At 65.1% G+C, this 54866-nt stretch carries 57 protein-coding genes, 3 tRNA genes and 1 pseudogene (2 of these 61 cut by a window edge); 31 read left to right on the forward strand and 30 right to left on the reverse strand.

Annotation, left to right across the window (positions count from 1 at the left end; all coding sequences use genetic code 11):
• The 5 genes from SA190iCDA_RS20925 to SA190iCDA_RS20945 all read left to right on the forward strand — a co-directional run.
• On the forward strand, positions 1-918 hold the 3' portion of the coding sequence (locus SA190iCDA_RS20925; RefSeq protein ID WP_070887628.1) for a YbgA family protein. It extends 51 nt beyond the left edge of the window; only the last 918 of its 969 coding nucleotides appear in the window; its start codon lies beyond the left edge, outside the window; the stop codon is at positions 916-918.
• A complete protein-coding gene (locus SA190iCDA_RS20930; RefSeq protein WP_070887629.1) occupies positions 915-1859 on the forward strand; it encodes a MerR family transcriptional regulator in 945 nt (314 codons plus the stop codon). The genes SA190iCDA_RS20925 and SA190iCDA_RS20930 overlap by 4 nt, the downstream gene beginning before the upstream one ends.
• Before the next feature lie 11 nt (positions 1860-1870).
• Positions 1871-3316, forward strand: a complete 1446-nt coding sequence (gene phrB / locus SA190iCDA_RS20935) for a deoxyribodipyrimidine photo-lyase (protein ID WP_070887689.1) — start codon at positions 1871-1873, stop codon at positions 3314-3316.
• 164 nt (positions 3317-3480) lie between these two features.
• Positions 3481-3978 (forward strand): DUF2878 domain-containing protein, encoded by a 498-nt coding sequence (locus SA190iCDA_RS20940; protein WP_070887630.1) that lies wholly within the window; start codon positions 3481-3483, stop codon positions 3976-3978.
• 40 nt (positions 3979-4018) lie between these two features.
• The gene (locus SA190iCDA_RS20945) at positions 4019-4330 is read left to right on the forward strand and encodes a YkgJ family cysteine cluster protein (protein WP_070887631.1); all 312 of its coding nucleotides are present in this window, start codon (positions 4019-4021) and stop codon (positions 4328-4330) included.
• 85 nt (positions 4331-4415) lie between these two features.
• On the opposite strand, the gene SA190iCDA_RS20950 is transcribed toward SA190iCDA_RS20945, so the two are convergent.
• The 6 genes from SA190iCDA_RS20950 to hemA all read right to left on the reverse strand — a co-directional run bounded on the left by SA190iCDA_RS20950 (position 4416) and on the right by hemA (position 9890).
• A complete protein-coding gene (locus tag SA190iCDA_RS20950) occupies positions 4416-4934 on the reverse strand; it encodes an acyloxyacyl hydrolase (protein ID WP_070887632.1) in 519 nt (172 codons plus the stop codon).
• A 100-nt stretch (positions 4935-5034) separates the two neighbouring features.
• Positions 5035-5850 (reverse strand): glutamate racemase, encoded by an 816-nt coding sequence (gene murI, locus SA190iCDA_RS20955; RefSeq protein ID WP_070887633.1) that lies wholly within the window; start codon positions 5848-5850, stop codon positions 5035-5037.
• A complete protein-coding gene (locus tag SA190iCDA_RS20960) occupies positions 5843-6610 on the reverse strand; it encodes a molybdopterin-synthase adenylyltransferase MoeB (RefSeq protein ID WP_070887634.1) in 768 nt (255 codons plus the stop codon). Before SA190iCDA_RS20960 ends, murI begins: the two co-directional genes overlap by 8 nt.
• Positions 6603-7436 (reverse strand): peptide chain release factor N(5)-glutamine methyltransferase, encoded by an 834-nt coding sequence (gene prmC, locus SA190iCDA_RS20965; RefSeq protein ID WP_070887635.1) that lies wholly within the window; start codon positions 7434-7436, stop codon positions 6603-6605. Before prmC ends, SA190iCDA_RS20960 begins: the two co-directional genes overlap by 8 nt.
• Positions 7437-7516: 80 nt before the next feature.
• Positions 7517-8599: a peptide chain release factor 1 gene (gene prfA, locus SA190iCDA_RS20970; RefSeq protein ID WP_070887636.1), complete on the reverse strand. Its 1083-nt coding sequence runs from the start codon at positions 8597-8599 to the stop codon at positions 7517-7519.
• Between the two features lie 10 nt (positions 8600-8609).
• Entirely contained in the window at positions 8610-9890 is a 1281-nt protein-coding gene (gene hemA / locus SA190iCDA_RS20975; protein ID WP_070887637.1) for a glutamyl-tRNA reductase, read from the reverse strand.
• A gap of 274 nt (positions 9891-10164) precedes the next feature.
• On the opposite strand from hemA, the gene SA190iCDA_RS20980 reads away from it, so the two are divergent.
• The 11 genes from SA190iCDA_RS20980 to SA190iCDA_RS21030 all read left to right on the forward strand — a co-directional run bounded on the left by SA190iCDA_RS20980 (position 10165) and on the right by SA190iCDA_RS21030 (position 18211).
• Positions 10165-11895 (forward strand): tetratricopeptide repeat protein, encoded by a 1731-nt coding sequence (locus tag SA190iCDA_RS20980; RefSeq protein ID WP_070887638.1) that lies wholly within the window; start codon positions 10165-10167, stop codon positions 11893-11895.
• Entirely contained in the window at positions 11895-12515 is a 621-nt protein-coding gene (gene lolB, locus SA190iCDA_RS20985) for a lipoprotein insertase outer membrane protein LolB (RefSeq protein WP_070887639.1), read from the forward strand. The genes SA190iCDA_RS20980 and lolB overlap by 1 nt, the downstream gene beginning before the upstream one ends.
• Before the next feature lie 189 nt (positions 12516-12704).
• Positions 12705-13580, forward strand: a complete 876-nt coding sequence (ispE, locus tag SA190iCDA_RS20990; protein ID WP_070887640.1) for a 4-(cytidine 5'-diphospho)-2-C-methyl-D-erythritol kinase — start codon at positions 12705-12707, stop codon at positions 13578-13580.
• Positions 13581-13605: 25 nt separating this feature from the next.
• Positions 13606-13680, forward strand: a tRNA-Gln gene (locus SA190iCDA_RS20995).
• Positions 13681-13739: 59 nt separating this feature from the next.
• Positions 13740-13814: transfer RNA gene (locus SA190iCDA_RS21000), tRNA-Gln, on the forward strand.
• A 44-nt stretch (positions 13815-13858) separates the two neighbouring features.
• On the forward strand, positions 13859-14800 hold the full coding sequence (locus SA190iCDA_RS21005; RefSeq protein WP_027906044.1) for a ribose-phosphate pyrophosphokinase: 942 nt from the start codon (positions 13859-13861) through the stop codon (positions 14798-14800).
• 112 nt (positions 14801-14912) lie between these two features.
• On the forward strand, positions 14913-15539 hold the full coding sequence (locus SA190iCDA_RS21010; protein WP_070887641.1) for a 50S ribosomal protein L25/general stress protein Ctc: 627 nt from the start codon (positions 14913-14915) through the stop codon (positions 15537-15539).
• Between the two features lie 39 nt (positions 15540-15578).
• On the forward strand, positions 15579-16169 hold the full coding sequence (pth, locus tag SA190iCDA_RS21015; protein ID WP_070887642.1) for an aminoacyl-tRNA hydrolase: 591 nt from the start codon (positions 15579-15581) through the stop codon (positions 16167-16169).
• A gap of 34 nt (positions 16170-16203) precedes the next feature.
• Positions 16204-17304 (forward strand): redox-regulated ATPase YchF, encoded by a 1101-nt coding sequence (gene ychF / locus SA190iCDA_RS21020; RefSeq protein WP_070887643.1) that lies wholly within the window; start codon positions 16204-16206, stop codon positions 17302-17304.
• A gap of 138 nt (positions 17305-17442) precedes the next feature.
• Positions 17443-18009 (forward strand): cupin domain-containing protein, encoded by a 567-nt coding sequence (locus SA190iCDA_RS21025; protein ID WP_070887644.1) that lies wholly within the window; start codon positions 17443-17445, stop codon positions 18007-18009.
• A 125-nt stretch (positions 18010-18134) separates the two neighbouring features.
• Positions 18135-18211: transfer RNA gene (locus SA190iCDA_RS21030), tRNA-Met, on the forward strand.
• Between the two features lie 83 nt (positions 18212-18294).
• On the opposite strand, the gene SA190iCDA_RS21035 is transcribed toward SA190iCDA_RS21030, so the two are convergent.
• The 4 genes and pseudogenes from SA190iCDA_RS21035 to SA190iCDA_RS21050 all read right to left on the reverse strand — a co-directional run bounded on the left by SA190iCDA_RS21035 (position 18295) and on the right by SA190iCDA_RS21050 (position 20397).
• The gene (locus SA190iCDA_RS21035) at positions 18295-18714 is read right to left on the reverse strand and encodes a type II toxin-antitoxin system VapC family toxin (protein WP_070887645.1); all 420 of its coding nucleotides are present in this window, start codon (positions 18712-18714) and stop codon (positions 18295-18297) included.
• A complete protein-coding gene (locus SA190iCDA_RS21040; RefSeq protein WP_070887646.1) occupies positions 18711-18956 on the reverse strand; it encodes a FitA-like ribbon-helix-helix domain-containing protein in 246 nt (81 codons plus the stop codon). Before SA190iCDA_RS21040 ends, SA190iCDA_RS21035 begins: the two co-directional genes overlap by 4 nt.
• A gap of 70 nt (positions 18957-19026) precedes the next feature.
• A pseudogene (locus tag SA190iCDA_RS21045) lies at positions 19027-19920 on the reverse strand (phage integrase); the annotation flags it as partial.
• A gap of 36 nt (positions 19921-19956) precedes the next feature.
• Positions 19957-20397 (reverse strand): hypothetical protein, encoded by a 441-nt coding sequence (locus tag SA190iCDA_RS21050; protein WP_139159551.1) that lies wholly within the window; start codon positions 20395-20397, stop codon positions 19957-19959.
• 32 nt (positions 20398-20429) lie between these two features.
• Between SA190iCDA_RS21050 and SA190iCDA_RS21055 the strand changes: the two genes are divergently transcribed.
• The 3 genes from SA190iCDA_RS21055 (at position 20430) to SA190iCDA_RS21065 (ending at position 24664) form a co-directional block, all read left to right on the forward strand.
• Entirely contained in the window at positions 20430-23486 is a 3057-nt protein-coding gene (locus SA190iCDA_RS21055; RefSeq protein ID WP_139159552.1) for a sensor histidine kinase, read from the forward strand.
• Positions 23483-24115, forward strand: a complete 633-nt coding sequence (locus SA190iCDA_RS21060) for a response regulator (protein ID WP_070887648.1) — start codon at positions 23483-23485, stop codon at positions 24113-24115. Before SA190iCDA_RS21055 ends, SA190iCDA_RS21060 begins: the two co-directional genes overlap by 4 nt.
• A 132-nt stretch (positions 24116-24247) precedes the next feature.
• Positions 24248-24664: a helix-turn-helix domain-containing protein gene (locus SA190iCDA_RS21065; RefSeq protein ID WP_070887649.1), complete on the forward strand. Its 417-nt coding sequence runs from the start codon at positions 24248-24250 to the stop codon at positions 24662-24664.
• On the opposite strand, the gene SA190iCDA_RS21070 is transcribed toward SA190iCDA_RS21065, so the two are convergent.
• The 10 genes from SA190iCDA_RS21070 to SA190iCDA_RS21115 all read right to left on the reverse strand — a co-directional run bounded on the left by SA190iCDA_RS21070 (position 24661) and on the right by SA190iCDA_RS21115 (position 34819).
• A complete protein-coding gene (locus SA190iCDA_RS21070) occupies positions 24661-25461 on the reverse strand; it encodes an ATP-binding protein (RefSeq protein ID WP_083329895.1) in 801 nt (266 codons plus the stop codon). The genes SA190iCDA_RS21065 and SA190iCDA_RS21070 overlap by 4 nt on opposite strands.
• The gene (locus SA190iCDA_RS21075) at positions 25458-26105 is read right to left on the reverse strand and encodes a winged helix-turn-helix domain-containing protein (RefSeq protein WP_083329896.1); all 648 of its coding nucleotides are present in this window, start codon (positions 26103-26105) and stop codon (positions 25458-25460) included. The genes SA190iCDA_RS21070 and SA190iCDA_RS21075 overlap by 4 nt, the downstream gene beginning before the upstream one ends.
• 211 nt (positions 26106-26316) lie before the next feature.
• Positions 26317-27273 (reverse strand): GlxA family transcriptional regulator, encoded by a 957-nt coding sequence (locus SA190iCDA_RS21080; RefSeq protein WP_070887650.1) that lies wholly within the window; start codon positions 27271-27273, stop codon positions 26317-26319.
• Between the two features lie 163 nt (positions 27274-27436).
• Positions 27437-28339: a LysR family transcriptional regulator gene (locus tag SA190iCDA_RS21085; protein ID WP_070887651.1), complete on the reverse strand. Its 903-nt coding sequence runs from the start codon at positions 28337-28339 to the stop codon at positions 27437-27439.
• 116 nt (positions 28340-28455) lie between these two features.
• Positions 28456-29082, reverse strand: coding sequence for an isochorismate family cysteine hydrolase YcaC (gene ycaC, locus SA190iCDA_RS21090; RefSeq protein ID WP_139159553.1), 627 nt, complete (start codon positions 29080-29082; stop codon positions 28456-28458).
• A complete protein-coding gene (locus SA190iCDA_RS21095; protein WP_070887652.1) occupies positions 29066-30721 on the reverse strand; it encodes an MFS transporter in 1656 nt (551 codons plus the stop codon). The genes ycaC and SA190iCDA_RS21095 overlap by 17 nt, the downstream gene beginning before the upstream one ends.
• Positions 30722-30836: 115 nt before the next feature.
• Positions 30837-32678, reverse strand: coding sequence for an amidohydrolase (locus tag SA190iCDA_RS21100; protein ID WP_170833985.1), 1842 nt, complete (start codon positions 32676-32678; stop codon positions 30837-30839).
• A 147-nt stretch (positions 32679-32825) separates the two neighbouring features.
• Positions 32826-33644 (reverse strand): alpha/beta fold hydrolase, encoded by an 819-nt coding sequence (locus SA190iCDA_RS21105; RefSeq protein ID WP_070887654.1) that lies wholly within the window; start codon positions 33642-33644, stop codon positions 32826-32828.
• Between the two features lie 34 nt (positions 33645-33678).
• Positions 33679-34248, reverse strand: coding sequence for an antibiotic biosynthesis monooxygenase (locus tag SA190iCDA_RS21110; protein WP_070887655.1), 570 nt, complete (start codon positions 34246-34248; stop codon positions 33679-33681).
• Between the two features lie 181 nt (positions 34249-34429).
• Positions 34430-34819 (reverse strand): DUF3592 domain-containing protein, encoded by a 390-nt coding sequence (locus SA190iCDA_RS21115; RefSeq protein ID WP_070887656.1) that lies wholly within the window; start codon positions 34817-34819, stop codon positions 34430-34432.
• A 245-nt stretch (positions 34820-35064) separates the two neighbouring features.
• Between SA190iCDA_RS21115 and SA190iCDA_RS21120 the strand changes: the two genes are divergently transcribed.
• From SA190iCDA_RS21120 to SA190iCDA_RS21130, 3 genes are all read left to right on the forward strand, one after another.
• Positions 35065-35427, forward strand: a complete 363-nt coding sequence (locus tag SA190iCDA_RS21120) for an RcnB family protein (RefSeq protein WP_070887657.1) — start codon at positions 35065-35067, stop codon at positions 35425-35427.
• Between the two features lie 117 nt (positions 35428-35544).
• Positions 35545-35985: a hypothetical protein gene (locus tag SA190iCDA_RS21125; RefSeq protein ID WP_070887658.1), complete on the forward strand. Its 441-nt coding sequence runs from the start codon at positions 35545-35547 to the stop codon at positions 35983-35985.
• 182 nt (positions 35986-36167) lie between these two features.
• Positions 36168-36830, forward strand: a complete 663-nt coding sequence (locus tag SA190iCDA_RS21130; RefSeq protein ID WP_070887659.1) for a DedA family protein — start codon at positions 36168-36170, stop codon at positions 36828-36830.
• Positions 36831-36892: 62 nt separating this feature from the next.
• Here SA190iCDA_RS21130 and SA190iCDA_RS21135 read toward each other — a convergent pair whose 3' ends face one another.
• From SA190iCDA_RS21135 to SA190iCDA_RS21145, 3 genes are read right to left on the reverse strand one after another with little or no spacing between them, the layout of a single operon-like run.
• Positions 36893-38344 (reverse strand): AdeC/AdeK/OprM family multidrug efflux complex outer membrane factor, encoded by a 1452-nt coding sequence (locus tag SA190iCDA_RS21135; protein WP_070887660.1) that lies wholly within the window; start codon positions 38342-38344, stop codon positions 36893-36895.
• Complete coding sequence (locus SA190iCDA_RS21140) at positions 38341-41484, reverse strand: efflux RND transporter permease subunit (protein ID WP_070887661.1); 3144 nt, start codon at positions 41482-41484, stop codon at positions 38341-38343. The genes SA190iCDA_RS21135 and SA190iCDA_RS21140 overlap by 4 nt, the downstream gene beginning before the upstream one ends.
• A 14-nt stretch (positions 41485-41498) precedes the next feature.
• Positions 41499-42641 (reverse strand): efflux RND transporter periplasmic adaptor subunit, encoded by a 1143-nt coding sequence (locus tag SA190iCDA_RS21145; RefSeq protein ID WP_070887662.1) that lies wholly within the window; start codon positions 42639-42641, stop codon positions 41499-41501.
• Positions 42642-42843: 202 nt separating this feature from the next.
• Here SA190iCDA_RS21145 and SA190iCDA_RS21150 point away from each other — a divergent pair, with 202 nt between their 5' ends.
• From SA190iCDA_RS21150 to SA190iCDA_RS21160, 3 genes are all read left to right on the forward strand, one after another.
• Entirely contained in the window at positions 42844-43479 is a 636-nt protein-coding gene (locus tag SA190iCDA_RS21150; RefSeq protein WP_070887663.1) for a TetR family transcriptional regulator, read from the forward strand.
• Between the two features lie 103 nt (positions 43480-43582).
• Entirely contained in the window at positions 43583-44428 is an 846-nt protein-coding gene (locus SA190iCDA_RS21155) for a DMT family transporter (protein WP_070887664.1), read from the forward strand.
• A 57-nt stretch (positions 44429-44485) separates the two neighbouring features.
• Entirely contained in the window at positions 44486-44962 is a 477-nt protein-coding gene (locus SA190iCDA_RS21160) for an LEA type 2 family protein (RefSeq protein ID WP_070887665.1), read from the forward strand.
• Here the strand turns inward: SA190iCDA_RS21160 and SA190iCDA_RS21165 are convergent.
• Positions 44955-45848: a YihY/virulence factor BrkB family protein gene (locus SA190iCDA_RS21165; protein ID WP_070887666.1), complete on the reverse strand. Its 894-nt coding sequence runs from the start codon at positions 45846-45848 to the stop codon at positions 44955-44957. The genes SA190iCDA_RS21160 and SA190iCDA_RS21165 overlap by 8 nt on opposite strands.
• 223 nt (positions 45849-46071) lie before the next feature.
• Between SA190iCDA_RS21165 and SA190iCDA_RS21170 the strand changes: the two genes are divergently transcribed.
• Both SA190iCDA_RS21170 and SA190iCDA_RS21175 read left to right on the forward strand, forming a co-directional pair.
• Entirely contained in the window at positions 46072-46476 is a 405-nt protein-coding gene (locus SA190iCDA_RS21170) for a RidA family protein (RefSeq protein ID WP_070887667.1), read from the forward strand.
• A gap of 74 nt (positions 46477-46550) precedes the next feature.
• Positions 46551-46892 carry a zinc ribbon domain-containing protein YjdM gene (locus tag SA190iCDA_RS21175; RefSeq protein WP_070887668.1) on the forward strand — a complete coding sequence of 114 codons (342 nt, stop codon included), beginning with the start codon at positions 46551-46553 and terminating at the stop codon, positions 46890-46892.
• Positions 46893-46907: 15 nt separating this feature from the next.
• Here SA190iCDA_RS21175 and SA190iCDA_RS21180 read toward each other — a convergent pair whose 3' ends face one another.
• Entirely contained in the window at positions 46908-47705 is a 798-nt protein-coding gene (locus SA190iCDA_RS21180) for a hypothetical protein (RefSeq protein ID WP_083329897.1), read from the reverse strand.
• A gap of 301 nt (positions 47706-48006) precedes the next feature.
• On the opposite strand from SA190iCDA_RS21180, the gene SA190iCDA_RS21185 reads away from it, so the two are divergent.
• Positions 48007-48927: an ABC transporter substrate-binding protein gene (locus tag SA190iCDA_RS21185; protein ID WP_170833984.1), complete on the forward strand. Its 921-nt coding sequence runs from the start codon at positions 48007-48009 to the stop codon at positions 48925-48927.
• Positions 48928-48984: 57 nt separating this feature from the next.
• Here the strand turns inward: SA190iCDA_RS21185 and SA190iCDA_RS21190 are convergent, their stop codons facing one another.
• Positions 48985-49905, reverse strand: a complete 921-nt coding sequence (locus tag SA190iCDA_RS21190; protein WP_139159554.1) for a DMT family transporter — start codon at positions 49903-49905, stop codon at positions 48985-48987.
• Between the two features lie 2 nt (positions 49906-49907).
• Complete coding sequence (can, locus tag SA190iCDA_RS21195; protein WP_070887670.1) at positions 49908-50549, reverse strand: carbonate dehydratase; 642 nt, start codon at positions 50547-50549, stop codon at positions 49908-49910.
• A 176-nt stretch (positions 50550-50725) separates the two neighbouring features.
• Here can and SA190iCDA_RS21200 point away from each other — a divergent pair, with 176 nt between their 5' ends.
• Complete coding sequence (locus tag SA190iCDA_RS21200; RefSeq protein ID WP_139159555.1) at positions 50726-50971, forward strand: hypothetical protein; 246 nt, start codon at positions 50726-50728, stop codon at positions 50969-50971.
• Between the two features lies 1 nt (position 50972).
• Here SA190iCDA_RS21200 and rimI read toward each other — a convergent pair whose 3' ends face one another.
• The 3 genes from rimI to SA190iCDA_RS21215 all read right to left on the reverse strand — a co-directional run bounded on the left by rimI (position 50973) and on the right by SA190iCDA_RS21215 (position 53397).
• The gene (gene rimI, locus SA190iCDA_RS21205; RefSeq protein WP_070887672.1) at positions 50973-51425 is read right to left on the reverse strand and encodes a ribosomal protein S18-alanine N-acetyltransferase; all 453 of its coding nucleotides are present in this window, start codon (positions 51423-51425) and stop codon (positions 50973-50975) included.
• Positions 51422-52225 carry an energy transducer TonB gene (locus SA190iCDA_RS21210; protein WP_139159556.1) on the reverse strand — a complete coding sequence of 268 codons (804 nt, stop codon included), beginning with the start codon at positions 52223-52225 and terminating at the stop codon, positions 51422-51424. Before SA190iCDA_RS21210 ends, rimI begins: the two co-directional genes overlap by 4 nt.
• 278 nt (positions 52226-52503) lie before the next feature.
• Positions 52504-53397 carry a LysR family transcriptional regulator gene (locus SA190iCDA_RS21215; RefSeq protein WP_070887673.1) on the reverse strand — a complete coding sequence of 298 codons (894 nt, stop codon included), beginning with the start codon at positions 53395-53397 and terminating at the stop codon, positions 52504-52506.
• Positions 53398-53501: 104 nt separating this feature from the next.
• On the opposite strand from SA190iCDA_RS21215, the gene SA190iCDA_RS21220 reads away from it, so the two are divergent.
• Together SA190iCDA_RS21220 and SA190iCDA_RS21225 are read left to right on the forward strand one after the other, a co-directional pair.
• Positions 53502-54851: an acyclic terpene utilization AtuA family protein gene (locus SA190iCDA_RS21220; RefSeq protein ID WP_083329899.1), complete on the forward strand. Its 1350-nt coding sequence runs from the start codon at positions 53502-53504 to the stop codon at positions 54849-54851.
• Positions 54851-54866 carry the 5' portion of a hypothetical protein gene (locus tag SA190iCDA_RS21225; protein WP_070887674.1) on the forward strand. It continues 305 nt past the right edge of the window, so only the first 16 of its 321 coding nucleotides appear in the window; the start codon lies at positions 54851-54853; its stop codon lies off the right edge, out of view. Before SA190iCDA_RS21220 ends, SA190iCDA_RS21225 begins: the two co-directional genes overlap by 1 nt.

A 54866-nucleotide genomic window follows, 5' to 3' on the forward strand; every position in this document is an offset into this window, starting at 1 on the left:
TGCCTGCTCGGTGCCGAAGTTCGCTACAACGGCGGGCACAAGGCGTCGAGGCTGTGCCTGGACCAGTTGAGCGAATATTTCGACTTCGTGCCCTACTGTCCCGAGGTCGCCATTGGCCTGGGTACGCCGCGCGAGCCCATTCGCCTGGTCGGCGACCCTGGCGCGCCGCGAGCCGTGGGCACCGTCCACCCGGATCAGGATCACACCGACGCCCTGGCGGCCTACGGTGAACAGGTGGCAGCCGAGCTGCCCGCCATCAGCGGCTACATCGTCATGCAGCAATCGCCGTCCTGCGGCCTGGAGCGGGTCAAGGTCTACCAGGACAACGGCCACCCGAGCGAGCCGAAGGGGCGCGGCATCTTCACCCGTGTGCTCACCGAGCGCCACCCGAACCTGCCCATCGAGGAGGAAGGCCGGCTAAACGACCCGGTGCTGCGCGAGAACTTCCTGACCCGGGTATTCACCTATTCGCAGTGGCAGACGCTGTGCGAATCGGGTCTCACCCGCGGCAAACTGATCGAATTCCACGCCCGTCACAAGTACCTGCTGATGGCCACCGACCCGCTGCGCTACAAGCGCCTGGGCCGGCTGCTCGGCGACCTGTCCGGGGAGGACCTGGACGAACTGGCCAGCCACTACATCGCCGAGCTGATGACCGCCCTCAAGCGCTGCGCCACCCGCGGCACCCACAGCAACGTGCTACAGCACCTGAGCGGCTACCTCAAGGGCGCCCTGAGCGCCGAGGAAAAGCAGGAAATGCAGCAGCTGATCAGCCAGTACCGCGAGGGCATCATTCCGCTGGTGGTGCCACTGACGCTGCTCAAGCACCATTTCCGCCAGCACCCTGATCGCTACATCGCCCAGCAGGTCTACCTGCAGCCGCACCCGGAAAACCTCAGCCTGCGAAACGCGCTATGAGCCAGCCGACCTCCAGCGAGCCGGACGCCAGCACCACCCAGGACCTGGTTGCCAAGGGCTACCTGCCGATTCGCGACGTGGCCAGCATCACCGGCGTCAACCCGGTCACCCTGCGCGCCTGGGAGCGCCGCTACGGCCTGATCGTGCCGCACCGCACCACCAAGGGCCATCGCCTGTACTCCCCCGAACAGGTGCAGACCATCCAGACCGTGATCGGCTGGTTGAACCGCGGCGTCTCTGTCGGCCAGGTGAAGAGTCTGCTGCGCGCCGACCAGCCGCTGCCCGCCGAGCAGGCCTCGCAGTGGCAGGAAAAACGTGACCGCCTGTGCGATGCCATCCATGCCCTGGACGAGCGGCGACTGGACGAGCGCTTCAATGCCGAACTGGCGCTCTATCCAGTACAGATCCTTTGCCAGCACCTGCTGCTGCCGCTGCTGGTGACCCTCGAAACGCGCTGGCCGCAACGGCCCGGGGCGGCCACCGAACGGCTGTTCCTGCACAGCTGGCTGCGCAGCAAGCTCGGTGCGCGGGTCTATCACGACAACCGCCAGCATCAGGGTCAGCCGCTGATGCTGATCAACCTGTGCCAGTCACCGATGTCGCCGCAGCTGTGGCTCTGTGCCTGGCTGATCGGCACCGCCGGCTGCCCGGTGGACGCCTTCGATGGGCCGATGCCGATCGGCGAACTCCCCCTGGCCCTCAGCCGCCGGCGCCCGCGCGCCCTGCTGCTGTTCTGTGAAGCCGACTCCAACACCAGCGCCCAGTCGTCGCTGCAACACTGGCTCGACGACCATGGCCTGCCCTGCCTGCTGATCGGTATCGAAGACCAGCAGGAGGCCGAGCAACTGGTCGCCCGTGCCCCCGTCTCGGCGGATATCACCGTCGTCGCCGACCCGCTGGCGGCGCTGCAACACCTCGCAGATCGTCATCTGCTCGAATAGGAAGTCCCATGCTGCAACTGATGTGGTTTCGAACCGATCTGCGGGTTACCGACAACAGCGCCCTTGCCGCCGCCATGCAGGCCGGGCCGACGGTCGCCGTGTTCCTGCTCAGTCCGGGCCAGTGGCAGCAGCACGACGATGCGCCCTGCAAGGTGGATTTCTGGCTACGCAATCTCGCCGAGCTGAGCCGCGAGCTAAAGCGCCTCAACGTGCCGCTGCTGATACGCGAGGCCGATCTCTGGAGCGCCACCCCCCAGGTGCTCGGCACCCTCGCCCAGGAGCTGCAAGCCACCGCCCTGCACCTGAACGAGGAATATGGCGTCAATGAAAGCCGTCGTGATCAGGCCGTGGCTGCCGCGCTGGAGGAACTTGGTGTCAACGTTCGCAGCCACCTCGATCGCCTGCTGTTCAGGCCGGGCAGCGTACTGACCCGCACCGGCACCTATTTCAAGGTATACAGCCAGTTCCGCGGCGTCTGTTATCAACGCCTGCACACCGCCCTGCCGGCCCTGCTGCCGCTGCCCAAGGCGCAGGGCAAGCTGAAGATCGCCGCCGATTCGCTGCCCGAACAGGTCGAGGGTTTCGAGGCGCCCAGCCAGGCCCTGCGCGAGGCCTGGCCCGCCGGCGAGCACGCCGCCCGCGAGCGTCTGCAGCGCTTCGCCGACGAGTGGATCGAGGACTACCACGACAACCGCGACTTTCCCGTCCGCCCCGGTACCAGCCAGCTCTCGGCTTATCTTGCCGCCGGCGTGCTGTCGCCGCGCCAGTGCCTGCACGCGGCGCTGAACGCCAACGCCGGCGAGTTCGAAAGCGGCAGCCAGGGCGCGGTCACCTGGATCAACGAGCTGATCTGGCGCGAGTTCTACGCCCATATTCTGGTCGGCTACCCGCGCGTCTCCATGGCCCGTGCCTTTCGCCCGGAAACCGAGGTCCTGCCCTGGCGCAGCAGCGGTACGGATCTGCTGGCCTGGCAGGAAGGGCGAACCGGTATTCCGATCATCGACGCGGCCATGCGCCAGATGCTGGCTACCGGCTGGATGCATAACCGCCTGCGCATGGTGGTGGCAATGTTCCTGACCAAGAACCTGTTGATCGACTGGCGCGAAGGCGAGCGCTTCTTCATGCGCCACCTGATCGACGGCGACCTGGCCGCCAATAACGGTGGCTGGCAGTGGAGCGCCTCGACCGGCACCGACTCGGTGCCCTACTTCCGCATCTTCAACCCGATCAGCCAGTCCCAGCGCTTCGACCCGGACGGCCGCTTCATTCGCCAGTGGCTCCCCGAGCTGGCCTCGCTCAGCGACAAGGCCATTCACGACCCGCATGCCGGCAAGGGTCAGGCCAGCCTGTTCGGCGGCGGCGTGGATTATCCCAAGCCGATCGTCGACCTGCGTGCCAGCCGCCAACGTGCGCTGGAGGCCTTCAAGAACCTGCCTTCGGCCAGCGAATCGGCATGAGCGCAACCGGCGCCAGCAGCGGCGCCGGTAACGCCCTGGCCGAGTGTCTGGTGCTGGGCGAGCGTGACATCTCCTGACACGCCGCTGGCTTGCATGCGCCTGCGTGGGCCAGGCAACATCGGCGGCCTTTTTCGCAGCCGCCAGGCACCTGACCGGATCCTCCGATGCCCAGACATTCGCTCAACGCTCTGCTGTTTCTCGTCGGCTGGCTCGCCTGCGTCCTCGGCGGCGGTCAATGGCTGTGGACGGTCGTCGCGGTGCTGCTGGTGCACCTGGTGCGGATCGGCAGTTGGCAGCGCGAGGGCAGGCTGTTGGTGAGCACTTTCCTGTTCGGCAGTGCCATGGACAGCTTTCTGCTGCAGTTGGGTTTCTTCGACTTCGGTGAAGCGCGCCAACTGATTCCGCCGTGGCAAGCGCTTATCTGGCTCTTGGTGGGCACCACCCTCTACCACTGCCTGGCGTGGACGGCCAAACCCTGGTGGCGCGCCAGCCTTGTGGGCGCCGGCTTCGCCCTGCTTTCCTACGGCGCCAGCACCTGTCTCGGCCTGGTGCGCCTGCCCCATGGCGAGGCCGCCACCCTGGCGCTGGCGGCGCTGGTCTGGGCCATCGTGCTGCCGCTACTGCACGGCTTCGCCCGGCTCTACGCCGCCCGCCCGATGTAAGGTTTGCTTGGCAGCGCGGCGCCTGGCGTAGACTAGGCCAATGAGCGATACCCAACGGATTCCCCATACCCAGGTCGACGAACAGGTCAGTTGCAGCACTTGCGCGGCCTGCTGCTGCCAGTTGGAGGTGATGCTGATCACCGATACCGGCGTACCCGAGCGTTTTATCGACAGCGATGAGTGGGGCGGCGAAGTCATGCGTCGCCTCGACGACGGCTGGTGCGCCGCGCTGGATCGCGACAGCATGCGCTGCAGCATTTATGAAGTACGGCCGTTGATTTGCCGCGAGTTCGAAATGGGCGCGCCGGAATGCCTGGAAGAGCGCCGCGGTATCAACACGATCTATCGCTGACGGCGTTATACATACATAAGAACATGCATAAAAATATGCATAAAAAAACCGGACGATGGTCCGGCTTTTCTATGCTGCCGCGAACTTAGAAGTTCAGCCGGTAGTGCAGCGAATAGGCTTCGACGCCATCGTTGGGCTGCTTGATACCGGCGTTGGAATAGTGGATTGCACGAATACCCACCTCATGACCACCGGCGAAACGCAGGCCCGCACCGATGCGGTCCTCGAACTGGAACGACGAACCCAGGTCGTTGGACTCCAGACGCGTGCTGGAGAAGGCCGCTACCCCGATACCGGCTTCCAGATAGGGTTTGACGGTTTGCCCGGCGAATTCGTAAACGAATACCGGCGCGAAGGAAACGCTGTGATTGGTGGACGTGTCATCCCCCTGCCAGTAGGTGTAACCGGCATCCCAGTAGCCACCGAGATGACCGACGCTGCTTTCGAACCAGCGGCTGTTGAAATCGAACTGAGCACCGAGGCGATAAACCATGGTGGAATCGCCAGACTGACCCACGGAAAAGGTCAAACCCGTTGCCTGAGCGGCTGTAACCGATCCAAGAGACAACGCAACTGCAGCGGCCAAGCCAACCAGCTTCTTCATTGGAGCATCCTTCTAATAGGGACTTATTGGTCTTTTAAGTGCGGCACGGTGAAAACCACAGTTACAGACTTTAGACAAGTTCCGTTGGTTCTAGAAATATTTAATGGCGTATCGCCCACTCAATATCTTCGGTCATCGGGCTCACCCGTTCGGCGCTGCCCCACAGCTGCGGCAATACGCGCTGCATGGCCAGCGGATCGCCGCTGCACCAGAACGCATCGGCACCACGGGGCCCGCTAGCCAGCAAATCGCGGCTGGCCAGCAGCCGTTGCAGCTGCCGGGCCACCGCCGCGCCGGTATCGATCAGGCTGATCGACGGATCCAGCCACTGCTCGAGCAATGGCTTGAGGAACGGATAGTGGGTGCAGCCGAGAATCAGTGTGTCGCAGCCCTCGGCCAACAAGGGGGCGACGTAACCGCGCAGCAGCCCATGCAACGCTGGATCGTCCAATTTACCTGCCTCGATCAGCTCGACCAACCCCGGGCAGGGCTGCGTCACCACCCGTACATCACTGGCGAACTGGTCGAGCAAGGCGGCGAAACGTGCGCTTTTAAGCGTACCGGTGGTGGCCAGCACGCCGACCACCCCGGAGCGCGTAGCCGCCGCCGCCGGCTTCACGGCCGGCTCCATGGCCACGATCGGCAGGTGCGGATACAGGCTGCGCAGCTCGGCAACCCCGGCCACGGTTGCGGTGTTGCAGGCCAGCACCAGCGCCTTGGCACCGCGGGCGAGCAGAAAAGCGGCGATGGCCCGGCAGCGCTCGCGAATGTATTCGGGGCTTTTTTCCCCATAGGGCACATGGCCGCTGTCGGCCACGTAGAACAGCGTCTCATCGGGTAGCAAGGCGCGGATTTCCCGCAATACCGTGAGGCCACCGATGCCGGAATCGAACACCCCGATCGGCGCCTCAGCCATGGGCGGGGTTTCCGCACACGGCACAACCCGGGTCGCGCTTGACCCGCAGTTCACGGAACCGCGAACCGAAGGCATCGATCAGCAGCAGCCGGCCGACCAGTGGTTCGCCAAAGCCGGCGAGCAGTTTCAACGCCTCCAGCGCCTGCAGGCTGCCGACCAGGCCGACCAGCGGCCCGGCCACGCCCGCTTCGCTGCAGGTCAGCTCGGCCTCGCTGCCATGGCCATACAGGCAGTGGTAACAGGGGCTGTCCTCACGGCGCGGGTCGAACACCGACAGCTGGCCCTCCAGGCGGATCGCCGCGCCACTGACCAGTGGCCGGCGCGCCGCCACGCAGGCAGCGTTTACGGCTTCGCGGGTGGTGAAGTTGTCGGAGCAGTCGAGCACCAGATCGACCGCCGCCACGGCGGCAGCCAGGGAGTCGGCATCCAGCGCCTGGCGCTGGGCACGCAGGGTGATTGCGGGGTTGAGCGCCGCCAGCCGCGTCAGCGCCGAGTCGACCTTGCTCTGGCCGATGCTCGCGCAGTCGTGGGCGATCTGCCGCTGCAGGTTGCTCAAGTCGACGCGGTCGAAATCCGCCAGGTGCAGCTCGCCCACACCGGCGGCGGCCAGGTACAGGGCCACGGGCGAGCCGAGACCGCCAAGGCCGACGATCAGCACGCGGCTGCCTTTCAGGCGCAACTGGCCTGCGACATCGATCTGCGAAAGCAGAATCTGCCGGCTGTAGCGCAGCAGTTCCTCGTCGCTCAGGTGTTCATTCATGTGGCCACCGCCCCAGGCTGATGCGCTCATGATCGGCGAGATCACGGCGGCTGTGAACCTCGACGAAGCCGCGCTGGCTCAACAACTCGCGCACCGCCCCGGCCTGGTCGAAGCCGTGTTCGAGCAACAGCCAGCCGGGCGCCGCCAGGTGCGCCGGCGCCTGCTCGATGATCACGCGGATGTCGTCCAGCCCATCGTTGCCCGACACCAGCGCGCTGCTCGGCTCGAAGCGCACATCGCCCTCGCCCAGGTGATGGTCGTCGCTGGCGATATAGGGTGGGTTGCTGACGATCAACCCGTAGCGCTCGCCCGCCAGCGCCGCGAACCAGTGGCTCGAGCGGAACGCGGCATTGGCCAGGCCCAGCCGCGCACGATTGCCTTCGGCCAGGGCCACGGCTTCCTGCACCCGATCGACGCCGGTGAGCTGCCAGGCGGGCCGTTCGCTGGCCAGCGCCAGGGCGATGGCGCCGCTGCCGGTACCCAGGTCGAGCACCCGCGCCGGGCCGCCGGGCAGCAGCGCCAGGGAGGTTTCCACCAGCAGCTCGGTGTCCGGGCGCGGGATCAGGGTATGGTGCGCGACGTCCAGGTCCAGGCTCCAGAAGCCCTGGCGACCCAGAATATAGGCCACCGGCTCACCCTGCCGACGGCGCGCCAGGCTGAGGGCAAAAGCCTCGGCGGCGACAGGCTCGACTTCGCGATCCGACCAGGTACGCAGGTAACTGCGCGGCTTGCCCAGGGCATGGGCCAGCAGCAGCTCGGCGTCCAGGCGCGGGCTGGGCGAGTCGGGCAGCTCGATGCTGTTGAGCAGGGATTCGATAGTGGCCATGGGTAGCTTCTTGGGCGGATCGGGGCGCAGGGGGATGAGAACGGCGCCAGCTGCGCGCCCCGATCCACCCCACAGGCTGTTCAGTCGCTCAACGCCGCCAGCTGATCGGCCTGGTATTCGGCGAGCAGCGGTTCGATCACGGCGTCTACGCCGCCGGCGATCACTTCGTTCAGCGAATACAGGGTCAGGTTGATGCGGTGATCGGTCACCCGCCCTTGCGGGAAGTTGTAGGTGCGAATGCGTTCGGAGCGATCACCGGAGCCGACCAGCAGCTTGCGCGTGTCGGAGATTTCCTTGTGGGCGGCGGCATCCTGCTGGTCCTTGAGCTTGGCCGCCAGCCAGGCCATGGCCTTGGCGCGGTTCTTGTGCTGGGAGCGCTCTTCCTGGCACTCGACCACGGTGCCGGTGGGGATATGGGTGATGCGGATCGCCGAGTCGGTGGTGTTGACGTGCTGACCACCAGCCCCGGAGCTGCGGTAGGTGTCGACGCGCAGGTCCGCCGGGTTGATCTCGATGGCCATCTGCTCGTCCGGCTCGGGCAACACCGCGACGGTGCAGGCCGAAGTATGGATGCGCCCCTGGGATTCGGTCTCCGGCACGCGCTGCACGCGGTGCGCGCCGGACTCGAACTTGAGCTTGCCGAACACGTTGTCGCCCTCGACCCGGGCGATCACTTCCTTGAAGCCGCCGTGCTCGCCTTCGTTGGCCGACAGCACCTCGACGCGCCAGCCCTGCTTCTCGGCATAACGCGAATACATGCGGAACAGGTCGCCGGCGAAGATCGCCGCCTCGTCACCGCCGGTACCGGCGCGCACTTCGAGAAACACGTTACGGCCGTCGTTGGGGTCCTTGGGCAGCAGCATGCGCTGCAGGCTGTCCTCCAGCTCGGCCAGGCGCGCGCGGGCGGTGTCGACTTCTTCCTCGGCCATCTCGCGCAGGTCCGGGTCGCTGTCCTTGAGCAGCGCCAGGGCGCCCTCGAGGTCGGCCTGGACCTTGCGGAATTCGCGAAACGCCATGATCACCGGCTCGATCTCGGCGTATTCCTTGGAATAGGCGCGGAACTGACTCTGGTTGGTGATCACCTCGGCGTCGCCAAGCAGCGCCGTGACCTCTTCGAAACGGTCGTGCAGCAGGTCGAGTTTATTGATCAGCGAAGCTTTCATTGCAGGCCTTCTATTTATTGACCAAGCCGGAGGACGCGCCTTCGTCGAGGGCGAACAGCTCCTGAGCCACGCCCAACGCATCGATGCGCCCGGTGGCGGAGAATTTCTTCAGTTGCACGCTGGGTGCGTGCAGCAACTTGTTGGTCAGGCCCCGGGCCAGCTGAGCCAGTACGTCTTCGGCGGCGGCGCCATTGGCGAGCATGCGCTGGGCGCGAGCCAGCTCGTCGTCACGCAGGCGTTCGGCCTGCTGGCGGTAGGCGCGCAGCACATCCACCGCGGCCAGCTCGCGCAGACGCGCCATGAAGTCATCGGTGCCGGCAGCAACCAGCTCTTCGGCGGCCTGGGCCGCGCCCTGGCGACTCTTGAGGTTCTCGGCGATGACTTCGTGCAGGTCGTCGACGGTATACAGGTAGACGTCATCGAGCTCGCCGACCTGGGGTTCGATGTCCCGAGGCACGGCGATGTCGACCATGAAGATCGGCTTGTGCTTGCGCTGCTTGAGGGCGCTTTCCACCGCGCCCTTGCCAAGGATCGGCAGCTGGCTGGCGGTGGAACTGATGACGATGTCGCTGTGCACCAATTCCTGGGGAATGTCGGAAAGCAGCACGGCGTGGGCGCCGAACTGCTCGGCCAGGCTGCTGGCGCGTTCCAGAGTACGGTTGGCGACCACGATGCGCTTGATGCCCTGATCATGCAGGTGGCGGGCCACCAGGCTGATGGTCTCGCCGGCGCCGATCAGCAGCGCCTGGCTGCGATGCAGGTCGGCGAAGATCTGCTTGGCCAGGCTGACCGCGGCAAAGGCCACCGACACCGGGTTCTCGCCGATGGCGGTGTCGGTGCGCACGGTCTTGGCGGTGCTGAAGGTGGCCTGGAACAAACGCCCCAACAGCGGGCCGAGGGTGCCGGCCTCACGGGCCACGGCAAAGGCGGACTTCATCTGGCCGAGAATCTGCGGCTCGCCGAGCACCATGGAATCGAGGCCGGAGGCCACGCGCATCATGTGACGAACGGCCGCATCGTCTTCATGGATATAGGCGCAGGCGCGCAGCTCTTCGACGCTCACATGGTGGTAGTTGGCCAACCAGCCAAGCACCGCTTCGACGCCCTGGCCGTCCTGTTCGAGATACAGCTCGCTGCGGTTGCAGGTCGACAGGATCGCCGCTTCGCGGCTTGGCGTATCACGGCACAGCAGCTGCAACGCCTCCACGAGCTGCTCTGGAGTAAAAGCCACGCGCTCGCGAACATCCACCGAAGCGGTCTTGTGGTTGATACCGAGGGCGATAAAGGCCATGCACGTCGCTGACAGGGGTTGGAAGCCGACAATTGTCCTACTTCGGCCGGTGCAGGACAACCATTGCACCGTGCATGGCGACGATAGCGAGGGCTGATAAGCGGCAACGACAATGACTTCGTCAGCACCACAAGGGACCCTCTGGATTGGATGCAACCCACCCAGGCTTCGGCAGTCCAACTCCACATCGCCAGGACACAGGGGCTGCCCCATGGGCTTGCCCAACGGCTTGTGTCATGATGGCCAAAACCGCAGGTTAGTCGCATTTCCTCTTATGAATAGATCCATCGCGTTGCTCACCGCCCTGGCCTTGCTGGGTGGTTGTCAGACTTTTGCGCCGTCCGCACCGGATGGCAACGTTCCCGTGGAGGAACCGGGCACCGAGGCGACCGCCGAGGCACCGGAAAGCTACGGCTCGTTCAGCCAGGAAACCCTGCTGGCGCTGCTGACCGCCGAACTGGCCGGGCAGCGCAACCGCTTCGACATCGCCCTGAGCAACTACGTGCAGCAGGCCAATGCGACCCAGGATGCCGGCGTCGCCGAGCGCGGCTTCCGCATCGCCGAATACCTGGGCGCCGAGCAGGAAGCCCTGGACACCGCGCTGGTGTGGGCCAAGAACGCCCCAGATGACGTCGATGCCCAGCGCGCCGCCGCCGTGCAGCTGGCCCGTGCCGGCCGCTACGACGAAGCCATGAGCTACATGGAGCGGGTGCGCCAGCGCCAGGGCAACACCCATTTCGACTTTCTCGCACTGTCCGCCGCGGAAACCGACCCGGACACCCGCGCCGGCCTGCTGCAAAGCTTCGACCGCTTGCTCGGCAAGTACCCGAACGATGGCCAGCTGCTGTTCGGCAAGGCGCTGCTGCTGCAGCAGGACGGCCGCGCCGAGGAAGCCCTGAAGCTGCTCGAGACCAGCGAGGCCAAGCAGGATCAATCCGCCCCCCTGCTGCTGCGCGCCCGCCTGCTGCAGAGCCTGGGCCGTGGCGAAGAAGCGCTGCCGCTGCTCAAGCAGGGCATGGAGCGCAACCCCAGCGACAAACGCCTGCGCCTGACCTATGCCCGCCAACTGGTCGAGCTGGGCCGCATGGACGAAGCCCGCGGCGAATTCTCCTCGCTGCTGCAGCAATTCCCCGAAGACGACGACCTGCGTTTTTCCCTGGCCCTGGTGTGCCTGGAAGCCGAGGCCTGGCGCGAAGCCATCGTCTACCTGGAAGAACTGATCCAGCGCGACGCCCATGTGGATCCTGCGCAATACAACCTTGGCCGCGCCCATGAAGCCCTGGGTGAGGTGGACGACGCCCTGCTCGCCTACTCGATGGTCGGCGGCGGTACCGACTACCTGCCCGCCCAGGCGCGCATGACCGACCTGCTGGTCGCCAATGGCCGCGGCGCCGAGGCGTCCAGGCACCTGGCCGAAGCCCGTGACAGCGAACCGGAATATGCCCTGCAGCTGTACCTGATCGAAGCCGAGTCGCTGTCCAAGCAGAACAAGGCCGACCAGGCCTGGGATCTCATCCAGCAAGCCCTCAAGCAGTACCCGGGCGACATCAACCTGCTCTATACCCGCGCCATGCTCGCCGAGCCGCGCGGCGACCTGAAGCAGCTGGAGCGCGACCTGCGCCTGATCCTCGAGCGCGAGCCGGACAATGCCATGGCCCTCAACGCCCTGGGCTACACCCTGGTCGATCGCACCGATCGCCACCAGGAAGGCCTCGAGCTGATCGAGAAGGCCCACGACCTCAACCCGGAAGACCCGGCCATCCTCGACAGCCTCGGCTGGGCCAACTACCGCCTGGGTAACCTGGCCGCTGCGGAGAAGTGGCTGCGCCAGGCGTTCGAACGCTTCCCGGACCACGAAGTCGCCGCCCACCTGGGGGAAACGCTGTGGGCCCAGGGCAAACAGCGTGAAGCCCGGAAGATCTGGCGTGACGCCCTGAAGGAGCAGCCGGAAAGTGAAATTCTGCGCAGCACCGTGCTGCGCCTGACCGGATCGGAGAAACCCTGATGTCGCTTCGCCCCCTTCTCGTACTCGCCCTGGTCACCCTGTTGGCCGGCTGTTCCGGCCTGTCCACCCGCGAGGCGGTGGAACAGGGCCTGGGCGATCCCGCTCGCTGGCAGGCACACAAGCAGCAGATCGGCACCCTCGATGGCTGGCAGATCAACGGCAAGGTCGGCATTCGTGCCCCGCGCGACTCGGGCAGCGGTACGCTGTTCTGGCTGCAGCGCCAGGATTACGCCGATATCCGCCTGTCCGGCCCCCTCGGTCGCGGCGCTGCACGGTTGACCGGCCGCCCCGGCAAGGTCGAACTGGAAGTCGCCAACCAGGGCCGGTATCAGGCCGAGTCCCCGGAAGGGCTGCTACAGCAGCAACTGGGCCTCAACCTGCCCGTCTCGCACCTGCTGTGGTGGATCCGTGGCCTGCCCGCACCGGACAGCAAGAGCCGCATCACCCTGGACGCCGACAGCCGCCTGGCGCAGCTGAGCCAGGATGGCTGGGAAGTCAGCTACACCCGCTACGCCGAACAGGATGGTTACTGGCTGCCCGAGCGCCTGCGCCTCGAAGGCCACGATATCCAGGTGACCCTGGTGATCAAGGACTGGCAGCCGCGCCACCTTGGCCAGTAATCGCTAGCCCTCCGAGCGCGATGCCTTACCGCATCGCGCGACTTTCGTGCCCGCCATTCCCCGCCCCGTAGCCTGCGGCTGAGCGCAGCGATACCCAGGACGACCTCCCGGTGTCGCTGCGCTCGACCCGGGCTACGGGCTGCGCTAGCCTGCGCGCCTCTCTTACCCCCTTTTGGCAGCCATTGCCCAATGACCACTCACGCCATCCCTGCTGACGCCGAGCTGACTCTGCCGGCTCCGGCCAAGCTCAACCTGATGCTGCATATCCTAGGCCGCCGCGACGATGGCTATCACGAGCTGCAGACCCTGTTCCAGTTTCTCGACCACGGCGACGAGCTGGGCTTCAGGCGCCGCGACGACGGCGTGATCCGCCTGCATACGGATATCGTCGACGTGCCCCACGACAGCAACCTGATCGTGCGCGCCGCCAGACAGTTGCAGCAGCAGAGCGGCACCCGCCTGGGTGCGGATATCTGGCTAAACAAGCGCCTGCCCATGGGCGGCGGCATCGGTGGCGGCAGCTCGGATGCCGCCACCACCCTGCTCGGCCTCGATCACCTCTGGGAGCTGGGCTGCAGTGAAGATCGCCTGGCGGCCCTGGGCCTCGGCCTGGGCGCCGACGTGCCGGTGTTCGTGCGCGGCCGCGCGGCGTTCGCCGAAGGCGTCGGTGAAAAACTCACCCCGGTGGAGCTGCCGGAGCCCTGGTTTCTCGTTGCCGTGCCGCAAGTGCTTGTCAGTACAGCAGAAGTTTTCTCCGACCCTGAGTTGACACGCGATACGCCGCCCATTAAAGTTCGCAGCCTTCTTGAGGGGGGTGGTCGTAATGACTGCCAGCCGGTCGTCGAGAAGCGTTACTCAGCTGTTCGTAACGCGCTGATCTTGCTGAACAAATTCGTTCCGACAAGATTGACCGGCACTGGAGCTTGTGTGTTTGGGAGCTTCCCAAACCGGGACGATGCTGATAAAGTCGCCCGCCAACTTCCAGCCACACTGCCAAGTTTTGTTGCGCAGGGTGCCAACGTTTCGATGTTGCACCGCAAGCTGCAAGAACTGGCCAGGAAGTGAATGCGTAGCATCGGTTATACGTTACAGGGGCGTCGCCAAGCGGTAAGGCACCAGGTTTTGATCCTGGCATGCGTTGGTTCGAATCCAGCCGCCCCTGCCATAACCACCCAAGGGTGGCTCGTACTACCGAATTGAGCAGCATTGCGTCACACACGATACAGGGGCGTCGCCAAGCGGTAAGGCACCAGGTTTTGATCCTGGCATGCGTTGGTTCGAATCCAGCCGCCCCTGCCATTTTTATACTCATCCAGGTTACCCTCAGCCGGCAGGTACTGCGCGTGTCCAAGATGATGGTCTTTACGGGGAACGCTAACCCCGATCTGGCGCGACGTATCGTTCGTCAGCTGCACATCCCCCTCGGTGATGCCTCGGTCGGAAAATTCTCCGACGGCGAAATCATGATCGAAATCAACGAGAACGTCCGCGGTAAGGACGTTTTCCTGATTCAGCCGACGTGCGCGCCAACCAATGACAACCTGATGGAACTGGTGGTGATGGCTGACGCCTTCCGCCGCTCCTCAGCAACTCGAATCACTGCAGTCATCCCCTACTTCGGCTATGCCCGCCAGGATCGCCGCCCGCGCTCCGCTCGCGTGGCAATCAGCGCCAAGGTGGTGGCCGACATGCTCACCGTGGTAGGCATCGACCGGGTTCTCACCGTCGACCTGCACGCGGATCAGATTCAAGGCTTCTTCGATATTCCGGTCGACAACATCTACGGCTCGCCCGTACTGGTCGACGACATCGAAGATCAGCGTTTCGACAATCTCATGATCGTTTCCCCGGACATCGGCGGCGTGGTGCGTGCTCGCGCCGTGGCCAAGAGCCTGGGCGTCGATCTGGCGATCATCGACAAGCGTCGTGAAAAGGCCAACCACTCCGAAGTGATGCACATCATCGGTGACGTGGAAGGCCGTACCTGCATCCTGGTCGACGACATGGTCGACACCGCCGGCACCCTGTGCCACGCGGCCAAGGCTCTGAAGGAACACGGCGCTGCCAAGGTGTACGCCTATGCCACGCACCCGGTGCTGTCGGGTCGTGCCATCGAGAACATCGAGAACTCGGTACTGGACGAACTGGTGGTGACCAACACCATCCCGCTGTCCGCCGCCGCGCAATCCTGTTCGCGCATTCGTCAGCTGGACATCGCGCCGGTTGTCGCTGAAGCGGTACGCCGCATCAGCAATGAAGAATCGATCAGTGCGATGTTCCGCTAACCCGGAACAGCCCTGACGAAACATGCCTGGCCATCTGGCCAGGCCTTTCACCGAACCGCCCCGCCGCTGGTCGCAAGCGTAACGGGCGGTTTGGTTATTCTGGAGAAGTGAAATGACTGCTGAATTTACCCTGAATGCCGAAGCGCGTTCCGACCTGGGGAAAGGTGCGAGCCGCCGCCTGCGTCGTAACGCTAGCCTGGTTCCTGCCGTGATCTACGGTGGCGACAAGGCTCCCCTGTCCATCAGCCTGGTTGCCAAGGATTTCGCCAAGCTGCTGGAAAACGAAGCAGCCTTCAGCCACGTGCTGAACCTGACCGTTGATGGCAAGAAAGAAAACGTCCTGATCAAGGCCCTGCAGCGCCATCCGGCCAAAGGCTTCGTCCTGCACGCTGACTTCATCCGCGTGGTTGCCGGCCAGAAGCTGACCGCACACGTTCCGCTGCACTTCATCAACGAAGCTAGCTCCGTTGGCGTCAAGCAGAAAGGCGGCGAAGTCCTGCACTCGCTGAACGAAGTTGAAGTTTCCTGCCTGCCGAAAGACCTGCCGGAGTTCATCGAAGTCGACTTCGCCAACGTCGATCTGGATCAGACCGTTCACCTGTCCGACATCAAACTGCCGAAAGGCGTTGAGCTGGTTGCCCTGGCCCACGGTAGCGATCTGCCGGTTGCCAGCGTCCACCTGCCGCGCGTTCGTGTAGAAGACGCAGCTGAAGGCGAAGGCGAAAGCACCGCCGAGTAATTCCGGCTCGCTACGCCTGCTTCAAGAAAGGGCTCCTGTATGACTGCCGTACAACTGATCGTTGGCCTGGGTAACCCGGGCCCCGAATACGACCAGACCCGGCACAATGCAGGGGCCCTTTTCGTTGAGCGCCTGGCGGAGCGCCTGCGCGTCAACCTCAGCGTTGATCGCAAGTATTTCGGCCTGGTGGGCAAGTTCAATCACCAGGGCCGCGAAGTTCGTCTGCTCATCCCCACCACCTTCATGAACCGCAGCGGCCAGTCCGTGGCGGCGTTGGCGAATTTCTTCAAGCTCAAACCCGAAGAAATCCTGGTGGCCCACGACGAACTCGACATGCCTCCCGGCGTCGCCAAACTCAAACAGGGTGGCGGGCACGGCGGGCATAACGGGCTGCGCGACATCATCGCCCAGCTCGGCAACCAGAACAATTTCCACCGCCTGCGGCTTGGCATCGGCCACCCCGGGCACGCCAGCCTGGTCTCCAACTTCGTGCTCGGCCGCGCGCCGCGGGGCGAGCAGGAATTGCTGGATACCAGCATCGGCTTCGCGCTCGACGTCCTCCCGGAGATCCTTGCCGGTGACTGGACGGTGGCGATGCGCAAGCTGCACAGCCAGAAAGCCACACTCTAATTTCAGCTACCGCCATTGGCGCGAGGGATACACCATGGGATTCAATTGCGGCATCGTCGGCCTGCCCAACGTCGGCAAGTCCACCCTGTTCAATGCCCTCACCAAGTCCGGCATCGCTGCTGAGAACTTCCCGTTCTGCACCATCGAGCCGAACAGCGGCATAGTGCCGATGCCCGACCCGCGCCTCGATGCCCTGGCGGAGATCGTCAAGCCCGAGCGGGTAATCCCCACCACCATGGAATTCGTCGACATCGCCGGCCTGGTGGCCGGCGCCTCGAAAGGTGAAGGCCTGGGCAACAAGTTCCTGGCCAATATCCGCGAGACTGACGCCATCGCCCACGTGGTGCGCTGCTTCGAAGACGAGAACGTCATCCACGTCGCCAACAGCGTCGACCCCAAGCGCGACATCGAGATCATCGACCTCGAACTGATCATGGCCGACCTCGACAGCTGCGAGAAGCAACTGCAGCGCGTTACCCGCACCGCCAAGGGCGGCGACAAGGAAGCCGTGGCGCAGAAAGCGTTGCTGGAAAAGCTCATCCCCCATTTCACCGAAGGCAAGCCGGCGCGCAGCCTGCTCAAGAGCCTCGGTGACGACGAGAAGCGTCTGGCCAAGACCTTCCACCTGCTGACCACCAAGCCGGTGATGTACATCGCCAACGTCGCCGAAGACGGCTTCGAGAACAACCCGCTGCTCGACGTGGTGCAAGCCATCGCCGACGAGGAAGGCGCCATCGTCGTGCCGGTGTGCAACAAGATCGAAGCCGAGATCGCCGAGCTGGACGATCTGGAAGAGATGCAGATGTTCCTGGAAACCATGGGCATGACCGAGCCTGGCCTGAACCGCGTGATCCGCGCCGGTTACTCGCTGCTCAACCTGCAGACCTACTTCACTGCCGGCGTGAAGGAAGTGCGCGCCTGGACCGTCAAGGTCGGTGCCACCGCGCCGCAATCGGCTGCCGCCATTCACACCGACTTCGAGAAAGGCTTTATCCGCGCCGAAGTCATCGCCTACGACGACTTCATCCAGTACAAGGGCGAAGCGGGCGCCAAGGAAGCCGGCAAATGGCGCCTGGAAGGCAAGGAATACATCGTCAAGGACGGCGACGTGATGCACTTCCGCTTCAACGTCTAAGCCCACCCTGCACGACACCAGGCCCCTCCAGAGCATGCTCTGGAGGGGTTTTGCGTTTGCAGGCCCACGAAAATCCAAACACCTGGGCGCAAATCCTCTCTATTAAGGTGAAGCCATTGCCTCGAGAGGGCGCTTGTCATGGATATGCTTTCCCACCGTTTGATGCTGCACTACCTCGCCAACCTGGGCGAAGCCTCTGGCGACTTCGCTGCATCGCCACACCGCGATCACCCCTCGGAACACATCGAACGGATAGTGCTGACGCGCAACGACTGGATGCCGAACAACGGCAACCACCCCGTCCTGCTCTATCGGCAGGCGCTCACGGATAAAGGCCTGCCCGACCCAGCCGGCACGCAGCAGCTGTTCAAGGCCCATGGCTGGCCCGCCCAGTGGGTAGACGGCATCTACCCCTACCACCACTACCACAGCAACGCCCACGAGGTGCTGGGCGTCATCCAGGGGCACGCACGGGTAATGCTGGGCGGACCCGACGGCCACGAGCTGAGCGTGCAGGCAGGCGACGTGCTGGTGCTACCCGCCGGTACCGGGCACTGCAACCTTGGCAGTAGCGATGACTTCCTGGTGGTGGGCGGCTATCCAGTGGGGCAGGAACCGGATCTCTGCCGCACTGCACCAACCGACGCGCAACAGCGCGGCATCGAACAGACGCCCTACCCTTCCACCGATCCCGTTCTCGGCTAGCAGCCGATTTCGCGTTGCGCCAGGGCCGCTGGAGTGAGAAACAGCTAAGCGGTTGAAAGTCCGTAAATTTATTCTGCACCGGGGCTTGACACACCCCCAGCAGATACGGAAAATGCGCGCCACTCGGCTACGTAGCTCAGCTGGTTAGAGCATAGCATTCATAATGCTGGGGTCCGGGGTTCAAGTCCCTGCGTAGCCACCAAACAAAACAAGGGTTTACCGAAAGGTAAGCCCTTTTTTGTTTGCGCCGGTGACTACAAAGTGACTACGGCGTGTCCACTACGATCAATCGACCCAAGGGTTTATGACGCTAACCCCCAGGTGATCGAAGTGCCGAACATTACGCGTAGCAACAGGCGCATCGTATAAAGCCGCAATGGCAGCGATCTGCGCATCGGCCATATCTGCCACTCTTCCCTTCGCCTCACTGGCTGCAGCCAAACTGGCATAGCGAATCGCCGCATCGGTATCGAACGGCAGAATTCGTCCCGCAAAATCCTCATCAAACATCAGCTTCGCCAGATCGGCGAAAGCAGTCTTGCGCTTTCCATCCGGCAGTCGAGCGATGCCATAGAGGATTTCAGCCACGGTGATGGAGCTTATGTAAAGCTGTCCTGCAGGCTGCTGGTCGACCCATGACAGAACCTCTACCGCTGGCTTCGCTTTCATCAGCTCCGAAAGCACGTTGGTATCAATCAGGATCATTCGTCGAAGCTCGCAGCCCTGGCTTTAGTGTTTCGCTCAGGCACTTCAAGGTCAGCGCCACCCACTGCAGAAAAACGGGCATGGATGCGACTACCTAAGCCACCTTTCTTATCTTGCTTGGTCAGCGCTTGGCGAATGATCAGTCTCGCCTCTTCTTCCATGGAACGCCCGTGGCTAGCGGCAACGACGCGCAGCATGGCCTTGAGGTCATCATCCAGATTTCGAATAGTGATAGTTGCCATGAGACCCTCCAAATGAAATCAATGCAGTCATTGCTATCATACGTGCATGCATGTGGACATGCACACATGTTTACAGGCCAATGGCGTAGCTGCTCTGCTGCAGCGGCGACAGACGAAGGGCCGAGGACAGGTGATCAGGCGACAGGTGTGCATAGCGCATGGTCATCGCAATGGACGAATGCCCCAGGATGCGCTGCAAGCTGAGAATATCCCCTCCCCCCATCATGTAATGGCTGGCGAACGTGTGCCGCAGAATGTGAGTTAGCTGCCCCGGTGTGTGGAAGCCGCAACGCTGGTACGCACTACGGAACGCAGCCCTGCAGGGCATGAATAGTCGGCCAGATCCTGGCATCGCAACCGATAGCGCAGCCTCCTCAACTTCCTTCGGTATCGGCACCGACCGGGACTGACGATTCTTTGTCCGGTGGAAGTGCGCCTTTCCGCCGAAGAGGCTAGCGCGGCTGAGGCTTTCGGCTTCATCCCAACGAGCACCAGTGGCCAAGCAGATCAGGGCGACCGGGTAGGTATGGTTGTTGGACGACTTGCGGCACTCATCGAGCAGCAGGCCGACTTGATCCAGGGTCAGAAACGTCAGCTCGGTCTGGTCGGTTTTGATCTGCCGGATCTTGGCCAGCGGGTTAACGCCATGCCATGCGCCGAGGCGGATCAGCTCAGAGAAAACAGCCGATAGGTAGCGCTGTTCATGGTTGACCGTGTGGGGCGAAACGTCCTTCAGACGAGACTGCCGATAGCGAGCCCAGGCGAGCGCATCGAACTGAGAGGCCAGAGGGTTACCGAGGCGTTCAACGACAGCCAGGGTGCGAGAGAGTCGGCCCTTCACGTCCTTCAGGCTGCTGCCGTGCAGTGAGTGCCATAGGGTCACCAGATCAGACAGGCGATCATCGATTGGCCTGCCGGTGTCCTGCAGTGAGGCGAAGTAATCCGACTCATAGCGCTGGGCTGCAGTCTAGGCATACTCCCGAGTAGTTCGAGAGTCGGACTAGATCACCAGAAACCCCGCCACGATCAGCGCGGCAACGGTCACCACGCCGAGAATAAGCAGTATGCGGCTGGTGCTGGTGTTTTCACGGCTGTCGATCAACTGCTGGGCTTGCAGCGGCAGGTAAGGCGGCGTGGTAGTCAGTTTGAGTGGGCGCTGGATGCGCAGGACATTGCCACCCTTGGGGCCGGGCTTGGCGCTGAAGTTGTCCCATGAGGCATTGTGGCCCCGCTGTCGGCGGCCTTCGCGCCACCACTCTCGGTCTTCCGGTCCCATGATCTCGCCCTCCTGGCTGGTGATGATCTGATCCATCAGAGCTGCATTGGCAGCTGCAAGTTCAGTGTACAGCCGTAAACCGATTCCTGCCGGTCTGATATGCATGCCGTCAATCGGCTGGTATTCGGCCGTGGCGCTGGCACGCCGGCGGGCGCGGTTGCACAATCCGCTTTTCCTTGCGCACTTGATTCTCTGCCGTGAATGCCCTCGCCTCCTCGTCTGCTCGTCGCCAGCCCTTGTGGGTGGTTCGCTGCTGCGCCTGGCTACTGGCGGGTTTGTTGGCCCTGCCGGTGCAGGCAGAACCGCTGGCGCAGCGCGAACACCATCGCTGGACCATGGCGGACGACGATGGCCCCAACCAGGTTGGTGCCCTGGCGCAAACCGGCGACGGTTATCTGTGGCTGGGCAGCGACAGCAACCTGCTGCGTTTCGACGGCTTCGGGTTCATGAACTACCAGCCAGGCGACGGCCAACCACTGGGTACGGTGACCAGCCTGCTGGCGGTGGATGATGGCCTGTGGGTCGGCCTGCGGGCCGGTGGTGCCCGGCTGATCCAGGGGCGCACGACCCGCAGCTACCCACCCGGCCAGGGCCTGCCGGGCGGTGCGCTGTACGGGCTGGCTCGCGACCGCGACGGCACCCTCTGGGCGGCGGCCCATGAGGGGCTGGCCCGCTTCGACGGCGAGCGCTGGACCCCGGTCGGCGCCGACCAGGGCTTCAGTGCCAGGAGCGCACGGGCGGTGTTCGTCGACCGGGACGGGACGGCCTGGGCCGCCGGCAGCCATCGCTTATATCAGCGCCCTGCCGGCGCCCAGCGTTTTACCGAAGTGGACGGCGCTATCGACTGGGCCAGCCAGATCGCCCAGGCCGCGGATGGCGCCATCTGGATCGCCGAGCGCTACGTCAATCGCCTGCATCGGGTAATTCCCGGCACACGGCCACGCATGCAGACACAGACGGTGGACGCGCCCATCAACGGCCTGCTGTTCGACAAGGCAGGCGGACTCTGGACCAGCACGCCGGGCAATGGCCTGCGCCGCTACCGCCATGTCCGTATGCCGCTGGATCTCAGCCGCGCCGAGCGGGTGACCCGCACCGAGGGCCTGAGCGCCGATTATCTCTGGCCGCTGCTGGAGGATCGCGACGGCACGGTGTGGGCTGGCAGCAACGCCGGGCTCGACCGTTTCCGGCTGCGCGAACTGAGTCCTGCGCCACTGCCGGCCGGTACCCTGAATGCGGCGCTGGCGATGGCCACGGATGGGGCGCTGTGGGCCGCCAGTGGCAACCGCGGGCTGATGCGCCTGCAGGACGGAGAGCTGCAGCACTGGCCGATCGCCGAACCGGTGACCGCCCTGCTCGCCGACCGTGCCGCTGGCATCTGGGCCGGCGGGCCCCACGGCATCTGGCACGCCACGGCGGCGGGCGTTGCGCTGCTGGCCAGGTTGCCGGAGCAGGCAATGGCGGATGCGTCGGTACGGGCGCTGACCCTGGCCGATGACGGCAGCCTGTGGGTATCGATCAACGGGCTCGGGCTGTTCGTGCTACGCGGGGGGCAGTGGCAGGCGGCGGCCGGCGTCGGCGAAAAGCCAAGCCAGGTGATGCCGGTCAGCGCCAGCCGCGACGAGCAAGGCCGGCTGTGGTTCGGCTACCGCGACAACCTGCTGGTCAGTCGCCAGGGTGATCAATGGCGCCAGTGGGGCGAAGCGGATGGCCTGCAGATCGGCCATGTCACCGCGCAACTGCACCGCCACGGGGTTTCCTGGGTTGGCGGCCAGCACGGCCTGGCGCGCTTCGATGGCCAACGCTTCCAGATGCTGCCGCTGCCGGCCAACGGCCAGTTCGACAATATCTATGCGCTGCTGCCCGGCCGCGATGGCGACCTGTGGGTGCATGGCAAGGGTGGCATCCTGCAGTTGCCGGCACCTGAAGTGGCGCGCGCCCTGGCCGAGCCAGGTTATCGCCTGCGTTACCGCTCGGTGAGCCTGGACGGCAGCCTGGCCAACGACCCCTATCGGCTACTGCCGCTGCCCACCGGCGTGATGGGTTCGGACGGGCGGCTGTGGTTTTCCACCAGTGCCGGCGTGAGCCTGCTCGACCCGGCGCGCCAGCCTGCGCCAGCGCCGTTGCCGACGGTGGTAATCGAGAGCCTGCTGGTCGATGGCGTACCCCAGCCGCTGCCGACCACATTGCAGCTGCCGGCAGGTAGCCGGCGCCTGGTCATCGACTATGCGGCGCTGAACCTGCGCGCGCCGCAGAGCCTGTCGTTCCGCTACCGCCTGCAGGGCTACGACCGCGACTGGATCGAAGCCGGGCGCCAGCGGCGGGCCACCTACACCGGCCTGCCAGCCGGCGATTACCGCTTCGAGGTGCAGGTATTCGATCAGAGCGATGGCGAACCGGCGGCGCCGACCATGCTGGCCTTCAGCGTGGCGCCGGCGTTTTATCTGCGCCCGCAGTTCTACCTGCCGCTCACCACGGCGCTGCTGTTCGTCCTGTGGTGGCTGCATCGCCGTGCCGTGCGCCGTGACCGGCAGCGCCTGCACCTGCAGTTGCAAGCCCAGCAGGGCGAGCGCGAGCGGATTGCCCGCGAGCTGCACGACACCCTGCTGCAAAGCCTGCAGGGGCTGATGCTGCGCTTCCAGGCGGCGGCCAATACCCTGGCCGCCGATCACCCGGCGCGCACGGGACTTGAGCACGCCCTGGATCGCGCCGACCAGGTGATGCACGAAGGCCGCGAGCGGGTGCAGCACCTGCGCCAGCCAGATACCAGCGGCCTTGGGCTGGCGGCTGAGCTAAGCCAGTTCGTGCAGGGCCTGGACGATCCCGGTATTGGAATCGCCCTGCATGACACGGGCAACAAGCGCACGCTGCACGCCGCCGTGCAGGACGCGGCCTACCGCATCGCCACCGAAGCCATCGGCAATACCCTGCGCCATGCCAGCGCGCGGCAGATCACTCTGACCCTGGACTACGGCGTGCGCGATTTGCGCGTATGCATCGAGGATGATGGCCAGGGCATTGCCGCCGACTACGCTACGGCTGAAGGCCGGCCCAAACGCTGGGGCGTGCGCGGCATGCACGAACGCGCGGCGCAGGTCGGCGGCACCCTCACCGTACAAGCCCTGGCAAGCGGCGGCACTCGGGTGGAACTGCGGATCAAGGCGGCGCTGTCCTATGCCGACCAAGCCCGACAACCCTGGCGCCGCTGGCTCACGCGCCCACGACCGCCCACGACCGAGAGCGACGACGCATGAGTGACATACCGATCCGCCTGCTGGTGGTCGACGACCATCCCCTGCTGCGCGAAGGCATCGCCGCCGTGCTCGAAGCCCACCCGGACATCGAGCTGGTCGGTGAAGCCGCCGATGGCGAGCAGGCCGTGGCGCGTTTCGCCGAGTTGCGCCCGGACGTGACGCTGATGGATCTGCAGATGCCCGGCCTCAGCGGCACCGAGGCGATCCGCACGATTCGCGCGCAATTCGCCGATGCCTGCATCGCCGTGCTCACCACCTACAGCGGCGACGCCCGCGCCTTGCAGGCGGTGCAGGCCAGCGCCCGGGGCTACCTGCTCAAGAATATGCTGCGCAAGGAGCTGGTCACCGCCATCCATAGCCTGGCGGCGGGCAAACGCTACTTTCCGGACCCCATCGCCAGCGAGCTGCTCGCCGCCATCACCGAGGACGGCCTCACCCCGCGTGAAACCCTGGTGCTGGCACGCGCCGCCCAGGGCCTGGGCAACGGCGATATCGCCGCGCAGCTGGCGATCTCCGAAGACACCGTCAAAGGCCATATGCGCAGCATCATGACCAAGCTCAAGGCGCGCAACCGCACCCATGCGGTGAGCATCGCCCTGCAACGCGGCATCATCGACGGCTGGCAGTAGCGCCCGGCCGAGCGTTATGGCGCCGGCTTGACCTTAATTAACATTACGCAACTCGCCGCCACCGCCCCGCTCTTCAACAATCCCTGCTGCCTCGCGACACGATGTCGCCGGGGCGCCAGCAGGGATATCAGCATGAAGGCCATCCAGGGTTCCGCACAGTCGCCAGCGTCGGCCGGCAAGCTCGCCGCCTGGCAGGAAGCGATCGCCAAGCAGTTGATGCTGACCAACCTGGATGCCGGCATATCGGTCGCCGAAGTGGCCGAGGCCTGTGCCCTGTCACGCAGCCACTTCACCCGCAAGTTCAAGCAAAGCACCCTCCTGTCGCCCCATGGGTGGCTGCGCCAGCAGCGAGTGGACAAGGCGATCGCGTTGCTACGCCATACGCCATTGTCCCTGACGCAGGTCGCCATGGAATGTGGCTTCTTCGACCAGGCGCATTTCTGCCGGGTGTTCGCCCGCAGCCAGGGCATGACGCCGCTGGCCTTCAAACGCCTGCATCAAGGCCCGCCGGTCGACTGCAGCGCCTCGCCTGCTAGCCGCTGCGCCTAGGCCAGCGCCGGCGTGTCCCACTCACCGAGGCTCGCCGCCTCCTGGGCCTTGTGCCGAGCGAAAGCGCGGGTGCCGCCGAGCATGTGGTAGTAGACCACCCCGCCATCACGGCGCAGGCCGATCAGCGACAACGCCACCAGACGCGCCACGGCGGCGCATCGCGCACTGTCACTGATTTTCAGCCCCGCCAGCGCCTGCTGCGCATCGGCCACCGTGAAGTACGCATCGCAGCATGCCAGGCCCTGCAGGCAGCGGCGCTCCTCGGCGCTGAGCAGTTGATAGCTCCACTCCAGCGAGGCCTGCAGGCTGGCATGCCGGGCCGGCGTGCTACGCCGCCCGAGCAGGCTCAGGTAACTGTGGTTGCCCAGTTGGGCCAGGATGCCATCGAGGCCCTGCACGTCGAGCTGGGCAGCGGCCAGCTCGATGGCCAGAGGCAGACCATCGAGCCGCCAGCACAGTTCGGCCACCCGCGGCACATCGCTTTCCAACAGACGAAAGTCCGCCTGACGGGCCCGCGCCCGGCGCACGAACAGCTTTACCGCCGGATAGCGCAGCGCTGCGGCCAAGCGCAGATGGCTGCCGAGCGGTGGCGCCTCCAGGGGCGCCAGCGGCTGCACGTATTCCTCGGCGGTGCGCAACGCCTCGCGGCTGGTGGCCAGGATGTGCAGCCGCGGTGCGGCCTGCAGCAGCGCCTCGCTGAGTGCGGCACAGGCATCGACCAGATGCTCGCAGTTATCCATCAGCACCAGCATGTGCCGGTTGGCCAGGGTCACCTGCAGATGGGCCTGGGCACTCACGCCTTCGGCACCGCGATGCCTATCTCCGAGGCCAGAGTGGCGGCCAGTCGCGCCGGCTCGTCGAGCGTTGCCAGGTCGGCGAAGCGCACGCCATCGGCGAACTGGCCGAGCTGCTGCTGGGCCACGCGCAACGCCACGGTGGTCTTGCCGACCCCGCCGGGGCCGATCAGGGTGATATGCCGGCGCGTTGGCAGGCGGCGGGTCAGCTCGTCGATCAGCCGCTCGCGACCCTCGATGCGCACCGCCCGGCCCGGCAGGGTGGGCAGCTCGCTGGGCGCACGCGGCGCATCGTTCTCGGCCTGGCTGACCAGCTCGACATGGGCGACGAAGCTATATCCGCGCTGGCGCACGTTGGTGATGTAGTCCCGCGATTGCGGACATACACCGAGCACCCGGCGCAGGGCGGAGATGTGTACCCGCAGGTTGATCTCTTCGACGAAGGTTCTCGGCCACACCCGGGCGATGATCGCCTCCTTGCTGACAATCTTGCCGGCGCTTTCCACCAGCACCAGCAGGATGTCCAGGGCGCGGGCGCCGATGGGCAGCGGCCGGTCGCCGTCGAGCAGCAGGCGACGCTGGGGGTGCAGCACGAAGCGGCCGAAACGCAGGGCGGTAGCACTGCCAGTGGGTTCGAGATCATGCATGACCTGTTCAGCATCCCGCCATGCCGGACGTCACCCATCGGGTCTCGGCTGCTCGGCGCTCTGCCGCTCCTGTTCTGATAAGAGAATCATTCTCTACCGTTCGTCGGCCCGGCGACATCGGCACGGGGGGGCGGATTCGGCCATCGCGGTGCGCAACTCGGACAACCGAGCGAGGGCTCTGGCGCGGGCATCGTGGCCCTTCGCCAGGGGGTCAGCCGAACTGGTGGCGGTATTGCACCGGAGTCAGGCCCAGGCACTTGTCGAACAGCTGCCGCATGTGCCGGGTGCTGCCGAAGCCGCTGCGAAAGGCCACCGTCTTCAATGGCAGGTCGGTGCTTTCCAGCAGCGCGCGCGCATGGTCGACTCGTGCGTTGAGCACGAACTCCATGGGCGTCATCTGCAGCTCGCGGGTAAACACGCGGGCGAAGTTGCGCACGCTCATCGCCGCCAGCTCGGCCAATTGCTCCACCGTGAACGGCTCCTGAATGTTCTCCAGCACGTACTGCTGCACGCGATCCAGTGGCGTGGCGCCTTGGCCGGTCGGCGGCAGCAAGGGGCTGAACTGGGCCTGGCCGCCCTGGCGCTTGATCACCACCAGCAGCACCTTGGCGACATCCAGCGCGAGCTTCTTGCCGTGATCGTCGGCGAGGATCGACAGCGCCAGGTCGATGCCGGCCGTCACACCGCCGGAGCTGAGCAGCTTGCCGTCCTTGGTGAACAGCTGATCGCTCTCCAGCTGCGCCTTGGGATAGCGTTTGCCGAGGCGATCCAGATAGTGCCAGTGGGTCGTCACCCGGTGGCCATCGAGCAGCCCCGCCTCGCCGAGAATGAAGGCCCCGGTGCACACCGCGCCATACCGGCGCGAGGCCTGGGCGGCATCACGCAGCCAGCCGTACAGATGCGGGTGCCTGTCGTTGTAAGCGCCGGGCCCGCCAGGCACCAGCAAGGTGTCGTAGGCGACCGGCGCATCGACGGCCAGTTGATCGGCCTGCATGCCGATGCCGTTGGAGGCACGTACGCCGAGGGAATCCGCCCCCAGGGTAAGGATGCGGTAGTGGTCGCTCTCCGGCAGGTAGCGGTTGGCGATCGAGAACACCTCGATGGGCCCTGCCACGTCGAGCATCAGGACGTCGGCGTAGAGCACAATCGCCACGGTTTTGCTGGTCATGCACAATCTCGAGCGCAAGGTAAACAACAGCTACCGTCACGGGGCAGCTGTCAGGTTTGTAAATCCTGGCGTCGATTATCGAGGCATGGCCGCCGGTTAAACAGCCCCTGCGGGGTTGCAACGAAGCGACACTAAGGTGTTGCTGGCGAATAGCCTGCAGGGCTCAGGCGGCCATGAAGCGCAGGATCTGTTCGCGCAGCCAGCGCTCGGCCGGGTCCTGATCCTGGGCGGCGCGCCAGACCATGGTCAACTGCGCCGGCACGATCTCGAACGGCGGCTCTTCCATTACCAGGCCGCCGCCCTGCACCAGCGCTTCGGCGGCGTAGTCGGGAATGGTGGCGATCATGTCGGAGTTGCGCAGCAACGCGCCCAGGCCGTTGAAGTGCGGTACCGCCAGGGCGATCTTGCGGCTGCGTTCCAGGCGCGCCAGGTCCTGGTCGATGTTGCCGCACAGGTCGCCGGACATCGATACCAGGGCGTGGGGCCGCGTGCAGTAGTCGTCCAGAGTCAGCGGCGGCGTGCCGTCGTCGGCGCGGATCACCATGGCGCGGATATCGCGCAGGCTGCGGCACTTGGCATTGGCCGGAAGCTGGGTGGTGTAGCTGATGCCGATGGACACCTCGCCGGTGGCGAGCAGGCCGGGCAGCAGCAGGAAGTTGGCGTTGCGCACCACCAGCACACAGTCGGGCGCCTGCTGACGCAGGTGGGCGAGCAACTGGGGCAGCAGGCCGCACTCGACATCGTCGGACATGCCGATGCGGAACACCGCGGTGCTGTTGCCCGGCTCGAAATCGCGTACTTCGCTGATCGCCTGGGAAATGCCATCCAGGGCAGCCGGCAGGCGGCGGAAGATCTCCAGCGCGCGGGGCGTGGGCTCCATCTCGCGGCCATTGCGTACCAGCAGCGGGTCGTTGAAATAGTCACGCAGACGGGTCAGCGAGGCGCTGATCGCCGGCTGGCCGAGGTAGAGCTTTTCCGCCGTGCGCGTGAGGTTGCGCTCGTGCATCAGGCTTTCGAACACGACCAGCAGTTGCAGGTCGACTTTGCGCAGGTCGTTGCGGTTCACGATGGGCTCCGGGAAATGGCTGCGCCGAAGAAATGGATGGGCAAGCTGACGCTGCCACCTATCGCACGACAGGTGGACGGAAAGGCGCCGTCCACCCTACTCTTGAAACGTGCTGCTTACTTGCCTGCGGTGAGCGCCGAGTAGCTGGTCATCAGGTTGCGGTAATCCGGGATGTGATCCGAGCAGATCTTCGCCAGGCCTTCCACGTCGTTGCGCCAGTCGCGGTGCAGCTCACAGGCTACGGCGAACCAGTTCATCAGTTGAGCGCCAGCGCTGGTCATGCGCTGCCAGGCCGAGTCGCGACTGATCTGGTTGAAGGTGCCCGAGGCATCGGTGACCACGAACACGTCGAAGCCTTCTTCGATGGCCGCCAGTGCCGGGAACGCCACGCAGACCTCAGTCACCACGCCAGCGATGATCAGTTGCCTCTTGCCGGTGGCCTTGATGGCTTTGACGAAATCTTCGTTGTCCCAGGCGTTGATCTGGCCAGGGCGAGCGATGTACGGCGCTTCCGGGAACATCTCTTTCAGCTCGGGGACCAGCGGGCCGTTGGGGCCGGTTTCGAAGCTGGTGGTGAGAATGGTCGGCAGGTTGAAGAACTTGGCGATGTCGGCCAGGGCCAGCACGTTGTTCTTGAACTTGTCCGGGTCGATGTCGCGCACCAGCGACAGCAGGCCGGCCTGGTGATCGACCAGCAGAACGGCAGTGTTGTTTTTGTCCAGGCGGTTATAGGGCTTGTTCATGATGAAACTCCGGTTGGGTTGGGGGAACGGGATCAGGGTGGCGCGGTTCGGGCACGCCAAGCAGATGGCGGATGCGCACGGCCACGCCTGCGCGCTGGTATTGCCGGGCGTTGGCCTCGATGCGTTGCTCGGCTACGGTGATGCGGCCGTGGTGGCGCAGGTGCTCGAGCCAGGAGGCGTCGAAGAAGAACTCCTGCCAGAGCTGCGGGTTTTCGCTGTCTTGCAGCAGGCCCCAGGACAGCGCGCCGTTACGCCGGCGCATGGCACGCACGGCGAGCATCGCGTGGCTGAACGCCTCGGCATGCTCCTGGGGAATGTCGTACTCCAGGGTGACCATCACCGGGCCGCGCTCGCGGTCCAGGTCAGCGCTGAGTACCGGCGCCGGCCAGTGCACCGAAGGCGCCAGGTCCTCGCTGTCGGTGACCGGCAGGCGGAAGCGCCAGGACAACAGCACGCCGAGTACCAGCAGCGCCCCGCCACCGGCCAGGGCCACGCTCAGCGAGTATTCGCTGGCCAGCGACCCCCAGACGATGCCGCCCAGGGCGCTGCAACCAAAGAACACCAGGATGTACACCGCCAGGGCACGGGCCCGCACCCAGCTCGGCACCGAGGTTTGCGCGGCCACCTGCAGGCTCGACAGCACAGCGATCCAGGCGGCGCCGCTGACCAGCATCACCGGAATCAGCAGGGTGAAGTCGCGGATAAAGGCCAGGCCGAACAGCACTGCAGCGTAGGCGACGCTGGCGCCCGCGACGATCAGGTCGCTGCGCAGGCGCTCACGCAACCTGGGCAGGCACATCGCCCCGGCGATGGCACCGGCGCCCACGCAGCCGAGCAGGATGCCGAAGTCCGCCGCCGTGCCGTGCAGCTCGCGGCGCACCAGCAGCGGCAGCAGCGACATGCCGGCACTGGCGCCAACGAAGAACGCGAAGGTGCGCGCCAGCACTGCCTGCAAGGGTTTGGCGCTGCGCGCATAACGCACGCCAAGACGCACCGCCCCGAACAGCCGTTCGGCCGGCAGGATACTCACCGCGGGGGTGCGCTTCCAGGCATACAGGGCGGCGATCACCGCGAAGAACGACACGGCGTTGAGGGCGAAGGTCAGCCAGGGGCCGCTGAGGCTGACCAGCACACCGGCAATGGCCGGGCCGATGGCCCGCGCCACGTTCATGCCCAGGCTGGATAGCGCCACCGCGGCAGGCAGCTCGCCCTTGCCGACCAGCTCGGGCGTCAGTGCCGACCAGGCCGGCATCATCAGCGCGGTGCCGATCCCCATGGCCAGGGTCAGCAGCAGGAGCAGCGGCACGTTCATCAAACCGAGCAGGGTCAGGCCGGCGAGCAGCACCGCCACGGTGGCCATCCACAGTTGCACGGTCAGCAGGTAGCGGCGCTTGTCGACGATATCGGCCAGGGCGCCAGCCGGCAGTGCCAGAAAGAACATCGGCAACGCCGCGGCCACCTGCACCAGTGCCACGGCCAGCGGGCTGGCCGACAGCGAGGTCATCAGCCAGCCGGCACCGACTTCGTGCATCCAGGTGCCGATGTTCGAGGCGATGCTGGCCAGCCATAGCCAGCGGAACACCTGAGTGCGCAGCGGGCTCCAGGGCCCGGCGGTGGTTGCTTGGGTGACGCGGGTCATGGGCTATCCCGTTAAAGAAGTCGGTATCGGTAAAAAACGGGCACAACCGTGCCCGAGACGGCGGAGAGACGCCGAGTTAAAAAATGTGTGTGCTATCTGTGGGAGCTAAGCAGCGCTAGAACGCAAAGCACGAACACCCAAAGGCACCCCAGAAGCCGGCGTAATCGCTCACCGGCACCTTGCTCTGCCGCGCCCGCTCATGGCTGTGGGCGTGCACCGAGCAGGCGCCGATGCACTGGTGCACGGCGGCCTGTAGCGGTGCCGCGGGCTTCCAGTGCCCGGGCACCTTGGCCACCGGCGACCAGTCCGGCAGCACCGGCAGCGGTGGGTTGCCATGCTTGTCGAATTCCTCGGCGCCGTAGACCACCTTGCCGCCCACCACGGTGAGCACCGACTCCAGGTACTTGATGGCTTCCTCGGAGACGCTGAAATAGTCCTGGGAAAGCACCGCCACGTCGGCCAGCTGGCCGACCCTGATCTGGCCCTTCTTGCCTTGCTCGTTGGAGAACCAGGCGCTGCCCTGGGTGAACAGTTGCAGCGCCACGGCGCGGGACAGGCCTTCGGGGTACAGCGCGGTACCGCCCACGGTCTTGCCGCTGACCAGCCAGTACAGCGAGGTCCAGGGGTTGTAGCTGGCCACGCGGGTGGCGTCGGTACCGGCGCCGACCGGCACGCCTTCGGCGAGCATGCGCTTGATCGGCGGCGTGCTTTCGGCAGCCTGCTTGCCGTAGCGGTCGACGAAGTATTCACCCTGGAAGGCCATGCGGTGCTGGATGGCGATACCACCGCCCAGCGCCCTGACCCGCTCGATGTTCTTAGGGGTGATGGTTTCGGCGTGGTCGAAGAACCACGGCAGGCCGTTGAACGGCATGTCGCGGTTGACCTTCTCGAACACGTCGAGCATCCGCGAGATGGATTCGTCGTAGGTGGCATGCAGACGGAACGGCCAGCGATGCTCGACCAGGTGGCGCACCACCGGTTCGAGGTCGGCCTCCATGTTCGGCGGCAGATCCGGACGCGGCTCGAGGAAGTCCTCGAAGTCGGCGGCCGAGAACGCCAGCATCTCGCCGGCGCCATTGTGGCGCAGGTAATCGGTGCCCTGGCCGTAGGTGACGGTCTTGGTCCACTGCTGGAAGTCGGCCAGCTCTTCCTTGGGCTTCTGGGTGAACAGGTTGTAGGCGATGCGCACGGTGAGCTGGTCGTTGTCGGCCAGCTGCTGGATCACCCGGTAGTCGTCCGGGTAATTCTGGTAACCGCCACCGGCGTCGATGGCGCTGGTCAGCCCCAGGCGATTGAGCTCGCGCATGAACTGGCGGGTGGAGTTGACCTGGTACTCGAGGGGCAGCGTCGGCCCTTTCGACAGGGTCGAGTAAAGGATCATCGCGTTGGGGCGGGCGATCAGCATGCCGGTCGGCTCGCCGTTGCTGTCGCGCTGGATCTCGCCACCGGGCGGGTTGGGCGTGTCCTTGGTGTAGCCGACCACGCGCAGGGCGGCGCGGTTGAGCAAGGCGCGGTCATAGAGGTGCAGCAGGAACACCGGGGTATCGGGCGCCGCCTGGTTGATCTCGGCCAGGGTCGGCATGCGTTTTTCGGCGAACTGGAATTCGTTCCAGCCACCGACCACCCGCACCCACTGCGGGGTGGGCGTGCGGTCGGCTTGGTCCTTGAGCATGCGCAGGGCATCGGCCAGGGACGGCACGCCTTCCCAGCGCAGCTCGAGGTTGTAGTTCAGGCCGCCACGGATCAGGTGCAGGTGCGAGTCGTTGAGGCCCGGAATGGCGGTGCGCTTGTTGAGGTCGATGACCTGGGTGGCGGCGCCCTTGGTGGCCATGGCTTCGGCGTCGCTGCCTACTGCAATGAAGCGGCCATCCTTGATCGCCACGGCAGTGGCCTGCGGCCGCTCAGGGTCGACGGTGTGGAATTTGCCGTTGAGCAGGATCAGGTCGGCGTCGTTCATGTTGGCTCCGAATGCATAACCGGCACCGCCGGCGAAAGGTAAGGCAGACCACAGCGCGCCAGCCGCGCCAAGCAGGCCACCGGCGGCAACGACCTGGCGGCGTTTAGGGTCTTGGGGATCATTGCTCATGGCTGGGCGCTCCGGTAATCAGCGGGACACGAAGGCCAGCAGGTCTTCATTGAGACGCTGCTGATGGGTCACGGCGAAGCCATGGGGGGCGCCTTCGTACACCTTCAGCTCGGCACCGGCGATCATTTGCGCAGCAAGCTTGCCGGTGGTTTCGAACGGCACGATGGCGTCGGCATCGCCGTGGATCACCAGGGTCGGCACGTCGACCTTGGCCATGTCGGCGCGGAAATCGGTTTCCGAGAACGCGGTCACGCAATCGACCGTGCCCTTGAGCGAAGCCAGCAGGGCGATGTTGAGGGTCTGGGTGAGCACGCCGTCGGTGATCTTGTGGCCCTTGTCGATGCCATAGAACGGTGCGGCGAAATCACTGATGAACTGCGCGCGATCCTTGAGCAGGCCGTCCTTGATGCCGGCGAATACCGAGGCGTCGACGCCTTCGGGAAAATCCGCGGCCTTGCCGAAGATCGGCGTGACCGCGCCGAGCAATGCCAGCTTGCTGACCCGCGAGGTGCCGTGGCGCCCGATATAGCGGCTGACATCGCCGCCGCCCATGGAAAAACCCACCAGGGTGACGTCATGCAGGTCGAGGTGCTCGATCAGCTGGGCGATGTCATCGGCGAAGGTGTCGTAGTCATAGCCCGTCCACGGCTGGCTGGAGCGGCCGAAACCGCGGCGGTCGAAGGCGATGGTGCGATAGCCGCGGCTGCTCAGGTACTGCATCTGGTATTCCCACATGTCGGCGTCCAGCGGCCAGCCATGGCTGAACAGCACGGGCTTGCCGCTGCCCCAGTCCTTGAAATAGATCTCGGTGCCGTCGCGGGTGGTGAATGTGCTCATGGCGATAACCTCTCGGGTAGGAATGTCAGGGAAATCAGCGGGCGCTCAGCCAGCCGGCACAGCAACGGGTGACCACCGGCATGATCCAGAACACCACCGGCACGACGATGCACAGGGTGATCAGCAGGTTGCTCGGTACCACGCCGCCGAGCGCCGGGTACTGCTGGAACAGCGGCTGCCACAGCAGCGGGATGAGCATGGTCAGCGGGCAGATGACCAGGTAGGTCAGCACCGCCTGCTTCCACTTCGGCGGCTGCGGCGCCTGGGCCTGGGCCTGCTCGGGGGTGAACCAGAATTCGTGGTCGCGGCTGACCTGGATCTGGTCGCCGCCTTCGAGCAACGGCAGCACCTCGTCGATCAGCAGGCGTCGGCGATCGGAAGCGATCCACTCGTCCAGCTGCCAGCCTTCGGCAAAACGCAGCACGGTGGTGAAGGCATCGCCCTGCCCGTCGGCGCGAATCACGTTGACGCCCAGGTGGCCAGGCTGCTGCTCGGCGGCGGCCAGGGCGCGCTTGAGCCAGGCCTCGTAGGCGGGCAGGCAGCCGGGACGCACCTGGTGCTGGATGACCAGGGTCACCACATTGCTCGGCTCGATGGTTGGCATAGCGAAAGGACGTCCCTGGCAGCGAAATCGACCCGCAAGGCCATGGCCTGCGGCGTGACGATCGGCATGCTCGTGGCGGTACCCGACCGTGCCGCTACTATGCCGCTGCGTCGAGCGGCTTTATTGGACGTATGTGCTCAATGGTCGCAGCCGCCTGCAGGGCGACTGGAAGGTGATCGGCTCAGTTGAGCAGCAGCTCGACCAGCAGGAACAGCCCGGCGATGCCGCACAGCAGCACGCCCAGCCAGAAGAACGAGGCACCCCGCTGCACCGGGGTGTCGATCACCGCCCGCTTGGGGAACGCGGGGTCGTAGCGCACCGGCACCGGGTCGCCTTTGCGGTAATGGCGCCAGCTGCTCATGCTGCTCTCGTGCATGTGCAGGTTGCCCTCTGCGTCGCGCCATTCGAAACGCGGGTAACGGCTCGGCGTGCTGAGCCCCCAGTCGCTGGCGATGATCCGCCCTTGCGCGCACAGCCAGTTGCGGCTGACACGACGCCGGGAGAGGCCGATGCCCATGAGCACGGCGCCGACGCAGCCGAACACCAGGGCCAGAAAAAGGGGAACAGGCATGACTCACTCGAATCGGGTACTTGAATAGATAGTGGCGCCTCTCAGCCTGAAGGTTCATGGAAAAAACCTGCCGTTCGGCGGCGTGCGCAGCGGCGTGCGCAGCGGCGCGTGCGGAAGTGTCGCCGGCAACGCGGTACAAAACGCGGTACAAGAAGACCACAGGCCACTTGAGGGGCGAAAATTTAGGTTGAGTTTTTCGCGGCCTGTCCCTGTCCACTCTATGGACACGGATAAAGGAGAGTCACATGAAAACCACGCCTACCCTCAGCATCTTGTTCGGCGCCCTGCTGGTCAGCGGCATGGCCCATGCGGCCGATCCGAAAGAGCAGGAACCCGCCCGTGAGGTCTATCAGGATCAGGTGCTCAAGCAGCAGCCCGATCAGGAAGATCCGGAAGCCAAGGATCCGATGCATATCGGTCACCTCAAGGAAGGTACCCCTGCGCCGCACAAGTACTGGCGCGACGATTATGCGATCAAGGACCTGAAAAAGCACAATCTGCCGGAGCCCGAGGACAAGGAACACGAGCACTGGGTGAAGATCGGTACCGACTACGTGTTGCTGAACAACAACACCGGCACCATCCAGCGCATCATCAAGGGCAAGTAAGCGCTCCGCCACCCTGTACCGACACGTAAATAAAGCTCAACGGCGCCGCGTAAGTGGCTATCATTCACGCAGGTTCCGCCATGCCTCGTGTCGGTTCTTTCCCCCTAGGGATGGATGATGAAAGCTTCAGCAAGCAAACCCAAAAGCCCGCGCAGCGAGTTCGCGCGCAGCGCCCTCGCTGTGGCCGTTGGCGCTGCGCTGGCGTATGGGGCTGCTCAGCTGTTCGCCCGCCTGTACCCGGCGCAGCCACAGGCCGCACCGACCACCCTCAAGGTCGCCCCGGCACCCGCTCTCAAGGTCGCTCCCGTCGAGCCCGTAGCACCCGGCGAAGATCCCTGGTGGCGCGGCGATGCCGAGTTCTGGCAGGAGCAGGCACGCCTGAACAGTGCGGCCGTGGCGCCACAATATCGCGAGTTGCAATTCGCCTGGTCCGAGCGCATGGCCGCACTCGCCAGACAGCGCGCCCAGCAGGATGGCAGCAAGCGCGACCCGGCGACCTTGCAGGCCAAGGACGCGCAAACCACCGAGCTGCATATCCAGCCACGCGTCAAACCATAGTCGCAACCCGGCTCACGCCCTCGTACGTTCATCGCCACCTTCCTCGCGGCAGGGAACGCTTGCCATGGCGCAGGCTCAAAACCCTGCCTCAGCTTCGCGCCTTCATGCCGATGCGAGCATAATGCCGCCCCCAAGCAGCCCGCCCCGATGGACACCGGGCCGCCCTATCGTTGGAGCCTTTGATGGAATTCATTCACCTGGTTATCGATTTCATTCTGCATATCGACCAGCACCTGGCGGCCCTGACCGCCCAATACGGCACCTGGATCTACGCGATCCTGTTCCTGATCGTGTTCTGCGAAACCGGCCTGGTGGTCACCCCGTTCCTGCCGGGCGACTCCTTGCTGTTCGTGGCCGGCGCCATCGCCGTGCACGGCACCATGAACGTGCACCTGCTGGTGCTGCTGCTGATCGCCGCGGCGATCCTCGGCGACGCGCTGAACTACACCATCGGCCGCTTCATGGGCCAGCGGCTGTTCCGCAACCCGGACTCGAAGATCTTTCGCCGTCGGCACCTGGAAATCACCCAGCAGTTCTATGCCCGCCATGGCGGCAAGACCATCATCCTGGCGCGCTTCGTGCCGATCGTGCGCACCTTCGCGCCCTTCGTGGCCGGCATGGGCCACATGAACTACGCCCATTTCGCCGCCTACAACGTGGTCGGCGCGATTCTCTGGGTCACCCTGTTCACCTACGGCGGTTACTTCTTTGGCAACCTGCCGGCGGTGCAGAGCAACCTGCACTACCTGATCGTCGGCATCATCGTGGTGTCGATCCTGCCGGGCGTGATCCAGCTGATCCGCCACAAGATGAACCGCTCGGTACGCGTGCAGACGCCGCTATAACAGGCTGGCAGGCATGAAAAAGCCCCGCGATTGCGGGGCTTTTTCATGGGGTTTGCCGCCGCTCAGGACGGCGGTGCGGCCGCGCTGGCCGGCGCGGTCTGGGTACGTTCGTTCCAGCCACCACCGAGGGCCTTGTACAGGTTGATCTCGCTGGTGAGTTGCGACAGGCGTACGCCGATCAGCTGCTGCTCGGCACTGAACAGCTGGCGCTGAGCATCGAGCAGGGTCAGGTAGCTGTCCACGCCGGTACGGAAACGGCGGTCGGCCAGGTTGTAGTAGTCCTCGGAAGTTTCCACCAGGCTGCGCTGGGCCTGCAGTTGCTCTTCGAACGTACCACGGGCGGCGAGGCCATCGGCGACTTCCTGGAAGGCGGTCTGCACCGCTTTTTCGTAATTCGCCACCTGGATGTTCTTCTGGATCTCGGCGTAGTCGAGGTTGGCGCGCAGGCGACCGGCCGTGAAGATCGGCAGGTTGATCTGCGGCTGGAACAGCCAGGTACCCGAGCCACCGTCGAACAGACCCGATAGCTGGCTGCTGGCGGTGCCGGCGTTGGCGGTCAGGCTGATGCTCGGGAAGAACGCCGCGCGGGCTGCACCGATGCTGGCATTGGCAGCGAGCAGTTCACGCTCGGCCTGCAGCACGTCGGGGCGGCGTTGCAGCAGGTCGGACGGCAGGCCCGCCGGCACCTCGGCCAGCAGTTGCTTGTCCAGCCCTTCGCCCTGGGGCAGGTCAGCTGGCACCGCCCCCCCGAGCAGCACGCCCAGGGCGTTGCGATCCTGGGCGACCTGACGGGTGTACTGCGCCAGGTTGGCCTGGGCGGTCTGCACCGACGTACGCGCCTGGCTCAGGGACAGGGCATCGGTCACCCCGACGTCGAAGCTGCGCTGGGTCAGTTCCAGGCTGCGCTGGAAGGTGCCCAGGGTTTCGCGGGTCAACTTGAGCAGCGCCTCGTCGGCCTGCAGCGTCAGGTAGGCGTTGGCGACGCTGGCGATCAGGCTGATCTGCGTGCTGCGCTGCGCCTCTTCGGTGGCGAAGTACTGCTGCAGGGTCTGCTCGTTGAGGCTGCGCAGGCGCCCGAAGAAGTCCACTTCCCAGGCATTCACACCGACCGTGGCGCTGTACTGGCCACCGACGGTGGAACGGCCGGTCTGCGACAGGTCGGCGGGCGTCCGCTGACGGGTGCCGCTGCCGTCGGCCGAGACGTTGGGGAACAGCTCGGAACGCTGGATGCGGTACTGGGCCTGGTAGGCCTCGACATTCAACGCCGCCACACGCAGGTCGCGGTTGTTGTTCAGCGCGGTTTCCACCAGGCGCTGCAGCGCCGGGTCACGCAGGAACTCGCGCCAGCCGAGATCGGCCGCGGCGATCGAGCCCTGCACGGCGCTGCCCTGGTACGCCTGGCCCTGGGGCCAGGCAGTGTCGACGGGGGCGTTGGGGCGCTGGTAGTCGGGGATCATGGTGCAGCCGCTGAGCACGATGCTCGCCACGGCTAGAGACAACAGGGACTGCCTCACTGGACGGCCTCCTCATCGTTGAGTTTTTTGGCGCTCTTGTCCTTGAACATCGAGCTGACCACCACATAGAACAGCGGAATCCAGAAGATCGCCAACACCGCCGCGGTAAGCATACCGCCGATCACGCCGGTACCGATGGCATGTTTGCTGCCGGCGCCCGCGCCGCTGGAGATCGCCAGCGGAACCACCCCGAGGATGAACGCCAGGGAGGTCATGATGATCGGGCGCAGTCGCATGCGGCAGGCCTCGACCGCCGCCTCGAGATGGCTCATGCCCTGCTCGTGCAGCGCCTTGGCGAACTCCACGATAAGGATCGCGTTACGTGCCGACAAGCCGATGGTGGTGATCAGGCCCACCTGGAAGAACACGTCGTTGGACAACCCGCGCCCCAGGGTGAACAGCAACGCACCGATGATACCCAGGGGAACCACCAGCATGACCGAGAACGGAATCGACCAGCTCTCGTAGAGCGCCGCCAGGGCCAGGAACACCACCAGCAGGGACAGCGCGTAAAGCGCCGGTGCCTGGGAACCGGACAAGATTTCCTCGTAAGACTGGCCCGTCCAGGAGAAGCCGATGCCTTCGGGCAGTTCCGCGGCGATGCGCTGCACTTCCGCCATGGCTTCACCGGAGCTGTGGCCCGGCGCCGGCGTACCGAGAATCTCGATGGCGCTCACCCCGTTGTAGCGTGAGAGCTTCGGCGAGCCGTAGGTCCACTCTCCCGAGGCGAAGGCGCTGAATGGCACCATCTGTCCCTGGTCATTGCGCACGTGCCACTTGTCGAGGTCCTCGGGGTTCATCCGCGAGGAGGTCTCCCCCTGCAGGTAAACACGTTTTACCCGCCCCTTGTCGATGAAGTCATTGACATAGGCACCACCCCATCCGACCTGCAGCGTGCTGTTCACATCCGATAGGGACACACCCAGGGTGCGTACCTTCTCGTCGTCGATCAGCAGCCTGTACTGCGGCTCGTCGAGCAGGCCGTTGGCCCGCACGCTGCTGAGCACCGGGCTCTGGTTGGCCAGCTGCAGGAACTTGTCCCGCGCCTGGTTCAGGGTGGCCTGGCCGACGCCGGCACGGTCTTGCAGGAACAGGTTGAAGCCGGTGGCATTACCCATTTCCATGACCGCTGGCGGGGCGAAGGCGAACACCATGGCATCGCGGAACTCACCACCGAAGAAGCGCCCCTGGGCCCGTTGTGCCAGGTCGAAGACACTGGTCCCCGCCTCGGTACGCTCGGACCAGGGTTTGAGCATGATGAACGCCATACCCGAGCTCTGGCCACGGCCGGCGAAGTTGAAGCCGGTGACGGTGAACACCGAGTTGACCACGTCCTTCTCGTCCTCGAGCAGGTAACGGCGCATGTCATCGACCACCGCCTGGGTACGCTCGGCGGTGGAGCCGGACGGCGTCTGCACCTGGGCGAACAGTACGCCCTGGTCTTCCTCGGGCAGGAACGCCGAGGGGATCAGGGTGAACAACCAGGCCATCACCCCGACGATCACCGCGTAGATGATCAGGAATGGCGCCTTGCGCTTGATCACACCGCGCACGCCGCGCTCGTAACCGTTGACGCTGCGCTCGAAGGTGCGGTTGAACCAGCCGAAGAACCCGCGCTTCTCGTGGTGCTCGCCCTTGGCGATCGGCTTGAGCATGGTGGCGCACAGCGCCGGGGTGAAGATCAGGGCGAGAATCACCGAGAGCACCATGGCCGACACGATGGTGATCGAGAACTGCCGGTAGATCACCCCCACCGAGCCGCCGAAGAAGGCCATCGGCAACAGTACCGCCGAGAGCACCACGCCGATGCCCACCAGCGCGCCCTGAATCTGCCCCATGGATTTGCGCGTCGCCTCTCGTGGCGACAGGCCCTCCTCGCGCATCACCCGCTCGACGTTCTCCACCACCACGATGGCGTCGTCCACCAGCAGGCCGATGGCCAGGATCATGGCGAACATGGTCAGGGTGTTGATGCTGTAGCCGAACACCGCCAGTACGCCGAAGGTACCCAGCAGCACCACCGGCACGGCCAGGGTGGGAATCAGCGTGGCGCGGAAGTTCTGCAGGAACAGGTACATGACCAGGAAGACCAGCACGAAGGCTTCGATCAGGGTCATGATCACGCCATGGATCGACTCCTGCACCACAGGGGTGGAGTCGTATGGCATGACCACTTCCATCCCGGCCGGGAAGAACGGTTTCAGCTCATCGATGGTGGCGCGGATCGCCTTGGCGGTATCCAGGGCGTTGGCGCCGGTAGCCAGACGAATCGCCAGGCCGGAGGCCGCGTTGCCATTGAACTGCGCGCGAATGTTGTAGTTCTCGCCCCCCAGTTCGACACGAGCCACGTCACCCAGGCGCACCTGGGAACCGTCGCGGTTGACCTTGAGCAGGATGTTGCGGAACTGCTCGGGAGTCTGCAGGCGGGTCTTGCCGATGATGGTGGCGTTGAGCTGCTGGCCTGGCTCGGCGGGCAGACCACCGAACTGGCCGGACGACACCTGCACGTTCTGCGCCTGCACGGCGCTGCGCACGTCGACCGGGGTCAGCTGGAAGTTGTTGAGCTTGGCGGGATCGAGCCAGATACGCATGGCGTACTGGGCACCGAACACCTGGAAGTCACCGACGCCCGGGGTGCGGGAAATCGGGTCCTGCATGTTGGCGACGATGTAGTTGGACAGATCCTGGTTGGTCATGCTGCCGTCAGTGGACACCACGCCGATCACCAGCAGGAAGTTACGTACCGACTTGGTGACGCGCAAGCCCTGCTGCTGGACTTCCTGAGGCAGCATGGGAGTTGCCAGCTGCAGCTTGTTCTGCACCTGAACCTGGGCGATGTCCGGGTTGGTGCCCTGGTTGAAGGTGACGATGATCTCCATGCTGCCGTCGGAGTTGCTCGCCGAGCTGATGTAGCGCAGCCCGTCGATGCCGTTCATCTGCTGTTCGATCACCTGCACCACGGTGTCCTGCACGGTCTGTGCCGAGGCACCCGGGTAGTTGACCTGGATGCTCACGGCAGGCGCGGCGATGCTAGGGTACTGGTTGACCGGCAGCTTGAGAATGGACAGACCGCCGACCAGCATGATCACCAAGGCGATCACCCAGGCGAAAATCGGCCTGTCGATGAAGAAATTCGACATCGTGTAATCGCTCCTTAGCGGGTTTCAGCCTGGTCAGCCGCGGCCTGCTCTGGCGCAGCCACGTTCTTCGCTTCGGTGGTTTTCACCTCGGCACCCGGTTGCACGAACTGCAGGCCTTCGGTGATCAGCTTGTCGCCGGACTTCAGGCCGTCGAGCACCAGCCAGCGGTTGCCAGCGGTACGCTCGGCCTTGAGCTGGCGCAGCTCGACCTTGTTCTCGGCGTTGACCACCAGGGCGGTCGGTTCACCTTTCGGATTGCGCGTCACACCTTGTTGCGGCGCGAGGATGGCCTGCTGGTTCACGCCGGCGGGCAGACGAGCGTGTACGAACATGCCCGGCAGCAGGGTGTGATCCGGGTTGGGGAACACGGCGCGCAAGGTCACCGAGCCGGTGCCCTCATCGACCGACACCTCGGAGAACTCCAGAGTGCCTTCGTGCTTGTAGGTGCTGCCGTCTTCCAGGCGCAGCTGCACCTTGGCGGCGGTGTCGCTGGCCTTCTGCAGCTGCCCGCTCTCCAGCTCGCGGCGCAGGCGCAGCAGATCCTTGGTCGGCTGGGTCACGTCGACGTAGATCGGGTCGAGCTGCTGGATGGTCGCCATGGCATTGGTCTGGCCGTTGCTGACCAGTGCACCTTCGGTGACCGCGGAGCGGCCAACGCGACCGGCGATCGGCGCCAGCACCTTGGTGTAGCGCACATTGATGCGCGCCTGCTCCAGCGCGGCCTCGGCCTGCAGGCGAGAGGCCTGGGCTTCATCGTAGGCCTGGCGGCTCACCGCCTGATCGGACACCAGGCTCTTGTAGCGTTCGGCCAGCGACTTGGCCGAGGCCAGGGTGGCCTGGGCGCTCTTGGCGGCCGCCTCGTAGACCGCCGCGTCGATCTGGTACAGCTGCTGGCCGGCCTTGACCTCGGAGCCTTCCTTGAACAGGCGCTTCTGGATGATGCCATCGACCTGCGGGCGTACCTCGGCGATGCGGTAGGCCGCGGTTCTGCCCGGCAGCTCGGTGGTCAAGGTATAGGGCGCTGCCTGCAGCGTGACGATGCCGACAGTCGGCGCCTGACGCGGTGGCGGGGCAGCCTCATCGCTGCAGCCAGCGAGCGTCAGCGTGGCCAGAGCGATAGCGGAAACCATAGCGGCGAAGGCTGGCTTCTTCTGCATCTGAAAGGACCTCATGTCTAAGTGATTCGAGCCGCGGGGGGCGATACCTGGCAGATAGCCGAGGTGGATGCTGGGAAATAGACGGCAAATATACTTACGTTCGAGAATGTTTGTAAACGCATCTTTTTGTGTGACACTGCGCGCCTGTGTGACCCCGGCCAGGGGTTTTGATCCGAATTTTTTACGCCCTGGAAGCCGCTCTATGGCCAGACGCACCAAAGAGGAAGCTGAAGAAACCCGCGCGCAGATTCTCGATGCCGCCGAGCGGGTGTTCTACGCCAATGGCGTTTCCGGCACCTCGCTGGCGGACATCGCGAGCGCGGCCGGTGTCACGCGCGGCGCTATCTACTGGCACTTCCAGAACAAGGTCGACGTGTTCCAGGCCATGCTCGACCGCCGCCTGTTGCCCCAGGAAGAACTGGCCCGCGCGTGCGAAAGCGAGGACGAACCTGACCCACTGGGTAACATGCGTCAGTTGCTGGTGCAGCTGCTGCTGCGCATGCATGCCGACAGCGAATGCCGGCGTGTCGGAGAAATTCTGCAATACAAATGCGAGTACAGCTCCGAGCTCGGCGGCTTGCGCCAGCAGATGCAGGTGTTCCAGCAAGAATGCGACCAGCGCATTGCCAGAACATTACGCAATGCCGTGAACCGCGGCCAATTGCCCGCCGACCTCGACTGTCAGCGCGCGGCGATCTGCCTGCATGCCTACATGGACGGCCTGCAGGCCCACTGGCTGCTCAACCCCGCGGCCTACGACCTGCAAGCCCATGCCCACGCGATGGTCGATGCGCTGCTCGACATGCTGCAGCACAGCGAAGCGCTGCGTACCCGCTGACCGCCCTGGGACCTCGTGCCCATGGCCAGGGCGCGCCAGCCATGCTTAGATCCGCTGCACGCTCCTCGCGACTCAGCCGCCAGACCTGTACAAGAGGATGGCCATGCCCCCACGTACCCTGCTTCTCACCGCCGCCGCCATGCTGGCCTTCGCCGGCAACTCGCTGCTCTGCCGCCTGGCCCTGAAAACCACTGGGATCGACCCCGCCACCTTCACCAGCCTGCGCCTGTTCAGCGGCGCCTTGATGCTGGCCCTGTTGCTGCGACTGCGCCACCGCTCGGCTGCGATGGCGGGAAGCTGGCCGGGGGCGGCGGCGCTGTTCGCCTACGCCGCGGCGTTTTCCTTCGCCTATGTCAACCTGGATGCAGGCGTTGGCGCACTGCTGCTGTTCGGCGCCGTGCAGATCAGCATGCTGCTCTGGGGCTGGCGCCAGGGCGAGCGACCGGGGTCGATGAGCCTGGCCGGTCTGCTGCTGGCCTTTGCCGGCCTGCTGGCCCTGTTGCTTCCCGGCGCCAGCGCACCGCCGCTGGCCGGCTCACTGCTGATGCTGATCGCCGGTATCGCCTGGGGCGCCTACTCGCTACTGGGACGCACCGCCAACGATGCGCTGGCGGCGACTACCGGAAACTTCGTGCGCAGTATGCCGATGGCCGCCTTGCTCAGCCTGGTGCTGCTGCACAGTGCGAGCTGGGACCCGAGCGGCGTGCTCTACGCCCTCGCCTCCGGTGCCCTGGCCTCCGGGCTCGGTTATGCCATCTGGTACAAGGCCATCGCCAACCTGAGAGCCATCCAGGCTGCCACCGTGCAGTTGAGCGTGCCGATCATCACGGCATTGGCCGGCGCCCTGCTACTGGGCGAAGCGCTGAGCCTGCGCCTGGGCCTGAGTTCGCTGGCCGTGCTGGGTGGTATCGCGCTGGTCCTCTGCGCCAGACGGCGCGCGACGGCCTGAGCCGAACGCCACCTGCTGCGGTCACAACTGCACGATCAACGACGCCGGAGAATTGCCATGCGCCCGACACTGCGCCACTTGAGTGCCCTGCTGCTGATCGCCGTGCTGGCCGGCTGTGCGTCATGGGCACCGCGCGACCCGCTGCATATCGACCTGGTCGGTCTGGAGCCGCTGCCGTCGCAAGGACTCGAGGCGCGTTTCGCGGTGAAATTGCGGGTGCAGAACCCCAACGAAAGCGCCATCGACTTCGACGGCATCTCCCTTGCCCTGGATATCAACGACCAACCACTGGCACGTGGGGTCAGCGATCAACGGGGTCAGGTGCCGCGCTTTGGCGAGACGCTGATCAGCGTGCCGGTAACCATCTCGGCCTACTCGGTACTCCGTCAGGCCTGGGGCGCCAGCACCCACCAGCCCGGCCAGAGCCTGCCCTATCAGCTGCGCGGCAAGCTCGCCGACGGCCTGTTCGGCACCCGGCGTTTCAGCGACAGCGGCCAGCTGACCTGGCCACCGGCGCAACCAGCGCTCAGGTAGTGGGCTCGTTCTCTGGGCGGATTTCCTTGTCGCCGGGCTCCTTGCCCTCCTCGGCGACGTGCTCGATGACGGCGTTGAGCTCGGCGCCAAACAGCAGCACCGCGCAGGAAATGTGCAGGTACAGGAGGAAGATGATGATCGCGCCGATGCTGCCGTAGGTAGCGTTATAGTTGGCGAAGTTCTGCGCGTAATAGGCGAAGCCCACCGAGGCGGCGATCCACACCACCACCGCCAGTACCGAGCCCGGGGTGATAAAGCGGAAACGCTGCTCGACATCGGGCGCCACGTAATAGACCACCGCCACCACGATCATCAGCAGGAACACCGCCACCGGCAGGCGCAACCAGGTCCACAGGGTGACTACCACCTGCTCGATGCCGATCTGGTGTGCCAGCCAGTTCATCACCTGCGGGCCGAGCACCATCAGCGCGGCGGCGGTGAGCAGCGCCGCGGCGATGCCGATGGTGTACAGCAGCGACAGGGGGATGCGCTTCCAGGGCTGGCGCCCCTCCTTCACGCCATAGGCCTTGTTCATCGCGTCCATGGTCGAGCGCACCGCCGACGAGGCCGTCCACAGCGCCACCACGATACCGATCGAGAACAGCCCGGCTTTCTGCGTCTGCAACTGGTCGATCACCGGGTTGACCAACTCCACCGTGGACAGCGGCAGCAACAATTCGGCCTGCTGGCGCAGCCAGTCGAAGAACGGCTGCATGTCCAGCAGGCTGATCAGCGCGATCAAAAACAGCAGGAAGGGAAACAGCGAGAAGAACATCTGGAACGCCAGGGCCGAGGCATAGGTGGGCAACTCGTCCTCGATGAACTCGGTGACCGTCCTCTTCATCACCTGGAACAGGCTGACACCCGGCAACTGGGGAAAAAACATGGCGCCTCCACTGGCTATGGCGGGCCGTTCTCAGGCAGCCCACGACTCATCGGCAGGTGCAGTGCTCGGCGTCGACCGAACCACCACTCTGGTTTGGAGGCAGCGAAGCCGCCATGAGTTCGGGTTATCCGCACCCGCCCTGCACAACTGGCAACAGTCTCGGGCTGGATCACCGTAGGCGCAACGCTAGACTGGCCTGCTGTTTTTGATCAAGGACGCATCGATGCACAGGCACATACTCAACCCCGGCTCGGTCTTCGACACCCTCCAGTACGGTTTCAGCCAAGCGGTGATCAATCAGGGCGGGCGGCGCATTCACCTGTCCGGGCAGATTGGCGTAGACGAACACGAACGCCTGGTCGGCGATGACCTGGCCAGCCAGACCCACGCCGCGCTGCACAACGTGCGGCGGATTCTCGACGCTGCCGGCGGCAGCCTGCAGCACGTGCTGATGCTGCGTATCTATATCGCCGCCCAGGCGCGTGACGAACAGGCGCATATCGTCGATGCCCTGCGCAGCTTCTTCCCCGAACAGCCGCCGGCCACCTCCTGGGTGGTGGTCACCGGACTGTCGGAGCCCGACTGGCTGATCGAGATCGAGGCCGAAGCACTGTTGCCGGACGCCTGACGCCGATCCCCGGCGGCGGGTAAAACCCTATATAATCTGCGGCCTTTTTATCCACGGCCTCAGAAGGACACCCCGTGAGCACGTTGCCACCCTGCCCCGCCTGCAACTCCGTATACACCTATGAAGACGGCACCCAACTGGTGTGTCCGGAATGCGCCCACGAATGGTCGGCCAGCGACAGCGAGGCGGCGGGTGATGACGTCAAGGTGATCAAGGACTCGGTCGGCAACGTGCTGCAGGACGGCGACACCATCACCGTGATCAAGGACCTCAAGATCAAGGGCTCCTCGCTGGTGGTCAAGGTCGGCACCAAGGTCAAGGGCATCCGCCTGGTCGACGGCGACCACGACATCGACTGCAGGATAGACGGCATCGGCGCGATGAAGCTGAAATCCGAGTTCGTCAGGAAGGTATAAGCCGCTAGCGAGCGTCTACTGCACTGGCAGGAAGTTCAGAAACAGCAGGCTGTGGGCGTAATTCACGCCGATGCGCCGATACCGTTCGTCGAGCACGTCGCTCAGGTAATCCAGGCGGGCGACGATCTTGCCGAATTCCACGGCGAAACTCAGGTTGCGGCCGTTCTCGGACAGCTCGTTGGAGAGCAGCAGCGGGTTGCCCTGGGCGTCGCGCCGCGTGGCCAGCAGCCAAGTGGCCTTCTCGATGTTGCGCGCCGCGTTGTGCACGAACTGCGCATCGATGGAATCGGTGAGATAGAACTGGGTGCGTCCGCCGTGGGCGGTGACCACCATGCTGCCGATGGCGTAGATGAAGGCGCCGACCCGATCGCCCTGGAACTCCGGGCTCAGCGCATAGCTGAGAGCCACGATGTCCTGCCGGCCGGCCAGCGACGGCGGTGGCCGGCCCTGCTCGATGGCCTGTTGCACCGCCTGCTGCGCCGCCTCGCGGCTGCCCAGACCGGTCTTGTGCCATTCACGCGGGTTGCGCTGGTACAGCTTGTCCATCAGGCGATAGAGGCTGTTGAGGTTGTTGCGCATGCCGATCGTGGCCAGGCGATCGGAGTGGGTCTGGAACAGCTCGCTGGGGCTGGCCGCAGCGCTGTTGCTGGTGAAAGCGCCATTGGCCTGATTGCGTATGCAGCCACTCAGGCTGATGACCAGCGCCACCAGCAGCACGGCCCGCCAGCAGGCACCACGAAGCGACGGATACCGGGCCGTCAGCCTGCGCGGGGGTGCCGCTTTTCCAGTGAGAGAGACGTGCGCGCAATCCATTAACTCACGACCCATCCTTCTGCCGATGGCATAACACTAGCAACTGAATCGCCTTGATGCCCGTTACGACGTCGGCGCAAGTCGCCAACGCCAGCCACCGGGATAGACCTCCATGCATCCCGTAAAGTTTTCCGGCGAGGGTAAATCAGCCATGCAACGTCCAGGGGAAAGGCCGTGCAAGCCTGGCTTTGCAAACTTTACCCGTTGAGAAAGCTTCTCGATCAGCTTTGGGTGCTATGTTCCCAGCCCTTCAGGATTGCGGCATTCGGCTGCAAACCAGCATCCCAAGGAGCTCGCTCAGGTGAAGAAGGCCGCACTGTTTACACTTCTGACATTGGCAACGGCTGGCTGCAGCCATGATGGCGGGCAACGCCCCGCTACCTTCAAGGTCATCCAGGCGGGCCAGCAGGTCGAGATCGCCGGTGATCCGCAGCGGATCGTCACCTTCGACTACGGCAGCTACGACAGCCTGATCGCCCTCGGTGCCGGCGAACGAGTGCTGGCCGTGCCCGGCAACGTACCGCCCTACCTGGCGGAGAAAGCCGGCCAGACCAGCAATGCCGGCAATATGAAGGCCCCGGACATCGACGCCATCACGGCGCTGAAGCCGGACCTGATCCTGATAACCGGGCGCCAGGGCGAAAGCCGCCCGGCCCTGCAAGCACTGGCGCCGACCCTGGACATGGGCATTACCGGTGAAGATTACTTCGCCGGCATCGCCGATAACGTCAGGCTACTCGGCCAGCTCGTCGGCAAACCCGCCGAGGCGCAGCAGGCGTTGACCACCCTGCAGGGCAAGGCCGAACGCGCCCGTCAGCAGATCGCCGCTTCAGGGCAACCTACCCTGGTGCTGACCCACAACGAAGGGCGCTTCGCGCCAACCGAGAACGCGGTGATCTATTCGCTGCTGCAGGCGCCACGAGCCCTGCCCGCACCACCCCCACAGCCTGCCGGCACACCCCGCCAGCGTCCGCAGCCGCTGGACGCCGAGGCCATCGCCGCCGCCAGCCCCGAGGTGATCTTCATCATCGACCGCAGCGCCGCCATTGGCGCCACCGCGCTGGATGTCGCCACCCTGGCCGACTCGCCACTGGCGCGCACGCCGGCGGCCCAGGCCAAACGGGTCGTCTACCTGGATCCTGCGCTGTGGTATCTGTCCGGCGGCGGCCTGCAGAGTGTGGATCTGCAGATCGATCAGGTGCTGGCAGCCTATCGCCGATGAAGAACGCCCTCGTTCGAGGGCGTTTTCAGTTCATGCCAGTCAGCGGCCTGGGTCGTTTCAGGCCGCTGCCCGCTGCGAGCGCTTCGGCAAGGTGGCCAGCAGCAGCCCGGCGAAGATCATCGCCCCGCCGAGCCAGTGGAACAGCTGCAGCGCCTCGCCGAGCAGGACCCAGCCCAGGATCGCGGTGAACACCGGCATCAGGTAATTGCCCATCGCCGCGGTCGAGGCGCCCAGCACCTTCACACCGTTGTTCCAGCCCAGGTAGGCGACCAGCGAGGCGAACACCGCGGTGTAGGCGATGGCCGCCAGGTTGGCCGGGGTGGCCAGCAACTGCGCGCCGGTAGAGAGCTCGTACAGGTACAGGGGCAGGATCATCGGCAAGCCCACCACAATGAAAATGCCCAGCAATGCCAGCGGCGGAATCGGCACCAGGTACGCCGACCAGCGCCTGAGCAGCACGGTGTAGAGCGCCCAGTCGAGTACCGCCAGCAGCATGATCAGATCACCACGGTTGAATGCCATGCCTGCCAGGGTCTGCCAGTCGCCGCGGCAGATCAGCACCAGCAACCCGGATACCGCCAGCGCCATGCCCCACCAGGCGCGCCGGGCCGGCCAGGCGCCGAGCAGCAGCCCGGCGAAGATAAAGGTCATCAGCGGGATGCAGGTATTGACCAGGGTGATGTTGATCGCTGCGGTGGTCTGCGCCGCGCTGTACAGAAAGGTGTTGTAGCCGGCGATGCCGAAGGCGGCGATCACCAGTAGGCGCCAGCCTGCATGGCGCAGCGCCGCCCGATGCCGCCACAACGGCAATGCCACGAACGGCAGGATCAGCATCAGCGCCAGGCTCCAGCGCCAGAAGGCCAGGGCGAAGGGTGGGATTTCGCCGGCGAAGGCGCGGGCCACCAGGGCATTGCCCGCCCAGCACAGCACCGCCATCAGTACACCGGCGATCGCCAGCTGACGCGAGGGTTTGCCCATGCTCATGCCTGCGGCGGGCGCAGGCGGTACTGCTCGGGCAATTGCTCGGCAGCGCTGACGCTGACTTCGAGGTCCTTCCAGCGACCATCCTTGAGGCCATAGATGCAGCCGTGCACCGATAACGGCTGACCGCGGTGCCAGGCGTTCTGGACGATGCTGGTACGGCTGACGTTGCCCACCTGCTTCATCACGTTGAGCTCGCAGAGGCGGTCGACCCGCGCCTCCTCGTCCGCCAGGGCGGCCAGTTGCGCGCGCTGTTCGTAGCAGAGGTCGCGGATATTGCGCAGCCAGCCATCGATCAGGCCGAACTGCGCATCGTGCATGGCCGCACGCACGCCACCGCAGCCGTAGTGGCCGGTGACCAGGATATGTTTGACCTTGAGCACATCGACCGCGTACTGGATCACCGACAGGCAATTGAGGTCGGTGTGCAGCACCACGTTGGCCACATTACGGTGCACGAACAGTTCACCGGGCAGCAGACCGACGATGTCGTTGGCCGGCACGCGGGCATCCGAGCAGCCGATCCACAAGTACTCCGGCGTCTGCTGGCGGGCCAGACGCGGAAAGAAGTCCGGGTCGTTCTGGGTGATGTTCTCGGCCCAGCGTTGATTGTTGTCGAACAGATGTTTGAGATCGCTCACGGCGGCGGCTCCCGGGAAAGGTCGATGCGCACCATACGGATGCACGGGCCTTTTTGACAAGGCGATTTCCACCCGGAGCAACCCTCCGGATTTGCCGGTTAAAGGCCGAAACGCTGAATCTTTCCGGCCTGTCGGCCGTCCATTGCCTAGAGCCAATGACCGATCTGGAGTTCGTCATGACTGACCAGCAGCCACCTGACAGCCGCCAACCGGCCGAGCCGCCCATTCTGCGCGATGTGGTGGAGGCGCTGACGCCGCGCAAACCGCTGAAGGCCGCTGTGCAGAAACCGGCCAGGTCGCCCGATGAATCGCCACAGGCCGATCAGCCCGAGCGCGACGGGCAGGCTGAGGAGTTTCTGGATAAATACGACCTCAGCCAGGTCGAGGAAGAACGCCGCGAACGACGCTGGGCGCGGCGTTAGCTTATTCGACCAGCGTGCAGGCCATCACCAGCGCGTCTTCACGGCCACCCGGCGCGGGGTAGTAATCACGCCGGCGGCCGATCTCGTTGAAACCGTAACGCTCGTACAACCGGTACGCCGCCTGGTTGCTGGAGCGCACTTCGAGAAAGCACTCCCCAGCCTTGAGCTCGGCAGCGCGGGCCATCAGGTGCTCGAGCAGGCGCAGGCCCAGGCCACGGCCCTGGCTTTCCGGTTTGACGGTGATGTTGAGCAGGTGCGCCTCGTCGATGATCACGTTGATCACCCCGTGACCGACCTGCTGGCTACCTTCGAACATCAACCAGACTTCGTAGGATTTCAGGCTGTCGAGAAAGATGCCGCGCGTCCACGGATGACTGAAAGCGGCGTATTCGATCTTCAGTACCGCATCGATATCCGCCTCGGTGGCCCGGCGAAACGTGATCGCCTCACTCATGCCGAAGCCTCCAGCCAGCGCCGCCGCACGCGCTGCATGGCGTGCCAGAGTTCGCGCTTGCGCTGTGGTTCGTCCATCAGCAGCTCCAGGCCCGGCAGCGCCCAGGCGGCGCCCAGTTCCTCGACCTGCAGTTCGCGGTTGTAGGCCTCGGCATCGGCGTCACCGGCGAAACGAATGGCTGGCAGGCCGATCAGCCACAGGCAGGCGCAGGGCTCCTGCTCTTCCAGGCGGGCGCCGATAAAGCTCTGCACGAAATCCAGCGCTGCCTGGGGGCCCTGGTCCATGTTGCCACGCACCAGCAGCGGCCAGCGCACCGGCTCGCCGATGATCTGCGGGGCATCCGGCAAACCGGCGGCACGCAGCAGATCCTTGAGCAGCAGGTAGGCGGGATCGCGACTCTGGAAAGGTTCGCCGGTCGGCAGCTCGACCAGCAGCGCGCAACTGCCGGCGCGCAGCAACTGCAGGGCGAAACGCGGGGGCGGCGTCGGGCGCTCGCGCGGGGCCGGTGCGGCGTTGGTCTCTTCGCCGGCAGGCTCGTCGCCCTTGCTTGCCGTGCCCGGTTTGGGCACTTCGATGCGCGGGCGTTCGCGGCTGACGACTTCGCTGGCGGCAGGCTGCGCGGCCGGCGCGCTGACCTTGGCCTGCACCGGCGGCTTCTCGACGACGATCTCGGCTTGCGGCTCGAAGGCGACCAGCAGCTCGGGCCGTGACGGCGCTGCGAATGGCAATTCGACGCGCGGCAGCCAGCTGGCCACTTGCATGGCATCCAGGTAGGCGCGGCGGCGCAGCTCGGTGTTCAAACGTCAGGTACTCGGCACATCGATTTTCGAGGGCGCTGATTGTCGCGTGAATCGCCTGCCACGGGTAGCCCCAAATGTCAGCCGTGGCTAGGGTCTGTTCCCGTTTCAGCGCGAGCCGCGTTGCCGCGAGAAATGGCCTCCGGTTAGGCGCAGGACGCAGGGAATGGACTAGCCGTCCGCGTTTTCCCTTGCCAAGTCCTGCAACAACAGCGGAGGCCATTTCCCGCGCAACCTAGGCGGCCCCACCCGAAGGGCCGTGCGTGAAACGGGAACAGACCCTAGAGGCCACTGGCTTCGGCCTGCTGCTTGAGCAGGCTGACGAAGGCCTGGGCCGGTGGGCTCAGGTAGCAGGGTTTGCGCTGCAGCACGCCAACGCCGCGGGCCGGCGCCATCGGCAGCGGGTGCACGGACAGGCTGCCATCGCCATTGAAGGTATCCGCCACGCTCGCCGGCAGCAGCGCATAGCCCAGCCCGGCCCGCGCCAGTGCGGCGGCGCTGCTCATATAGGCGACCTCGAATGCGGGTTCACGCAGCAACCCCATGCGCGCCAGGGTCTGGTCGGCCATGGTGCGCAGGCTGGTATCGCGGGTGGTGGCCACGTAATCCAGACTCTTCAGCGCAGCGAGCAGCTTCTTGCCGCGTAAACCGGCCTGGCCACGCACCAGCAACACCAGGCTGTCGTCGTAGAGCAGCTGGAAATCCAGCACACCGGGTTCATCCGCCACCGAGGTGATGGCGAAATCCACTTCGGCGTTGCTCACCCACTGGCGGATCTCCCCGGCACGGCCATCGCGCAGGCTGATCTCGATGCCCGGATAACGCTGGCGATAGTCGACCAGCACCCGCGGCAACGGCTCGATGGCCACCGACGGCAGTACGCCGATGCGCAGCGAGCCGCTCTGCAGGTGCAGCTGTTCGTGGGCGTCGTGCACCGCGTTGTGCATGTCGCGCAGCAGGCGCCGGGCCTGTTCCAGAAAGCGCGAGCCGGCTTCGGTCAGCTCCACGCTGCGGGTATTGCGGGCGAACAGCGACAGGCCCAGGGCTTCTTCCAGCTTGCGCAGGCTGTAGCTTAGGGCCGGCTGGGAAAGGTGAATCTGTTCGGCGGCGCGGCTGAAGCTGCGCTGCTCGGCGATGAGCACGAAGGCTTGAAGCTGGCGAAAGCTGATATCCATGACAGACGCTTTTATAAAATTATCTTATCAATTGATATCACATTTCGAATTCACAACTAAATCCAGACACTGCAGTCTCGTGCGGACCTCGACCTGGATAAACAATGATGACAACAGTCCATATCGGTTGCGGAGCAGGCTTCGCCAATGATCGGCCCGATGCCGCCCTGGCGCTGGCCAATGACCTCGCTGCACGCGACGGTCGGCGCTTTCTGTTCTTCGAACTGCTCGCCGAACGCACTCTGGCCGAAGCGCAATTGCGCCGCCTGGCCAACCCCGACAGCGGCTATGCCACGCGGCTGTTCGACTTTCTCGAACCGGTGCTGGAAACCTGCCTGAGCGCCGGCATCCCGATCATCACCAATGGCGGCGCGGCCAACCCCAGCGCGGCGGCCCGGCGTCTGCGCCAGCAGTTGCAGAGTGGGCGCTTCGCAAAAGCGCGTATCGCCTGCGTGCTCGGTGACGATCTGCTCGACGCGGGTGACGCAATAGCGCCCTGGCTGCCCAACGCGCTCGACGGCGAGGTGGTCTCGGTCAACGTCTACACCGGTGCCGATGGCATCGCTCAGGCCCTCGACGCAGGCGCCGATATAGTGCTCTGCGGCCGCGTCGCCGACCCCAGCCTGGCGGTCGGCCCGCTGCGCCACGCCTTCGGCTGGCAGGCAGAGGACTGGGATCGCATCGCCCTGGCCACCACCGTGGGCCACCTGCTCGAATGCTGCACCCAGGTCAGCGGCGGCTACTTCGCCCACCCGGGCCTGAAGGACGTGCCGGACCTGGCCAACGTCGGCTGCCCGATCGCCAGCATCGGGGCCGACGGCCGCGTGACCATCGGCAAGGCCGCCGGTACCGGCGGCTGCGTTACCGAGCGCACGGTCAAGGAACAGCTGCTCTACGAAGTCCACGACCCGGCCGCCTACCTGACCCCGGACGTGACCCTGGACCTCAGCCAGGCCTGTGTACGCCAGGTCGGCCCCGATCTGGTCGACGTCCAGGGTATGCGCGGCCATCCGCGCCCGTCTGAGCTCAAGGGCCTGATCGGCCTGCGTGGCAACTGGTTCGCCGAGGCGGAAATTTCCTATGCCGGCCCCGGCGCCCTGGCTCGCGCCGCCCTGGCCCGTGAAGTGCTGCTGCAGCGCTGTGCACGCCTGGCACCGCACATCACGCCGTGGATCGACCTGATCGGCGTCGCCAGCCTGTTCAACGATGCCCGGGGCGAGTGGCTGCGGCAGCGCCTCGCGAGCGCACAGGACCCGCAGGATGTGCGCCTGCGCATCAGCTTCGTCGACGCCGACAGGGCGCTGCTGGAAAACCTGCTGCTCGATGCCGAATCGCTCTACACCAACGGCCCGGCGGGCGGCGGCGGTGTGCGCCGGCACCTGAGCGAGTCCCTGGGCACCGCCAGTTTCCTGATCCCGCGCACTGAAGTGCAGCAACGGCTGGAGTGGTTCTGATGAGCGACGTATTGC

The organism is Pseudomonas argentinensis, from assembly GCF_001839655.2.
GTDB classification, from domain to species: Bacteria; Pseudomonadota; Gammaproteobacteria; order Pseudomonadales; family Pseudomonadaceae; genus Aquipseudomonas; species Aquipseudomonas argentinensis_B.

Excerpts from the sequence above, each read along its gene's own strand:
- SA190iCDA_RS20930 (WP_070887629.1), top strand. The coding sequence starts at position 915 with ATGAGCCAGCCGACCTCCAGCGAGCCGGACGCCAGCACCACCCAGGAC.
- SA190iCDA_RS20940 (WP_070887630.1), top strand. The coding sequence starts at position 3,481 with ATGCCCAGACATTCGCTCAACGCTCTGCTGTTTCTCGTCGGCTGGCTC.
- SA190iCDA_RS20945 (WP_070887631.1), top strand. The coding sequence starts at position 4,019 with ATGAGCGATACCCAACGGATTCCCCATACCCAGGTCGACGAACAGGTC.
- SA190iCDA_RS20950 (WP_070887632.1), bottom strand. The coding sequence starts at position 4,934 with ATGAAGAAGCTGGTTGGCTTGGCCGCTGCAGTTGCGTTGTCTCTTGGA.
- murI (WP_070887633.1), bottom strand. The coding sequence starts at position 5,850 with ATGGCTGAGGCGCCGATCGGGGTGTTCGATTCCGGCATCGGTGGCCTC.
- SA190iCDA_RS20960 (WP_070887634.1), bottom strand. The coding sequence starts at position 6,610 with ATGAATGAACACCTGAGCGACGAGGAACTGCTGCGCTACAGCCGGCAG.
- prmC (WP_070887635.1), bottom strand. The coding sequence starts at position 7,436 with ATGGCCACTATCGAATCCCTGCTCAACAGCATCGAGCTGCCCGACTCG.
- prfA (WP_070887636.1), bottom strand. The coding sequence starts at position 8,599 with ATGAAAGCTTCGCTGATCAATAAACTCGACCTGCTGCACGACCGTTTC.
- hemA (WP_070887637.1), bottom strand. The coding sequence starts at position 9,890 with ATGGCCTTTATCGCCCTCGGTATCAACCACAAGACCGCTTCGGTGGAT.
- SA190iCDA_RS20980 (WP_070887638.1), top strand. The coding sequence starts at position 10,165 with ATGAATAGATCCATCGCGTTGCTCACCGCCCTGGCCTTGCTGGGTGGT.
- lolB (WP_070887639.1), top strand. The coding sequence starts at position 11,895 with ATGTCGCTTCGCCCCCTTCTCGTACTCGCCCTGGTCACCCTGTTGGCC.
- ispE (WP_070887640.1), top strand. The coding sequence starts at position 12,705 with ATGACCACTCACGCCATCCCTGCTGACGCCGAGCTGACTCTGCCGGCT.
- SA190iCDA_RS21010 (WP_070887641.1), top strand. The coding sequence starts at position 14,913 with ATGACTGCTGAATTTACCCTGAATGCCGAAGCGCGTTCCGACCTGGGG.
- pth (WP_070887642.1), top strand. The coding sequence starts at position 15,579 with ATGACTGCCGTACAACTGATCGTTGGCCTGGGTAACCCGGGCCCCGAA.
- ychF (WP_070887643.1), top strand. The coding sequence starts at position 16,204 with ATGGGATTCAATTGCGGCATCGTCGGCCTGCCCAACGTCGGCAAGTCC.
- SA190iCDA_RS21025 (WP_070887644.1), top strand. The coding sequence starts at position 17,443 with ATGGATATGCTTTCCCACCGTTTGATGCTGCACTACCTCGCCAACCTG.
- SA190iCDA_RS21035 (WP_070887645.1), bottom strand. The coding sequence starts at position 18,714 with ATGATCCTGATTGATACCAACGTGCTTTCGGAGCTGATGAAAGCGAAG.
- SA190iCDA_RS21040 (WP_070887646.1), bottom strand. The coding sequence starts at position 18,956 with ATGGCAACTATCACTATTCGAAATCTGGATGATGACCTCAAGGCCATG.
- SA190iCDA_RS21060 (WP_070887648.1), top strand. The coding sequence starts at position 23,483 with ATGAGTGACATACCGATCCGCCTGCTGGTGGTCGACGACCATCCCCTG.
- SA190iCDA_RS21065 (WP_070887649.1), top strand. The coding sequence starts at position 24,248 with ATGAAGGCCATCCAGGGTTCCGCACAGTCGCCAGCGTCGGCCGGCAAG.
- SA190iCDA_RS21075 (WP_083329896.1), bottom strand. The coding sequence starts at position 26,105 with ATGCATGATCTCGAACCCACTGGCAGTGCTACCGCCCTGCGTTTCGGC.
- SA190iCDA_RS21080 (WP_070887650.1), bottom strand. The coding sequence starts at position 27,273 with ATGACCAGCAAAACCGTGGCGATTGTGCTCTACGCCGACGTCCTGATG.
- ycaC (WP_139159553.1), bottom strand. The coding sequence starts at position 29,082 with ATGAACAAGCCCTATAACCGCCTGGACAAAAACAACACTGCCGTTCTG.
- SA190iCDA_RS21095 (WP_070887652.1), bottom strand. The coding sequence starts at position 30,721 with ATGACCCGCGTCACCCAAGCAACCACCGCCGGGCCCTGGAGCCCGCTG.
- SA190iCDA_RS21100 (WP_170833985.1), bottom strand. The coding sequence starts at position 32,678 with ATGAACGACGCCGACCTGATCCTGCTCAACGGCAAATTCCACACCGTC.
- SA190iCDA_RS21105 (WP_070887654.1), bottom strand. The coding sequence starts at position 33,644 with ATGAGCACATTCACCACCCGCGACGGCACCGAGATCTATTTCAAGGAC.
- SA190iCDA_RS21110 (WP_070887655.1), bottom strand. The coding sequence starts at position 34,248 with ATGCCAACCATCGAGCCGAGCAATGTGGTGACCCTGGTCATCCAGCAC.
- SA190iCDA_RS21115 (WP_070887656.1), bottom strand. The coding sequence starts at position 34,819 with ATGCCTGTTCCCCTTTTTCTGGCCCTGGTGTTCGGCTGCGTCGGCGCC.
- SA190iCDA_RS21120 (WP_070887657.1), top strand. The coding sequence starts at position 35,065 with ATGAAAACCACGCCTACCCTCAGCATCTTGTTCGGCGCCCTGCTGGTC.
- SA190iCDA_RS21125 (WP_070887658.1), top strand. The coding sequence starts at position 35,545 with ATGAAAGCTTCAGCAAGCAAACCCAAAAGCCCGCGCAGCGAGTTCGCG.
- SA190iCDA_RS21130 (WP_070887659.1), top strand. The coding sequence starts at position 36,168 with ATGGAATTCATTCACCTGGTTATCGATTTCATTCTGCATATCGACCAG.
- SA190iCDA_RS21140 (WP_070887661.1), bottom strand. The coding sequence starts at position 41,484 with ATGTCGAATTTCTTCATCGACAGGCCGATTTTCGCCTGGGTGATCGCC.
- SA190iCDA_RS21145 (WP_070887662.1), bottom strand. The coding sequence starts at position 42,641 with ATGCAGAAGAAGCCAGCCTTCGCCGCTATGGTTTCCGCTATCGCTCTG.
- SA190iCDA_RS21150 (WP_070887663.1), top strand. The coding sequence starts at position 42,844 with ATGGCCAGACGCACCAAAGAGGAAGCTGAAGAAACCCGCGCGCAGATT.
- SA190iCDA_RS21155 (WP_070887664.1), top strand. The coding sequence starts at position 43,583 with ATGCCCCCACGTACCCTGCTTCTCACCGCCGCCGCCATGCTGGCCTTC.
- SA190iCDA_RS21160 (WP_070887665.1), top strand. The coding sequence starts at position 44,486 with ATGCGCCCGACACTGCGCCACTTGAGTGCCCTGCTGCTGATCGCCGTG.
- SA190iCDA_RS21165 (WP_070887666.1), bottom strand. The coding sequence starts at position 45,848 with ATGTTTTTTCCCCAGTTGCCGGGTGTCAGCCTGTTCCAGGTGATGAAG.
- SA190iCDA_RS21170 (WP_070887667.1), top strand. The coding sequence starts at position 46,072 with ATGCACAGGCACATACTCAACCCCGGCTCGGTCTTCGACACCCTCCAG.
- SA190iCDA_RS21180 (WP_083329897.1), bottom strand. The coding sequence starts at position 47,705 with ATGGATTGCGCGCACGTCTCTCTCACTGGAAAAGCGGCACCCCCGCGC.
- SA190iCDA_RS21190 (WP_139159554.1), bottom strand. The coding sequence starts at position 49,905 with ATGGGCAAACCCTCGCGTCAGCTGGCGATCGCCGGTGTACTGATGGCG.
- SA190iCDA_RS21200 (WP_139159555.1), top strand. The coding sequence starts at position 50,726 with ATGACTGACCAGCAGCCACCTGACAGCCGCCAACCGGCCGAGCCGCCC.
- rimI (WP_070887672.1), bottom strand. The coding sequence starts at position 51,425 with ATGAGTGAGGCGATCACGTTTCGCCGGGCCACCGAGGCGGATATCGAT.
- SA190iCDA_RS21215 (WP_070887673.1), bottom strand. The coding sequence starts at position 53,397 with ATGGATATCAGCTTTCGCCAGCTTCAAGCCTTCGTGCTCATCGCCGAG.
- SA190iCDA_RS21220 (WP_083329899.1), top strand. The coding sequence starts at position 53,502 with ATGATGACAACAGTCCATATCGGTTGCGGAGCAGGCTTCGCCAATGAT.